Below are 57,671 nucleotides of genomic sequence, written 5' to 3'. Positions count from 1 at the left end.
ATCACCGCAACCGTGACACCGTCGGGTCGGAACAGCAATGCGCTCACCGGAAGTTCGAGCGCGGGGTGCTGCGTGCGCAACGCCAGATGAACCTGCGCATACGCGCCGGGCAAAAACGCGCCGTCGCGATTGTCGACGTCGATCTCCACGCGCAGTGTCCGGCTGACAGAATCGATTGCGTCGGCGCTCCGCGCGACAGTCGCTGCAAAGGAGCGGCCTGGATACTGCTGGGTCGTCAGATAGACCTGTGTGCCCGCGGTGACGCTGCCAGCATCGTCCTGCGGCACGTTCACGTAGACGCGCAGGCGGTCCGTCTGCTCGACGTGGAAAAGCTCTCCCGGCGCACTCGCAAGACCCGGCGATCCTCCTGAGGTCACAAGCGCTCCGACATCGACGTTGCGCACGGTGACGACGCCGTCAAACGGCGCGGTGACTTTCTCGTAAGACACGAGCTCGCTCAACCGCGCGACGTTCGCCTGCGCCGACGCGAGCGCGGCGAGTTTCGCGGCGCTGTCGCTCGTCTTTGAATCGGCGTCCTGCTGCGACACCGATTGCGTTTGCAACATCGTCTGCCAGCGCCGCGCGGTGCTGTTCGCGAACGCGTAGTTGGCCTTTGCGGTGGCGACGTCGGCGCGTGCCTGTTGCAGCTGGGCGTCGAGCTCCGGCGTTTCAATGTCGGCGAGCGTTTGTCCGGCTCGGACTTTCGTGCCGATGTCCGCGTACCAGTGCCGAACGTAGCCGCTCGTGCGCGCATAGATCGACGCGTCGGCATACGGCATCACGGAACCGGGCAACAATAGTTCCTGCGAAGCCGGCGCCGGTTTCGGCCGCACAGCATCGACGATCGTTTCGCGCTGTGCTGCGACCTGTTGCGAGAGTTCGGTGCTCGCATGCAGACGCGGCACGATTCCGATTGCAAGCAAGGCCGCTGCAATCGCCAGCAGGGCGCCGGGCAGCAGAAACGCGCGGCGCTTCGTGGGTTGCACGCCGGTGTCGCTGGGCGCGGGTACGGCAAGCTCCGTCGATGCCGTGCCATCGCGGTCCTGCGGAAGGTTGGACTTGGTCATGGCTTTTCCTTATCGAGCTTGGGTATTCATCGGCACGGCGGCAGCGCGAGCCGCGCGGCGCCGCGCGAGCCACGCATGTACCGTCCCGAACACGACGGGTACGAACATCAGCGTCGAGAGCGTGCCGAATGCGAGGCCACCAATCACCGCGCGGCCGAGCGGTGCGTTCTGTTCGCCGCCGTCGCCGAGGCCGAGGGCCATCGGCAGCATGCCGATCAGCATGGCGAGCGCGGTCATCAGCACGGGCCTGAAGCGGTTGAAGCCCGCATCGAGCGCGGCGGCGAGCGGCTCCATGCCGGCCTGCAACGACTCGCGCGCCGTGTTGATCACGAGAATGCTGTTTGCCGTTGCAATGCCGATGCACAGAATCGTTCCAGTGAGAGCCGGCACGCTCAGCGTGGTATGCGTCGCGAACAGCATCCATGCGATGCCCGCGAGCGATGCCGGCAAGCCGCTGATGATGATCAGCGGGTCCAGCCACGACTGGAAGTTCACGACCATCAGCAGATAGACGAGCGCGATTGCGAACACGAGCCCGGCGCCGAGACCGGCGAACGACTCGTTCATCGACTGCACCTGACCGCGCACCACGATCGACGAACCGGGCGGCAACTGCGCGCGCGCCGCGTCGACGATCCTGGATACGTCTGCAGCGACGCCGCCCAGATCGCGGCCCTGCGTCGCCGCGAATATGTCGAGCACCGGCTGCACGTTGTAGTGCGAGACGACCGCCTGTTGCGAGCTGCGATCCAACGTGCCGAGCGTGCCGAGCTGGTTCTGTGGCGCGACGGTGGCCTGATTCGTGGTCAACGGAATGTTCGAGAGCGTCTGCAGCGAGTCGATGTCGTACTGCGGCACCTCGGCCAGCAGCGGATAGCTGACGCCGTTCTTCGGATCGAGCCAGAAGTTCGGCGTGGTCTGCGAGCTGCCCGAGAGCGCGATCAACATGTTCTGCGCGACGTCACGCTGCGTGAGGCCCGCCTGGATAGCCTTCGTCCGGTCGACGTTCACGTCGATGGTCGGCGCGTCGCCGGGCTGCTGGATGCGTGCGTCGACGAGACCGCGTACACCGCGCAACTGCGCAAGCAGCCGGTCGGCCACCACGCGGTTCTTGTCGAGCTGATTGCCCACGATCTGCACGTCGATAGGCGCGGGCAGGCCGAAGTTCAGGATCTGGCTGACGATGTCGGCGGGCAGGAACGCGAACGTCACACCCGGAAACGACGTGGCGAGCACGTTGCGCAGTTGCGCGACATATTGCGCGGTCGGTTTGTGCTTCGGCTGCAGCGTCACCAGGATATCGGCGTCTTCGGGGCCGACCGGATCGGACGAGTCGTAGGTCAGGTTGATGCCGCTGACCGGCACACCGATGTTATCGAGCACTGCCGCCTGCTCCGACTTCGGGATCACGCTGCGAATCTTCGCTTCGACCTGATCGGTGATGCGCGCTGTTTGCTCGATGCGGGTGCCCGTCGGTGCGCGCAGATGCAGCCGGATCTGCCCCGTGTCGACGGAGGGAAAGAAGTCGCGGCCGGCGAACGGGACGAGGATCAGCGACGCGAGACACAGCGCGACATAGACCGGCACGAAACGGCGGCGTCCCGAGATCGCGCGTCCCAGCATCGCACGATAGCCGCTGCGCAACGCCTCGAAGTGCCGTTCGAACCGCGCCTGGAAACGCGCCACTGCAGCGAAGCGTCCCCGCGCATTGTGGCCTTCTTTGGACGGCGCGCGCATCAGATACATTGCGAGCGTCGGGATCAGCGTGCGCGAGAAAAAGTAAGACGCGCACATGGCGAACACGACCGCTTCCGCAAGCGGAACGAACAGATAACGCGCGACGCCGGACAGCAGGAACATCGGTACGAACACAATGCAGATCGACATCGTCGAGACGAACGTCGGCACTGCGATCTCGCCTGAGCCGTTCAGGATCGCATCATGCAACGGCTCGCCCTTTTCCAGATGGTGCGTGATGTTTTCAATCGCGACCGTCGCGTCGTCGACCAGAATACCGACGGCGAGCGCAAGGCCGCCAAGCGTCATGATGTTGATGGTCTGCCCGAGCGCTGCAAGTGCGATCAGCGACGTCAGCACGGCGAGCGGAATCGTCACCGCAATGATCAGCGTTGCGCGCCAGCTGCCGAGAAACAGCAGGATCATCGCGGCCGTCAGGCATGCGGCGATCAACGCTTCGCGCACCACGCCCGAGATGGCCGACTTCACGAACACGGACTGATCCGATAACGGGGTGATGTGCAGTGCTTTCGGCAAACCGGCCGCGATTTTAGGCAGCATGTCTTTGACCTGCTGGATGATCGTCAGCGTCGACGCGCTGCCGGTCTTTTCGACTTGCAGCAATGCAGCGCGCTTGCCGTCGCTGCGCACGATGTTGGTCTGCGGCGCATATCCGTCGATCACATGCGCGACGTCGCGAACGTACACCACGCCGCCTTGCACTGTCTTGATCGGCAGATCGTTGAGCGCAGCGACGCTCTTCGTGCTGCCGTTCATCTCGACGTTGTATTCACGCGAGCCGATTTTCGCGGTGCCGCCCGGCAGAATCAGGTTTTGCGCATTGACTGCGTTGACGACGTCAATCGGTGCGAGTCCTTTCGCCTGCAGCGCCTTTGGATCGAGCTCGACCATGATCTGGCGGATCTTGCCGCCGAACGGCAGCGGCACCGCCGCGCCCTGCACGGTGGCCAACTGCGTGCGGATAAAACTGTTGCCGAGATCGTAGAGCGTCTGTTCGGGCAACGTGTCGCTCGACAGGCCCAGTTGCAGGACGGGCACCGTCGATGCGTTATACGTAATGATGTTCGGCGGCAAGGTGCCCGGCGGCAGGACTCGCAAGATCGACGCGGAGTTCGATGCGGCTTCGGCGATCGCGCGGTTGATGTCGGCGCCGGGGTGAAAGAAGATTTTCACGACCGAGACGCCGTTTAGCGACTGCGACTCGATGTGCTCGATGTCGTCGACGTCCGTCGTGAGCGCACGCTCGTAATTCGACGTGATACGGTGCGCCATGTCTTCGGCGGAAAAGCCGTTGTACGACCAGACAATGCTGACCACGGGAATGTCGATGTTCGGAAAGATATCGGTCGGTGTGCGCATGATCGCAAGCGGGCCGAGTATGAACAGCAGCACGGCCAGCACGATAAAGGTGTAGGGCCGCCGCAGGGCCAGTCGGACTATCCACATGACATTTCCTTGGACGATGGGCTCGAGAGATGGCCCGTGCCGCGGTGCGTCCAAGCGGTGCAATGCGGCGGGCTGATGACGTCGCAGTGTGCCGATCCGTCACTGACTTGTAAGTGACGGCGTCATTACAAGTCTGTTATCTGCGTGGGGTGCAAAGACGAGCGGGCAAAGGCAGAAAGCAAGGGGCGCTGAGCGCGCTCGAAGATGACAAGCTTGTAATGCGCTGGTCAGCATTGGGTCAGTGCTCATTGCCCACAATCCGCTCAACCCTTCACGAATCGCAACGGAGGGAACCCGGGCCGCGCTCATCGTGAATGTGGCCGCAACTCACAGACAGGTGAATGATCATGAAAGCACTGCTCAACGTTGTTCTCGTTTCCTGCGCACTGGCTGCGCCTGCGCTTTCTTTCGCGCAAACCGCCGATCAGCCGGTGACGCGTGCGGAAGTGCGCGCCGATCTCGTGCAGTTTGAAATGGCCGGATATCGTCCGGTCGCATCGGACGCGCAGTATCCCGCGGACATTCAGACCGCGGAGGCGAAGGTGTCCACCGCACAGACTGCTACGTATAAGACGTCGGTAGGGGGCGTGTCGATGAACGGCTCGTCGCAAGCAGGCGCGCCGGCATCGGTGGACGGTGCCGGGCACATCTACTTCGGACATTGAGCCGCGTTTGCGGTGTCATGTGCAACCGCCGGGCGGGCAATGAATGCGTTTCTCGCGATGCGAGCCGCCCGGGATGTCGCTGGTTGCCGGTGCTTCCGGCCGGTAAACCGAAAGCAATGTTCGACGGCTTCTTAACGAAGCTTTACCACTGCTGATGAACGAACGGCGCGATCTTTTGCAGATATAGCGCGCGAAGGACTTCCATGGCCGAATCTGTCAAGGGCGGCAGTTCGCTCGCCTCAGCGTTTGCTTTGGCTTGCGCGGCGTTCTTCGCTCCTGGAATGACAGTCGTCACTCCATCGTTCATGAGGATCCAGCGAAGCGCAAACTGCGCCATCGTGGCGTTTTGCGGGACGAGTGAGCGGATTTCGTCGACGGCTTCCAGAGCGACGTCATAAGGAACGCCGGCAAATGTTTCGCCTTTGTCGAAGGCCTCGCCGTTACGATTGAAAAAGCGATGGTCATTGGCCGCAAACGTCGTCTCGCGCGTCATTTTTCCGGTGAGCAGGCCCGACGCAAGAGGCACCCGGACAATGACGGCGACTCCTCGGTCACGAGCTTCCTGAATAAAGCGGGCCGGCCTTTGCCTGAAAATGTTGTAGATGATCTGTACCGACTTCACGCCCGGATATTCGATCGCTTTCAGACCTTCTTCGACTTTCTCGACCGACACACCGTAGCTGCTGATCTTTCCCGCTGCGACCATGCGGTCCATCGCATCGAAAACTTCCGGCCGGTAATACACCTCGGTCGGTGGACAATGAAGCTGTACGAGATCTAACCGCTCCATATCCAGGTTCTTCAGGGACCGGTCGACAAAAGCATTCAGATTCGCTGCGGTGTAGCCCTGCGCCACGTGCGGGTCCAGTCGCCGCCCAGCCTTGGTCGCAACGAATGGCCGCGGCCCTGAGCGTTCCTTGAGCACATCCGCGATGATCCGCTCCGAGCGGCCGTCGCCGTAAACGTCGGCGGTGTCAATGAAGGTTGTACCGTTATCGAGCGCTGCATGCAGAGCCGCCTTTGCATCGCTCTCGGCGACGTCGCCCCATGAACCTCCAATGGCCCACGCGCCAAACCCGATTTCAGAGACGCTCTTTTCTGCGTGTCCGAATTTCCGTCGTTTCATCTTGATTCTCCGTTCATGGCATGAGTTGTCCGCCGTTGACCTCGATGATCTGCCCCGTGATGTATCCCGACATGGCGCGAGACGCGAGGAACAGGAACGCGCCGACGCACTCCTCCGGCAGGCCTTCTCTGCCCATCGGCACCGTGGCAGTCTGCGACGCCCAGATTTCTGGCGGCGTGTATTTGTCGTGGAACGGCGTCTGTATGAGTCCGGGTGCTACCGCGTTGACCCGGATTCCGTCCTGTACGAATTCCTTTGCGTGGCCACGGGTCAAACTGCTGACAAAGCTTTTTGACGCCGCGTAAAGCACCGCTCCTGCGCCGCCGCCCGTACGCGCGGCAACCGACGACGTATTGATGACGTACCCACCGGATTCCTTGAGAAACGGATGGGCAGCCGAGGTTGCTTCCCAAACCGATCTTGCGTTCAGATTGACGACGCGTTCGAAGTGGCTGGCCGAGGCGCTTATAGATGCCAACCGTCCCAACATGGCGCCGGCGTTATTGATGAGCCCATCGAGTCCGCCTAGCAGTTGCGCCGCTTCCTTCACGACCCGCGATGCTTCGCCCGGCTCGCTGACGTCGCCCTGGACAAGATGAATGCGCTCCGGCGATTCCGCACGCAGCGCTTGCGCAGCCGCTTCGCTCTCGTTGAAATGCGCGACCACGTGCGCGCCCTGTGCGGCGAATGCGCGAACAACAGCCGCTCCGATTCCAGTCGACCCGCCCGTCACGAGAACTCTCGTATCCTTCAGATCGCCGATCTGTATTTGCTCAAGTCCATGCATGGAATTTCCTCCGAACGGATTAACATGAGCGGGGCGTACGCCGCGGCGCTCCGGGTTCTCGACGAAGAAAATGATTACATACCGTAGAATGAAACGGATTCACTGGAACGATGAACGGCATTCATCATGGCGAAGAACGACCGGATCGATTTTGCGGACTTAAGGCTGTTTCTTGCGATCGTCAGGTGCCGGAGTTTCCGGCTGGCTGCGATTGAACTCGGGCAGACGCCGTCAGCAGTCAGTCACGCGATGCGGCGGCTGGAAGATCGCCTCGGCGCAAAGCTGCTTAACCGAACCAGCAGGGCGGTTTCGCCAACGGAGGCGGGGCTCGATCTCGCTTCGCGGCTGGAAGAGGGCTTCAATCAGATCGGTTCGGCTCTCGAGAGTTTTGAAGCGCCGGGTACCGCGCGACTCGGCTCTTTACGTCTGAATGTTTTCGCAGATGCCGCCCACTTGCTGGTCGCACCGGCATTGCCAGAATTCGCCCGCCTGTGTCCCGATGTGCAGCTTACGGTCGTGGTCGATAACCGGCCGATCGACATCGTTGCAGAAGGATACGATGCTGGCATTCGCTACGGTCATCATGTTCCCGAAGACATGATTGCAGTGCCGCTTACCGGCCCGCAGCGATGGGTGATGGCCGCGTCGCCCGCCTATCTGAAGAAACACGGCACTCCTCGTCACGTCAGCGAACTGGCCGATCACAACTGCCTTCAGCTTTTGCTCGGTGACAATTCGAGCTACCGTTGGGAAGTCAGCGTTGCAGGTAAAACAACCTCGATCCGAGTGCCAGGGTCGATTACGATCAACGATACCGCGACTACGATTAGCGCGTGCAAGGCAGGAATGGGCATAGCGTATCTGCTGGAGGCTCGAATCGCCGATGAGCTGGCGCGGCGTACCCTGAGGGTTGTGCTCGAAGACCATGCGTGCGCTGAGGATCCACTCCACATGTACTACAGTGGTCGTCGATACAACCACCCGGCGTTGCTTAGCTTGATCAATATCATCCGGAAACAGCAGTCACTCGCGAAGATTCTAAGGTCGCGTGAGTGAGCCGCACCGGCGCGGCTGATTGCTGCTGTTGCCTTTGCCACGAGGGTTACTTGACGTGAAATTTCGTCATGCTGCCCGTCGCACGCGTTCGCATGCGACGGACGAGCGCTCCGATGCTGTTAGTGAGCAACCGGCTCGTTGAGATAGACGCCCGAGGACAGCGTGGCTTTCACCTCTCGCGTGAACTCGTCGGTGGATACCTCTTCCGCGCCGGCTTCAATTGCGTCGTATGCCTGACGCACGACGTCGGCCGGCGTTGCCTTCGGCACTTCCAGCCCACGCGTCAGATCCGTATCGATGAAGCCGGCGTGAAGCCCGACAACTTGCGTATGCTGTTCGCGCAACGAATGACGCAGGCCGTTGGTCAGCGCCCACGCGGCCGACTTCGACACGCCGTAACCAGAGAGGATCGGCCGGTTCACCCAGCTCGCGACCGAAAGCACGTTCAGAATCGCGCCGCCGCCGTTGCTGGCGAGGTTGCCCGCGAACGCCCGCGACATCGCCAGCATGCCAAACACGTTGGTTTCAAGGTGATCGCGCAACGCGTCGATCGCGCCGTCGTCCGTCAGGCTGCCAAGCCGTGCGATGCCCGCATTGTTGATCAGCAGCGTGACGTCACCCGCCGCCTCGGCGGCAGCGGCGACAGCAGCTGGATCGGTCACGTCCAGTTTCACCGGCACGACGCCTGGCAGCGTCACACTGGCCGGATCGCGCGCGCCTGCATAGACCTTGCGCGCCCCTCTTTCGAGCGCCTGTTTCGCAAACTCGAGGCCAAGGCCGCGGTTCGCGCCCGTTACGAAAACAACAGAACCGTCGATTTTCATGATGAATCCTTCATAGGGTTGATCGCAGGCGCGCCGGCTCACCGGGCGCATGGGAACTGATTAAAAGACTTCCTCGTGTATTTCTGCATGTGTTGCCTTGTGTACCGTGCCGTCGGCTTGGCGTCCCATCACACCGAAAGTCAGCTACACTTATGTCAATGTCGATCGACATCGTCTTTTGATGCATTGTGTCGATGCAACTCGGGTATGTCAATGGTGATCGACATTGTGTTTGTTAATCGATGCGATTGTCTGGTTAAGGGAGAAAGCGATGGGTGTGTCTCGACAACAGGCCGCCGAAAACCGGAGCGCGATTGTCGCGGCCGCCGAGCGGCTGTTTCGCGTTCACGGCGTCGACGCCGTGGGGCTCGCGGAGTTGATGAAAGAAGCCGGTTTCACGCAGGGTGGCTTTTACAACCACTTCAAGTCGAAGGACGCGCTGGTCGCCGCGGTGATGGAAAAGGCGATGCAAGACTATGGGGATTCGCCGAACGCCGGTAGCCTCGTCAAGCAAACCGCGCGCTATCTGTCGACCCGGCATCGCGACAACATCGAGGCGGGGTGCCCGCTGTCCGGCTTCGTTGGCGACGCTCCCCGGATGACTGCCGCCGCGCGCGTGTCCTACGCGCGCGGCCTGGCGGCGTATCTCGACCGGTTTGCAGCCATGATTTCCAAGGAAGGCGCGGCGCCGGAAGAAACCCGCCAGGATGCCATTGCGGCGTTCAGTCAGATGGTCGGGGCGCTCGTGTTGTCGCGCGCGATTGCAGATGCCGATCCCGCCTTTGCCGACGAAATCCTCGAAGCAGGGCGCCGCACGCTTGCCGATGAGAGGCCACCTACGGCTCCATGAGCGCTACCGTGCGATAGGACGGCGACTGGGATCGGGCAGGGCCGTTTGGCTAATGACTGGTTTAAATCGTCGAACGTCGTTCGCGCTTTCGGCGCTGAAGGGACGCTCAACTTACACCGTACTCACGCAAATGCGCTGCGTTCGCAATGCACTCAGCACGGCGTCCACAACCCGCTCGACGCCCGGCCAGTTTTTTTCGTGTTGGCCTTCGATATAAACATCCGGTGAGACGCTCTTATAGTGTTCCGGGTATCCCCAGATTGCATCGTGAACCGTCGGCCTCGTGATACTGCCGCCGAGCACTGCGACCGTCGACCGGCGGAAGGCGGCAGCCACATGCATCAGCATCGACGAGTTCGTCAGGACGGCATTCGCATCTTCAGCGAGCGCGAAGACCGTTCGCATCGACACCCCGCCCGCGACCGAACGCACCGGGACATGGGGTCCCGCGGCGGCGATAACTTCGTTGGCACGCGCCTTATCGGCTTCGCTTCCAACTATGAGAATCTCGCAGCGGTCGCCGGACTGTTGCAATGCGGACGCAATCTGCGAGAGCGCTGCCCCAAACTGCCTGGGATCCCACGCCTTGGTGGGAACACCCGCTCCGACGCCGACCAGCACTCGCCATATCGTGCCAACTTCCGCGGAGTCATTTGTCCAGATCCTCTTGGCGCTTGCGCGTTCGGCTGCCGTGAGGAAAAGCTGAGGTCGAGCGTCGGGAAGGTCGGTTGCGCCGAGCAACTCAGCTTGTGCGAGCGCGGCGCGACCGGATTGACGGCGCGCGAAGTCAATGTAAGCGTGACATCCGCTGTGGCCGCCGCGATAACCGCGCACGCCGATGCGGTATCGCACACCAAGCCGCATCATCAGGAGCGCCCCCATGTAACTGCCGAGGACGTCGATTCCGACGTCAAACCCGCCTCGCTTGCGCAGCGCGGCGACTTGCGGCGACTTCAGCAGGAAACGCACGACGTCACCGGGCGAGCGGTTCTCGACGATCTTGTTGTTCCATGGTGCGTCGATCTCGACGATCTCATCGATGAACGGATTGTTCTCGAGAATCGGACGCCCCCAGCGACCGATGCCGGCAACGATTCGGGTGGCTGGGAAGCGTTTTTTGAGCGCCTCGAAGATCGGCGTCGCAGTCAGCAATTCACCAAAATCGTTCGGTCGAAGGACAAGAATTTCACGCGGCGTACTGCGACGAGGGTCATGCCGCGACGGGGTCAAGCGGCCAATCACCCAGACCGGGAATTCAGTAAGCAGGCTTTTCCATTCCATTGCATATCCACGAGATAAGGTGAGTGCCGAGCCGCGCGGGGCGACGCACTGAGTGTGCATGGAAGGAGGTGCCCGGTCTGTGGGCCGCCATACGAAACTGCCGCGTCGTGAGCGCTCGCCGCTATGGCGCGTTCGCGAGCTCGCAGCTTTCCGTCGCCGGTGTTGAGCCCGGCGGACTTCAGTTCAACGTTCTTTCGTCCGGACGCAATGTCAAGACGCTTACACCGTTTCGGGTAACGGCGACGGTATGCTCGAATTGTGCGGACAGCTTTCCATCGTTCGTGACGACGGTCCAGCCATCGTCTTCAGTCCGAACGGCATGTCGCCCCTGGTTGATCATCGGCTCAATGGTAAATACCATGCCCTCTTGCAGCACCAGACCGGTTCGCGGTTTTCCCCAATGCAGCACCTGAGGCGGCTCGTGCATTTCGCGTCCGATGCCGTGTCCACAATATTCCCTTACGACCGAATAGCCGTTTCGCCGTGCGTGCCGCTCGATCGCATGCCCGACATCGCCCAGTCGCGCGCCTGGACGAACGGCCCTGATGCCTTTCCACATCGCTTGATACGTGACTTTCACGAGTCGTTTAGCTAACGGCGATACCTCGCCTAGCAGATACATTTTGCTGGAGTCCGCGCTGTATCCCCTTGCCGCCGTGAAAAACAGGCTGACGATGCAGTTGATTCGCCGTGAAGTACAGATATCCGTCGGTGCTGACCGACAGTGTGTCCGGCCACAACACGCGCGGGTCGTGCTCGTGGCTCACGCCGCTTATCTGGCGTACTTCGCCAACAACGACCGGATCGCCGGATCGTTCATGTTTTGTGGCGTAACGGTGACCACGTCGACGAAGAGAGTGTGAGGTGGCGAATGGCCCTGCAGTGCCTCGACCATGGACGCCAAGGCGAGGTAACCCATACGGTAAGGGTCCTGCAATATGGCGGCATGTACGAATCCTTTTTTGAGGCCTTCCAGGAATTCCGGACGCCAGTCGAATAGCACGAGGCGCGGGCGCTGGCCGATTGCCGCGGTCTCGATCACCCGCAGAGCGCCGTAGGCAATTGGTTCAGCCGGCGCGAAAACGGCATCGAGGCGGCCTGGGTAGCTGTTTATCACCTCGGCGATCAGCACTTCGGCATCGCGCGGTTGATACCCTACGTAGGTATCGATCACCACATTCCATCCCTCTTTGCGGGCAACGCTTAAGAATCCGCTTTCTCTCGCGGCAGTCGAACTCACGTTGGGCGCGAGCCGCAGCATTGCCACCTTCGCGCCCTTCTTTAGAACCGGTACCAGGCTGAGCGCCGCCTTCCTGCCTGCGCCGAAATTATCTGTGTAGACGGTCGAGAGTCCGTCGTAATCGGCGCTGTATCGATCCACGAGGATCACAGGGACAGGGATTGAAACCCGCGTGTCGCTGGCCAATGGTTCCGGTGCCAGTAGCACACCCGAGACTCCCTGCGTCACCATGTATTCGATAATGCGCAACTGGATATTCGATGTATTGAGCGACTCGCCATCGGACGGGCTGCGAATCAGCAGACCTACACGATGATCATGGGCCGACTGTTGTATTCCCTTGAGCAATGTCTGATAGAAGACAAGCGATGAGCCCGGCAGGACGACACCGATTGTGATCGCGTGCGTGGTCGGCATCATCGCCACCAGCGACCAGAGCAGCACGAAAAATCTCAGAGGTCCAAGCATGGTGTGTCCACTCGAAGTGGCCTCAACCTGACCGCATAAGCTTGCGGAAAGGCATTTCCCTGTTATGAAGACTCTCGCCGGGCAAGCGGAATTTTTTGCCCCACACACTGGTTTTCAGCGACCTTTCGGAATAATAAGCCGATGATCGGCGGCCTGCCATCGTCACGTAACGGGTTGGGGCAGCGGACGAGTCCGGCCAGTTTCAGCCATTGACATCGTCTGCTGCGCAGACATCTCGATGTCGCCTTCGGTCGGCAAAGAGTCATCCGGTTGGTCTTGGTGTGGTTGCCGTGCTGCGGATGGCGGAAGAGGCAGAGGTGAATGCGTGAGGACTCGAGACGCTCGGAGGCCCAGGAAAGCAACTCGCGCCCTCGCAGCCTGAAACCTGCTGTTCTTATTTCGCGCACGCGCCGCGTCTGTTCTAGCATCCGCTGCATTGCTCGCCGATATGGCGGTCGTCCCTCTGCATGCGACGACTAGTGGTTCTGCTGTAAACCTATAGGGGCAGCTCAAACCTGAACGCAGCACTGTCGGATAAACGCGAGTATCTCTGTGAAATCGTCCGGCAGGATGCCCGTAAGGTGACTATCATTCGTGTGTCGATTGGCGGGAGGATCTATGTCGCCTTCGTCGTCAGAGTGCTGGCCTTGGTGCGGGCGCATCGCGGCGCTTGTCGTTGTCCCGCTTGCCGGGTTGTCGCCGGCGTACGCGGAGCATACCGCGAGCGTGCTGCCGCAAGGCGGGCGCTATGTCGCCGGCGCGGGAAGCATCGCGAATCAGGGCAACGCGCTTGTCGTCTCGCAGCCTGGTTCGACGCGCGGCGTGATCGACTGGAACAGCTTTTCGATCGGTAACGGCAACACGGTCACGATCAACAACGGTTCGGGCGCGACGCTCAACCGCGTGACGGGCGGCTCGCCTTCTTCGATTCTCGGCAGTCTGAATGCGACGGGCAGCATGTATCTGATCAACCCACAAGGCGTGTTGATTGGCCGCAGCGGCGTCATCAGCACCGGTGGGCGCTTCGTCGCTTCGACGCTCGATCTCCCCGATGGCGCGTTCATGAACGGCGGCACGCTCACACTTTCCGGATTTTCGAACGGCAAGGTCATCAATCTTGGCAAGATCAGTTCGAGCGGCGGCGATGTCTTTCTGGTTTCACACGACGTCGTCGTGAATGCCGGCGAGGTCAGCGCGCCGAACGGCACCGCCGAATACGCGGCGGGACAACAGGTCGTGTTGTACGAATCGTCGAACAGCAGGCAGGTGTTCGTGCAGATAGCCAGCCACGGCAATGTGATCGATCGCGGCATCACGCAGGCCGCGCAGATCAATCTTGAAGCCGTCGACGGCAACATTTACGCGCTGGCCGGAAGCGGCTCGCGTATCCGCGCGACGGGCACCGCGACGCGCGACGGCCATATCTGGCTGGTCGCCGATTACGGCAACGTGACGCAGAACGGCACGCTGGCGGCGACGAATGCGAACGGCAGCGGCGGCACCGTCGATACGCTCGCGAACACGCTCATGCTCGGCGACAGCGCGTCGGTCAAGGCTGGACAGTGGAACGTTTCGACGCCGAACCTCGCGGTCGACAGCGCGACCGCGGGCGCCTTCACGCGCAGCCTGAACGCGGGCACATCCGTCGATGCGACCGCGACGGGCACGAACGGCGCAAGCGGCGACACGAACGTCGTGTCGGACGTCGACTGGCAAGGGTCCGCGTCGCTCGCGCTCGTGGCGTTCCGTCACGTCGCCATCGGCCTGCAGACGACGATCCGCAATACGGGCAGCGGCAATCTGAGCCTGCGCGCGGACGCGGCGGGCATCGATAACGCGGGCAGCACGTCGAACAAGGGCACGATTGACTGGTCGCGCAGCACGGGGGCGGTCAGCGCGTACTTCGACATGAACGGCGTCAACAGCCCCGGCGTCGTGATGCAGAACCCGGCATTCGCCCCGTCGGCGTTGGGCGGCCCTGTGAGTCAGTACACGGCCTACGAGCTCGTGAATTCTCTAACCGATCTGAACAGTATCAACGCCGACCTCGCAGGCAACTACGCGCTCGGCAGAAACGTGAACGCCGCGCCGCCGCCAGGATTGTTCAACACGTCGATCGGCGGCATCGCGGCTAACGGATTTTCATTTAGCTACTTCACGGGTCAGTTCGATGGGCTCGGACACACGATATCGGGTCCGTCTTTTTACGCGTCCGACGCCAGTCCGTCGCCACCGGGCGGTCTGTTTTCTGCAATCGGCCCGACGGGTATCGTGCGCAACGTGAACGTGCAGGGGACGATCACCGGCCCGGCGTTGCTTGGCAATTTCGGCATGCTGGCGGGCGTCAACGAGGGTATCGTCGCGTCGGATCACAGCAGCGGCACGATCGACCTTCCAGGAGCGGGACTTGGCGTGCACGCGGGCGGTCTGGTCGGCGATTCCAGCGGCCTGATTTACCGGTCGTCGAGCAGCACCGATGTCAGCACCTTCGACGGCTATACCGGCGGACTCGTCGGCGCGGACGAGGGCGCGATCCGGCAGTCGTTCGCTTCGGGCAACGTCGCGGCGGACGCAGTCGGCGCGGGCGGTCTGGTTGGCCTCGCCAAGGGATTGATCGTCGAATCCTATGCGACGGGCGCCGTCACTTCGCAGCAAGGCTCGGTCGGCGGGCTCGTCAATACAACCCTATTTAGCGATATAGAACAGTCTTTCGCGACCGGTCATCTTCAGGCGCCGTACGGCAGAGGCGGCATCGCGGCGCAGATCCTCGAGCCTGGCGATCTTCAGAGCGACACGGTGTGGGATACTCAAACGACGGGCACCAATATCGCCGTGGTCAGCGGTCCCAATGGCGGGACGGTCGGCACGGCGCAGGGGCTGACGACTGTACAGATGAGCACGCCGTCCACCTTCCCCTCGGCCTACGACTTCGGGCCGAATGGCGTATGGGCGATGCCCGCCGGCGCGACGCATCCTATCCTGCGATGGCAGCTCGCTCCGTAGATCGCGCCGCTAAAACAGGGCGGAGTCGCAACCGGCAAATCAACGAGATGAGGCCTAACACATTGCTGCGGCTTTGAGGTCGTTCGCGATGTGTGGCCCTCCGGCCGCCGCCAGAATTCCGATCGTCCGCCTCCAAAATCCGTTTCTTGGTGCGATCATCTTCACACTCCCCTGTGCCTTGTTGAAACGGCGGTTAGCGTCGTGGCAAGCCGCTTTCTTATGCTCGCAAAGAGCCACACCCTAGGAATCACCTCCGTTAAAAGCGAGCGTCCATTAGCCGCGGTGACCGGCCGCTGTTTGTGAGGTCCGATTCGCGTCGATGAGCGTTGCATCCTCATGCCTTTATCGCCTTCGAGAACGACAACACAATCCCTCGGCGGCATCCCACTTGTCGGCTGAGTCATATCCAGGAGACCACGATTGACGCCCGCGAAAAAGAAGGACTACTTCGAACACTTTCTGAAAATAGGTCTGTGGGGCAGATAGATTTCCGTGCCATCAAAATAGATTGCTACACCGCCATCGACACCGGACTTTACCCATTCGCGTTTGGCGACGGGTGGGAGGTGAAGGCGCGTTATGCGTTCACATTCAAGTGGAACGCGAAGCATTGGCTGTTGTATCGCTTGCCTATCATAGTAGGTCACTATCCTTCAGCGACGGGCCAATTTACGGACGGCGGTAGCGCCGAGCAGCTGAAACAGTCGGCCTGCTAAACACGGTTATCGCTACAAAACGCCGGACAAACGGCGAGGGGTTGGCGCCGGTGTCGCCTCGACGTGACAAGGCACGTGACGCGAACACGGATCCCGTCAGAAAACTCGGACAGTCCCTAGTTCATTGACTGCCGCTCCCCGTGACATAGAACCAAGGTCCAATACCCGCCGGCGTGGGCCAGGCCTATTCTTGACCCGAGGTACTTTTGTTCGGAGATTGCCATGACAACATCAACGGGCCTGTAGAGGTTCAGGTCGTGTACACGGAGGCGGTCGCGATATCCGTCACGCCCGGCATGAGCAAGTAACACATCAATGAACCGACTTCTTTCAGGCGTCGGCAGACGCGGCCGCATGGATCTGTTCCGACTGCCATTGTGACGGGCGTGCCCTGGATTGTTGCCAGCATCCACGAGGTGACCTGCCGGGAGACAAGTTATGCTGCTCGCACCGATTACCCAACGGGTGTTGTCCAGAGAATTGCTCGATGTCCTGATCCGTGCCGGACTCGTTGCTGTTCTGGCTATTTTCTGTTTCCGGATATTCTTCCCGTTCCTCAACCTCATGGTCTGGGCGCTGATCCTGGCGATCACGCTGTATCCGCTTCAGGTCAGACTGCGGCGTACGCTCGCCGGCAAGGATGGTCTGATCGCCACGCTGATCATCCTCGTCGCGTTCGGTGTCATCCTCGTACCGACGTATCTGCTGGGCGTTGCGGTAGCCGAATCGATCGATAATGCGATGGCCATTTTCAAAAGCGGCAGCTTCCGCGTTCCACCGCCTGCCGACTCGGTGGCCAACTGGCCCCTCGTTGGCCAGCGTGTGTACGACTTCTGGCAGCAGGCCTCGACCGACCTCACAGGTCTCGCGCAGAAGTTCGCACCGCAACTCAAGGAAGCCGGTCTCGCTCTGCTCGGAACGGTGACGGGCCTCGGCGCGGGGCTGCTGCTATTCTTCGCCGCCCTGATTGTCGCTGGCATACTGATGGCCCATGGCGAGACAGGCCATAAAAGTGCGGTGGAGATCGCCTCGCGCATCTCCGGCCCTGAAAACGGCCCGCAAATCGCCGAACTTTGCACATCCACTATTCGTGCGGTCGCCCAGGGTGTGGTCGGGATCGCGTTCATTCAGATGCTACTTATTGGTGTCGCGTTCGTCGTCATGGGTATTCCAGGTGCGGGTCTGCTCGCGCTCGCGGTGCTGCTGCTTGGCATCATGCAGTTGCCTGCCACCCTGATCACCATTCCGGTGATTATCTTCGTGATTGCCACGCAAGGCGTGAGCGCAATCACGATCATCTTCTCGGTCTATGTGTTCGTCGCGGGGCTTGCCGATAACGTGCTTAAGCCCTTGCTGCTGGGCCGCGGCGTCGCCGTGCCGATGCCAGTGGTGCTGATCGGTGCGCTCGGAGGCATGGTCACGGGCGGCGTCATTGGCCTGTTCATCGGACCTGTCATGCTCGCGGTCGGGTATCAACTGTTCTGGCGATGGGTACAGGACCAGCCGAAGCCGAAGCAGTTACGAGAAGATCATCACGTCTGATGCTTCCGGTGCCGATCGTGTCCTCTGCGTCACTGCACGCGCGCCGGTACTGGCTGCTGTTCGCCGGCAGTTGCCTGAGCGCGTGCATGCGGGTCGGCCCCGACTTTCACCCGCAGCATGAGAGCTGGACTGAGCACTGGAGCAGCGCGTCAATCGTGCAGGTCACACAGCAGGCAACACAGCCTGACATCCGCCAATGGTGGCAGGCATTCGCGGACCAGAACCTCGAGAGTCTGATCGCACAGGCCGATGCCAGCAACGGCGATGTGAAGATTGCCGGCCTGCGTGTGCTCGAGGCGCGCGCCCAACTGGGTATCGCGATCGCGGGCCGCTATCCGCAGGTGCAGCAGGCCAATGCCGACGTCCTGTACTCGGTGCGCAAACGCTCGGATGGATTCAACCCGCGCTCAGGCGGCTTCTGGCAGTACGGGGCGGGCTTCAGTGTCGGCTGGGAACTGGATTTCTGGGGGCGCTTCAGCCGCGCAATCGAATCTGCCAATGCCGCGTTTTTCGCGGCGCAGGCCAATCGGGATGACGCGTTGGTCCTGCTGCACGCACAGGTCGCCGATACCTATTTCACGCTACGCACGGCGGAGGCGCGCCTGCGCATTGCGCGCGAGAACGCCCAGTTGCAAAAGCGCAGCTACGAGATCGCGCTAAAGCTCTTCAAAAGCGGTGAGACCGATGAACTCGACCTCCAGCAGGCAAAGACGCAGTATCTCGGCACGCTGAGCAGCATTCCCGATTTCGAGAGCCAGATCGTGCTCGCGCATCATGCGTTATCCGTGCTGATCGGACGGCCGCCCGGGCCATTGCCGGAACTGAACGTGCAAGCGGGCAAAGAGGAAGTGGTGCCGCTCGTCGATCGGGCCGTGCTACAGGATGTCCCGGCAGATCTTTTGCTGCGCCGCCCGGATGTACGCGCGGCCGAATTGCAGATGGCCGCGCAGTCCGCGCTCATCGGCGTGGCGGAGGCCGATTTTTACCCGTCCGTGTCGTTGCTGGGCTCCCTTGTGTGGAGCGCCAGCTCGCTCACCGGCGCTCCGAGCACGCTGGCCCTGGTCGGCGGCCCGAGCGTCACATGGAACCTGTTCGATCACGGCAAGATAACCAACAACGTGCGCGTGCAGGACGCCCGGCTGCAGGAGCTGACTGTCGCCTACCAGAACACCGTGCGCGAGGCGGCCCGTGAGGCCGACGACGCCGCCACAACAATCATCGCTGCGTTGCAGCGCGACACGATCCTGAACGACGCGCAAGGAGCCGCGCAGCGCTCGCTCAAGCTCGCCAATACGATCTACCGGGAAGGGTACTCGGACTTCCAGCGGGTCCTCGACGCGCAGCGTGCCCTGTTCGCCCAGCAGGACGCGTACATCGTCAACCGCGGCAACGCGGTGGGCAGTCTGATTGCGCTCTACAAGGCGCTCGGAGGAGGCTGGTACTCGGAGCAGCCGCTCGTCGATCCCGCGACGCGCCAGCAGATGCAGCAGCGCAACGACTGGGGCGACTTGCTGAACGAGTCGAATACTGCGTCCCCCGCCGCCAGCTCGCCAGGAGGTTCGTCCCGATGAGCGACAAGCCCGAGCCCCCGCCCGTGACGCCGCCGAAGCCGCAGGCGCCTGCCGCCGACCCGTCGGGCCAAGCAGTGAAGTGGGTCGTCTGCTTGATCGTCGTCAGCCTGGTCTGGTATCTGTTCGCCGATCGCTTCACCCCTTATACGCAACAGGCACGCGTTCAGGCTTACGTCGTATCCGTCGCCGCCGAAGCATCGGGGCGAGTGATCCGCGTCTTCGTGCATAACAACCAGGAAGTCAAACCGGGCGACGTGCTCTTTGAGGTCGATAGCGGCCCATACCGGATCGCCGTCGACCGCGCGCGGGCCGACCTCGAGTCGACGCGCCGGCAGGTCGGCGCGAGCACGGCCGGGGTCGATTCGGCACTCGCATCGTTGCGCGCGGCCGTCGCGAATGAAGTCAAGGCACGCCAGGACAGCGAGCGCCTCGAAAGGCTGTATCGCGACGATGAGGGCACCGTCTCTCTGCGGCGCCTCGAAGTGGCGCGAGCGACGCACGAGCAGGCCCAGAGCCAGGTTGCCGCTGCACGTGCCGAAGTGGAACGCGCTCGCGAGCAGCAGGGCGGCAAAGGGGAGGAGAACGCGCAGTTGCGCGCCGCAGCCGCAGCGCTGGAAAAGGCGGAACTCGATCTTGCGAATACGCGAATCAAGGCGCGCTCAGGTGGCGTCATCACGGATCTGCGCACGGAGATCGGCCAGTTCGCAGCGGCGGGCAATCCGGTCATGACGCTGATTGCAATCCGCGACGTGTGGGTCAGTGCAGATATGACCGAAAACAATCTCGGGCATCTACGGCCCGGCACGCCCGTGAGGATTGCGCTGGACGCGCTGCCGGGCGAAGTTTTCGAGGGGCGGCTTCGCAGTATCGGCTATGGCGTGAGCGTGGGGCAGAGCGCGCCGCCCGGCGGTCTGCCCACCGTACAGAACAGCCGCGACTGGCTGCGCCCCGCGCAACGCTTTCCGGTCATCGTCGAGTTCGACCCGGATGAGAGGGCGCGCCTTCACAACGTTCGTGTCGGTGGACAGGCAGAGGTGATGGCGTTTCCAGATCCGGGTAATCCGCTCAATCCGCTGGGTCGCCTGTTTCTACGCGTGATGAGTTGGGTCTCATACCTTTACTGAATGGCTAACTACTGCATCTATGGAACACAGGCTTGAGCTTCTCGGTCCACGTACGCTACGCGTTGCCACAGGGACGGCACTTTGCCTGACGATCAGCTTCGCGCTGGACCTGTCGGTCCCCGTCATTGCGCCGGTGTTCGCCGTTTTTCTTCTTGCGACGCAAAACCGCCCACTGTCGTTCAAGGCCGGCGTAGCGTTCGCGCTGATCGTGGCTTTGACCACGGGCAGCGGCTTGCTCCTTGTGCCGTTGCTTCGCCATTACGCGTTCGCTGGCGTGATGCTGGTTGGCCTCATGCTGTTCCTCGCGTTTCGCTATGGTTTGCGCGGCGGGAATAATCTGATCTCAACCTTTCTGGTGGCCGGCCTGACGATGATCTCCGCTGCCGGAACCGCTGACTTCCAGTCGGCCGTGACGGTGGTTGGCGCGCTGGTGAAGGGCCTTGTGCTAGCCGTGCTGGTGGCAGGATTTACTCACATGCTGTTTCCGGAGCCCGTGAGCACGTGGCCACAACCTGCCGCTCAGGCCATGCCCGACGGGCAGGCGGCGCGCATCGCGCTGCGCGCCGCACTCGTGGTCATGCCAGCATATCTGCTCGCCATCACCGATCCAGCGAGCTACATGCCGATCATCATGAAGTCCGTCAGCCTCGGTCGACAAAGCTGCACCACGACGGCCCGTAGCGCAGCGCGGGATCTGATCGGCTCCACGTTGCTAGGTGGCTTGTTGGCGATCGTGTTCTGGCTTGCGCTCAGGCTCTTTGTGGACCTGTGGATGTTCTTCCTTTGGATGCTGCTGTTCGGCCTGTTGGTGGGTCGCAAGCTCTATCGCATCAGCACAACGCGTTACTCATCGAGTTTCTGGCTGAACAGCCTCGTCACCATGATCATTCTGCTGGGCCAATCGGTGCAGGACAGCGCGGCGGGAAAGGACGTCTACACGGCGTTCGCGATCCGTATGGGACTCTTTGTGGCGGTCACGGTCTACGCCAGTCTGATGTTGCTGATTTTCGAGCGAAGCCACCGCGCGCGATGACGCTGCGCTCAGCCGCGCCTCAGCCCAACGCAATCATTGGGTCCCTGCTGATGTAGTCCCGAAAGAGGGTGGGGCTGACGTTCACCACGCGTAACGGGTGAGCACAATGTAGGAGGTACCTGCAATGGGAAATGCGACAAGCGACGCGGTCGTCCGCCTGCGGACACGTGAGATCTTGCGGGAATCCGGCCGGACTCTTTGGTACCTGCGTGCAATCCTGGCTGGCCTTCTGGTGCTGTTTGTTTTGCTAACGGTCGCAATGTATTACATGGGGGACCCTGTGGAGACGGTGAAGCGAACGGCTTCGACGATGGAGGAAACCTTGTACTTCTGCGCGATCACGGCGCTGACCATCGGATACGGCGACGTGGTCCCTACCTCAACGTTTGGCCGGATCGATGCGATATTGCTGGGCCTGATCGGCATGGTGTTCACGGGGCTGGTCGTTGCTGCAGCCGTGCGGGGCGTGCAGGAAGCTGCGCGACGGGCGGCGGGCGTTGTCGCAGATGCCGGCAAGCAATAACCACTGTGCTGTCTGAGCCGCTGGTCGACCTGCCCGATGCATGGGAGGAAATATCTAAGAGCACTGCTAACGTCGCGCGCGTGGCAATATCCGGCGGAAAGCCTTCGCGCCGCGCATGCGGGCCTGAGGCCAATCGCCGATTGCAAATTAAAACCGTCATTGCGCGGAGGTCGTTGCAATACTAACCGAATGACGGCTTTAGCCGATCAGCCAATTTGGTGGACTGAATGGCCGTTTTACCTCTGGAAGCTGCCGGCGGATCTGTGCTGGGCGGGCCCTGTTTCCGGGCTCTTTCATTCCGCAGTTACCCGCAGGACTATTGCTGGCATTTTTGAACGGGCTTGTCGGCGATCATGTGCATGATCGGACATTGTTGTGTGATGATGATACTCGCGAACAACTGCTTCGGCACCGTCGCACGCCACGGGAGATGCCTGGTCACGAGTTCGCCCTCACGTCGTCATCAAACGGTTAGCCATCGACAGAAGCGCCGAGATCATCGCTGCGTTCTTGACTCGTTCGCGCAGCTCGTTGGGACGCGCACGGTCAAAGCGTATTTGGACACAAAATAGACACGCGACCAGCGGCAAACCGATATTGGACCTAGGTCGAATAAACTTTTGTGCTCAAGCCGACCTATCCCGTTTCCTTAGGTCAAAACCCTGAAACCACAAGGGGCCAATCAGCGAATGCGCGATCGCCCCCTTTCAATGCGCCGGGGGGTTTTCCCTTCGTGGCGTGCGATCGCGCAACGAATCATAGATCGGCGGACAGTGCAGAACAGTGGGAACAATCATTGCGGCGAAGCACGCTGTGAGCATTGGCAAGAGCAGGGTGAAACTTCCAGTCATCTCTGTTACGAGGACGATGCCGGTTATTGGTGCGCGCACGATGGCCGTAAACAAAGCAGCCATGGCGACTACCGCGAATGCAATGGGATCGGCGGCTACGCCAGGAAGCCAGTGGACGCAAATCTTGCCGAAAGCGAGACCTGCTTGCGCACCGAGAACGAGCATCGGTGCAAACAGGCCGCCCGGTGCGCCGGTCGAATACGACACAGCGCCAAAGCCAAAACGGACCGCAAAAACGAGCGCAATGGTGCTGAGCGAGCCTGTTCCTTCGAGCGCACGTTGCGTCAGGGCGTCACCGCCGCCCGCCAGATCCGGCGCTGTCCATGCCAGCAAGCCAACCCCGGCACCCACCAGTATCGGCCATGCTTTGACGGCCCCACTCGACAATCGGTCCGAGACGACAATAGCGCTCAGTATTGCCTGGTTGTAGGCGACCCCAAGCAGTCCGACGAGCGCTCCGAGCGTCAGATAGGCGGCCGCCGTTCCGAAGGCCGAAAAAGACTGCGCTTTCACATGGAAGTCGGGCAAATCGCCATGGATGATGCGCGCCACCCCAATCGCTCCCGCGCAAGCGCCGAGCGCTGCGATTGCTGTACGCGTCTCGAACCTTCGGGTCAACTCTTCCAGTACGAATACCGCGCCGGCGATAGGTGCATTGAACGCAGCGGCCAATCCTGCCCCCGCGCCTGCCGCCAATAAGGCCCGGCAATCGTCGGCGTTCCGGCGAAAAAGCGACCCGATAGCATGAGCGACGGAGGCGCTCATTTGAACAGTGGGTCCTTCACGGCCAAGGGCGAGACCACAACCGATCGCCAGCACACCGCCGACAAACTTCACCGGAATGAGGATTAACGATGCGGGTGGTTGCTCTGCGCGCAGGACGGCTTCAACGTGCGGAATCCCGCTGCCGCTTGCGTGCGGTGCGAACCGACGGGCGAGCCAAACCGCGAGGGCGGTCGAAGCCGCAGTGGCTACGACCACAATGCAAAAGCCAGTAAAGCTCTGCGCGTGTGCCCACGCAAGGAACAAGGTGCGGAATCTGTCTGCCTGTTCCAGCGAGCGACGAAACATCACCCCAATCAAGCCTGATACCGCTCCCACAACGAGTGACAGAAGGCCTAATTCGACTAGCCCTTTGTGGTTCTCTTCGACAGCGGCGGTCTTCAAGATAGGCACGTGTCGAGCTACGACGGCGTGCAGGCACCGAAGAGTACGAACACGTCCTCGCGATTAACGAGCGTTGTGGACATTGCGCCCGTTTTTGTATCGAGCGCAACGCTCCAGGCGTACCCCAATTCCGTCCCTTGAAGCAGTAATTGCCCATCGCTCGGTTCAATATGCTGGATCTCCGTGGAATGTTGGGGCCCGACAATCGCCTTCTTCGCGAAATTGATGCGGATGAACTGCGGTGCGCCGAGAATCACCGGTAGCGTCCGATAGCAAACGTCGCCCACATCACAAAAGTGCGCATCGATGGTCGCGCACAACAACGGCTTGCTGCCGTCGAAGTCGGCGCTGAGCACACTGGAAGACGTGGCGCAAAGAAAGATCGCCAGGGTGGTTGCCGACACGATCTTCAACATGATTGCTCCTTCAGTCTGGCGTGAACCAGGGAGCGAAAGCGCGGACCCCGGATTGGGTGAGTGACGGCGGTGCGGCTACTCGACCGTGTAGCCACGTCCGGTCATGCATGCCGCTACTGCGCGGTTGTATATAGCAAGCTGACCTGATGCCTGCTGTTTCATACCTTGCTGTTGCGAGGCCGCTTGTTGCTGTTCGCGCCGCATTCGCATGCCGCTCCCCATCGTGCCCACGAGCGCGCCGATTCCTGCGCCCTCTCCCCAATGGCCGCCGGCCGCTCCGCCAATCAGTGTGCCGAACAGCGCGCCGCCTCCGGCACCGCGCATCATTCGGCCTTGCTGTTGCGGTGGGGGCGGACTGTTCGCCATCTGCTCAGCGAGCGCGACAGGATTGACCCCGGTGGTCTGTTGCGCCCACGAGTGGCATTCCGCCGTATCGGTTTGCTGCTGGCCCCAGCTCTGGCCGCGAGCGGGATAGATGATGGGCTGTTGCGCCTGTACTGCAAAGGCGAGCGAGAGCATCGCCAGGCTGACCCAGGATCGAACGATTCGTTGCATGGCTCAAAGTCCCATAAGTCTTTAGCGACCGGATGCCCGCCTGAATGACCGGTGCTCATGCCTCGCGCGTCGGCGCGCGGCCCCGAATGCCACCCTCCTCGGTACCCGATGGCGCGGTTCGACCCGATCAACCCATGTCTCCATGCAGCGGCCAGTGACCGCTCTCAATGATGGTCGAAGAGGGCGATCTGGCCGCCCTTATAGAGCTCCCGGACCTTGGCCTTGAATGAGGTCTTCGGTGTCTTCTTGCACTCGCTGACGACGAGGGCGACAGGCGTTGCGGTGTCGACCACCATCGTGTCGGTTTCGCTTATTCCGAGATGGTCGACACCCGCCACCCAGTAGACGAGGGCCGGCTGGTATACCGCGTCCACAGCGACAAAGTTCTCGCATGTCATCTTCGAGGGACTCATTTTCGTGCCCGTTTGCGCGAGAGCGGGTAGCGTAAAGCCGATTCCCAAGACAAGCGCAGCGACAGCGGTGTGCTTCATGATGCTCTCCTATGGAACGTGGTTCGACAGGTTTGCCGACTGAGGTGAATTGGCCTGCGTATGACCGCCCGGCCTCATCGCGTCACTCGCCGGACTGCAGGACTACGCGGGTCGGCGATCGGCCTGAAAAGTTCACGCAGGCGAGTAAGTGGCCGGTTCGCGCGGGAGGGAGAGCGTCGAGATGGCCGCGAGAATCGTCGCTTTTCGCGGCGGCGAGCGAATCGCCCTGTGGCCCCTTGGCGCGCGACTGCTAGCTCCCGAGCCGTGTGATCTTCTGGCCTTGGAGCCCGAGCCCGGCCATCAATCCCTCCTGTCCGAAAAGGAACGCATAAACGTCGGACTGGAGTGTGGTTGTCGTCAACGACCTCGCGGCGCCGGCATCCACTAGGACGACGGTTGGACCCACGCCGAGAGACCACCCGTCGCTGCTGCGAAGGTAATTCACAGCAGCATCGTTCGTCAGAAACATGGCTTGTGCAAACTTCTCGACACCGGCTTGCATGCCATACGACACGGCCGTGATGTTATAAACACCGGTGACTCTCCCGTTCTCGATCAGCACGCCGTCCCCCCCTTCCACGCCGGCAAGAAAGCCGGCCTTGACCAGGTTCGGAAAGATGAGTATCGCCTTGGATTTATCGCCAATCTCTTTTGACTTGGGTTCCTTCGCGTACAAAGCTTGCAGCGCCGCGAAACTGTCCCGCTTGAGAACAGCGTCATCCGCTACCGGTGAGGCCATCGTCGGCGGGGGGGCGGACATGGAATTCCCACCAGTCGAACAGGCCGCGGCGACGCTTAGGAGTGGAACAACTACGGTATAGCGAACCCACTTGAGCATGATGCGAACTCCCTTTGCCGACTGAAACGGGCGAGCGAGTCGCAATCTGGCCTGCGACCCGAACAGGTGCAAGTCACTATATAGTCGGGCCAATGAAGGGCAATCAGCCTTTGGTCCTATACGTGGCCGATGCACGGTCGCTCTCCAGTATGGATTCCAGCGAAATTGTGGGCGGTGCGTAACGTCTTTCGAGGCAGTACGTTGACTGAGTCGGCCACTGTCTCGCAGGTGCGGCGCCCCGGCGTTATGCGGTGTTGGCGCTGACGGCCTAGTCAGCGAGACGCGCTTGCGCGCTTAGTGTGCTTGCTCACAGCGAAGGATCGGGTGTGTCGCGCCGGCAGGCATGACCCATACTTCGTTTGGTGCGAAGTCACAGCCTGCGAAACTGGCCGGCGTTGCCATCTGCTCGGTTGTGAAGCCTCGTGCGTAGCCGACCGTGCCGCCGGTGACAACACTTACAACCGGGATCGTGCGATTCCTCTGGCGAACCACCAGCGCGCGGACCGGCGATGTATCGGATTGCGTACCGATGAGCGTCCCCTATGTCCTCCGTCCGGAACTCGCGCGTATTCGCAAGCAGGGATACGCGTTGGATGCGGAAGAACTGATCGCCGGTTTGACTTGCGTCGCGGTGCCGGTGATGAGTGGAGGGCAGGTTCGCGGCGCGTTATCCGTTGCTGGCCCAGCGGCTCGCATTGGCAATCCGGTCGCCTTGGCGAAGATCCTGAAAGCGGCGGTTAAGGCATTGCCGGCGTCGTTGTGAAGCGGCCGGAAGTTTCATCGCCGGAGCCTGCGCGTGATGCTCGTATGGTTTCTTTTGTTTAGCCGCGTTCTTTATGCCTTCTCTACGCGCGCGGTAAATGTCTTTCCAAATTGTTGACGGCATAGTGTGTGACACGCTCGCTCGCGCTTGAGACGAAGCGCGTGGCAGACGGTTGTTACCTTGCCGCTAGGTGCGCGCCGTTTTCCGACAAGGTGCTCAAGAGCGGCGACGGAAAACAGTAACAACGGATGCACCGGTACACCGCGAACGACAACGTGACATTCGTTGATCGGGCGCAAACCGGTGCGACAGGGGACCGCAGGGAAACGACCGGACGGAGCGTTAGCATCAATACGTCGTTGAACACAACATCTGCTGATCGCGTCGTGCACGCAAGAACGAAGCAGTGGTGTTGTAAACGTAATCGCGCCAACCGGGAGTATCAAATGTCTGCCACCTCTGTTCTCATCAGCATGATCCCCATGTGGGGAATCCTTCTTGTCGCATCCGGCACGGCCGCGTACCTGGTGTTCTGGCGCAAGGTCATCAAATAAGCGTGCCGTGTTGTCGATCGACGCACGATTGCAGCGAGCCCCCGCGCGACAGAGCGCAATCTGCTAACTTTTGACGGACTACTGCTGTTCCCCCTGCTAACCTTCAGATCAATGAACGTGCGCCGCTGGCCTGAAGTCAAGCGCACTCGCTCAGGTTGACGAAGTCTTGACGCCGGAAAAAAGGGGGTTCTATGACCGTCGCAGCGCTAGCGCGTGGCACACGCGCACTCCATGACCGCCGGCGGACGTTAGCCAACCGGTGGGCCGGGCTAGGGCTTGCCGCTGCGGCGCTTCTCTCCGGTCACGCGAGTGTCGCGGCAGGACCTCTACCGCAGGGCGGCAGTTTCGTCGGCAGCACGGGCAGCATCGCGCAGAACGGCCGGAACCTGAACATCACGCAAGCAGGCGGGCGCGGCATCATCAATTGGGACAGCTTTTCGATCGGTGTGGGGAACACCGTATCCATCAACAACGGCACGGGCGCGACGCTCAACCGCGTGACCGGCGGCGATGTCTCCGCGATTTACGGCGCGCTTAACGCGACGGGCAGTGTGTATCTCATCAACCCAAATGGCGTGCTGATCGGTCGATCCGGCGTGATTTCGACGGGTGGCCGCTTCCTTGCATCGACGCTCGACGTTTCCGACGACAGCTTCCTCAATCCGCGCCCAATCGGCGGAACGGCCTACACCGGGAATTCCACGGCGAATGTCGTCAACCTCGGCAGGATCTCGTCGTCCGGCGGCGACGTCCTGCTTATATCGGCGAGCAAGGTCGTCAATGCAGGAAAGATAGATGCGCCCAACGGCAACGCGGAATCTGCCGTGGGGCGTCAGGTGCGCTTGTTCGACAGTGCGTATCAGCAGCTTTCCGTCGATGTGGGAAGTGGCGGCACGATCAGAAACACGGGCAGCGTTGAAGCGGCGACCATCAACCTCCAGGCGGCGGACGGCAACATTTTCGCGCTTGCCGGTCACTCGGGCGCGCTGCGCGCGACCGGCACGGCCACGCGCGACGGACACGTGTGGCTCGTCGCGGACACCACGACAAACTACCGCGTCAATACCGGCAACATCGATGCCCGCGGCGCTCAGATCAGCGCTCGCAACGCGGACGGCAGCCGCGGCGTAGTCGAAATGTCCGGAGGCAGCGTCAAGGTGGGCGGCGCAGACGTCCAGGCCAGGCAGTGGAACATCACGACCGGAGATTTCACCGTCGATGCGCGCACCGCCGACACGCTCGGCGCCAGCCTGAGCCGCGGCGCGTCGGTCAACGTGCTGGCGAACGGCGCCGACGGCAAGCTGGGCGCGAACGGCAAAGGCAACATCGACGTGGAAGCGAGTCTGCGCTGGCGCGGTGACGCGTCGCTTAATCTCAATGCCGCGCACTCTCTGACCATCGCGCCGCGCGTGACCATCGCGAACATCGGCGCGGGCCCGCTGACGCTTTCTGCCGACAGCTATGGATTCGACAACGGCGGGAGCGTGACCAATCACGGGACGCTCGACTGGTCGCGAAGCACCGGCATCATCACGGCGCTCTACGACATCAACGGCACTTTCACACGCGGCACGGTCGTGACGAATCCGTCATGGCGGGCCGCGCCGTTCAGTGGGCTGCTCACGCAATTCACGGCTTATCAGCTGATCGCGTCGCTGGACGACCTGCGCGCGGTGAACAACAATCTCGCGGGCAACTATGCGCTGGCTCCGCGCGGAATTGAATTCGTCGATGCGGGCGAGTTCGGGGGCATCGGCTCCGCAGACCATCCGTTCACCGGCCAGTTCGACGGCATGGGCCATCTGCCGGCAGATCTTCATCTCGCCGCTAATGCCGGAATGTTCAACGTGATCGGCAAAGATGGGGTGGTGCGCAATTTCACGCTGGCAGACGGCACGGGGACGTCTTCGTCGGGCCCTGTAGGTTTGCTCGCTGCAGTCAATTACGGGACGCTGATCAATGTCGGCGCGACAGGGATCATCACGTCCACGGGCAACGCAAACTCGGTGATCGGCGGGCTGGTCGGCGAGAATTTCGGCAACATCGAGCGGTCGTGGGCGGGTGTGAACATCACCGGCACGGGTGAACTGGGCGGGCTGGTCGGGCGCAACGACGGGCACATCGATCGTTCGTATTCGCTCAACTCGATGACAGCCGGCGCGCCAAGCACTTTTGGCGGCCTGGTCGGCACGAACAATGGCGACATCGTGCGTTCTTACGCCTTCGCGTTCCAGATGAGCGGCGGCACGACGGTCGGCGGACTGGTTGGCAACAATACTGGCCGCATTGAGCAGTCGTACGCGTATGCGAAGCTCACGCCGGACGGCAACGCGACGGCGGGCGGCATCGCAGGCAACAATAGCGGCAGCATCGCCAACGACGTCTTCTGGAACAGTGAGTCGTCGGGCGCGCAAGCCGGCGTCGGTTCGGGCACGGCCGTGGCCAGTTCGAGCGGCCTCACCGATCTTGAATTGCGCGATCCTGCGAGCTTCGGGCCAACATGGGACTTCGGTGCGAACGGCACTTGGGTGTCAGGCTATTTCGGGCCGTCGCTGAACCGGCTCGCGCAACCATGATGAGCTTCGGCCTCTCAACGCGAGCGAGGCCTAGGTGACTTGCTGACGGACGGAGTTGTCCGGTCATTCACACGATGTGGTGTGAAGCGAAAAGCCGCTTACACCAGTAGAGTGACGCCTGCCCAGACAATCAGCACGACGCCCAGCACGCGGCCGACCCGCTCTCCGCCGGGCAGGATTTTCTCCACGAAAACGATTAGCGCCAGCGCGGCGATCCAGATGAGATTCATGATGCCGCCGACGAACAGCAATGCCATTAGCAGCCAACAGCAGCCCACGCAGTAAATGCCATGACGCATCCCGAGCAGGAAGCTGCCTGCGACGCCAGGGCGCCAGTATGCAGTGAGGAAATTGACTGGCGAACGGCACTGCGCGAGGCAGGCGCGCTTAAGCGGCGAGAACTGGTAGAGGCCCGCCGATGCCAGAACAATCGCGGAAAGCGGAGCGCTCCTCGACGACAGCATCATTTCCGAAATGAGGCCGGTCGGTTGCAACAGCTTCTGGAGCGATGCCGCGCAGATTGAGAATGCCAGCCATGCGGTCAGGTAACCAGCCAGCAGAAACATCGACGGGACGGCCGACCTGGCCTCGGTGGACGCGTGGTGCCGCAATACGCGTCGATATAACAGGATCAGCGGCGCCGCGCCGGGCGTCATCATTGCGATCATCATCACCCACCACATCAGGACCACGGTCGGCAGCGATGGGTCCATTCCGCCGCCGTCGTCTGCCAGTCGATGAGGGAACAGCGCGACGGCTGTCATCTCGAGCGCGGACATGCCGATTCCCGCGCCTGTCCACACGTAGGCCCACGAAAACGCGACGACGGCGATGATGCCGAGCGCGGTGATCACGCGCTCGCGCCCCACGGCAATTTCGAAGCTGCTCATGCCGCAGCGCGATGCCGGATCGGTCCTTTGTTATTCAGGTGCAGTTGCGCGAACTGCGCATAAGTCCCCTTCAGATCCAGTGCGATGTTTCCCTGCGAGCGGCTTGTGCCGGAGCCAATCTCGGCAAGTTCGTATTCGAACCCGTGAGGCAGGTCGATCCGGACGCGGTGCTCGTCGCCCGTTACTGGATTGCGAATCGGTTCGCCGACGACGTCGAATACGCCCTCAACATGAATCCGGCCATGCCTGGCGTCGACATCGACATCGAAGTCGATTTTCGTAAAGATCGGGTCGAATGCGTGCTCGAGCGTCGATGCGAAAACGGAGAACATTGTCGCGAACGGCTCGGTGTCCTGCCCAGTCATTATTTTCAGAATGGCTTCTCGTTGCGCGGGGCTAGCTCGTTCGTCGACGATCGGCTGGCACTTGCCCTTACCTTCGTGGATCGGCCCGGGCCACTGAAACACGACCGCAAGCTTGACGCCGTCTAGCCGCACGTCGCCGTAATAACCGTTGCTGATCGAAATGGCGCCCATTGCTTCGCAGAAGCCGTTGTTCGGCAGGGCGTTGAATTGGCAGGGGCAGCCGTATGAGCAATTGCAATTGACGAGTTCGGTGCCTTGAATTTCCCAGGGAGTCATGGTTGTCCTCCTCGCGCCCCGCGACGAGCCACGTGGCTCGAATCTAGTGTATGCAGGGGAAAAGGAAAGTTAAAGCCCAGTCGAGCGGATCAAGGAGCTCACCCATGGCTTGGGTGCCGATGTCGGCTGCGAGTGCGTCGGCTATCAATGCCATGATCCCGCCGGAAAGGAGGTTCCGAATCCGACCATGAACAATTTCGTCCAATCGGTGAAGTTCACCGGCGGCATCGGTGTGGTCGGGGTATTCACGCCACAGGATTCCGGCGCATCCGATGACCTGGCCAAGAAGGGGCAAATTGCATTCGACTGGGACGACATCGTGCAGTCGGTGCATCAGGTAAAGAGAACGCTGCACTGGTCGAACAGGCGTCGGCGGCGCAGGCAACGTCGGAGCAGGCGCGGTCTCTGCGCGACGCCGTTGCGGTGTTCCGCACGAACCACGCACCGCAGTTCGCCGCGCTCGTCTAATGCGTAAGACGAAGGCCCGCGGCGCGGCGCGTTGCGCTGGGAGCGCGATGAAGTATGGCCGCTCGTTGGCTATGCTCACGCGAAGCCTCTGGCGGACGACGACCGGCCTGCGCCATGGCGCGAAGTCCGAGCGGTTCCACAAGACGACGGATGGGTGAGTAACGAAATGCGGTCAAGTACGAAGTGAGCGTGTCAGCGCTCGCGGGGACCAACGCTTTCATGACGCGGATGCTGTTTCGAGAATTTCCGAATGGCGAACGCTACTGTGAGGGGTGCCGTGCCCACTTCGTGTACACCATGCACGCGCGGACATGGCGGAAGGCAGTCGATTCTGCGATGATTGCTTTCCGTCCTCGTGGCTCGTAGCCGCGCTTGCCGATTGCTGTGCAAAGCCGGCACAGGCGCCGGCAGGCGGGTCCAGCATGCGAAGAGAGCTCGAATATGGCCAGACTTCGAAATCTTGCCGCAGCCGTTCTGATTGTCATTCTGGCCGCGTGCGCCAGCCTGCCCCCACAGAACGGACGCACGCCGACCTATGCCGCGCAAGATACAGAAGCGACGCCGCTTGCCGAGCACTTCGCGGCCGCCGAGCACGGTCATCCTGGCGAGAGCGCGTTCCACCTGCTGCCCGATTCCGTCGACGCGCTCCTCGCGCGGGTGATCCTTACCGAAAAGGCTCAGAAAACACTCGACCTCGAGTACTACATCTGGCACAGCGACCTCACGGGGCGCGCTCTTGCGTCGGCCGTGCTCAAGGCGGCGGACCGCGGCGTCAGGGTGCGGGTATTGCTCGACGATCTGGGCACGAACGCCGACGACAAGGCGTTGCTCGCATTGAGCGCCCATCCCAGCATTTCTATTCGGCTCTTCAATCCGGTGGCGAGCCGTCGGTTCAAGACGATCTCGGCTGCACTCGACTTCTCGCGCGTGAATCGCCGCATGCACAACAAGGCACTGATAGCCGATAACCGGGCCACGATTCTGGGCGGGCGAAATGTCGGCGACGAATATTTCGGTGCGTCGAGTGTCGTGTCATTCGGGGATCTCGACGTATTGATGCACGGGCCGATCGTCCAGGACGTCTCGAACTCCTTCGACACGTTCTGGAATTCCGATGCGGCCTATCCGATCGACCGGCTGATGGGCATCCCCGCAGACCCAGAAAAACTCGCGGCGTATCGCGACGAGCTGGACCGCTACGTCGCTTCGGAACAGGCCTCGCCCTATGTCATGCACGCGAGACAGCGGCTGGCTCAAGTGATCGAAACGGGCGCCGCCGAATATAGCTGGGGCAAAGCCACGCTGCTCTACGATGACCCGTCCAAGGTCACGCGCGCCCCTGAAGAGTCGCAAGGCCGCTTGCTGACCGCTCTCAGGGCGCAGGACCTTCATCCGAGTCGCGAACTGCTAATCATCTCCCCTTACTTCGTACCTGGAAAAAATGGCGTGGCCTGGCTGCGCGGCTTGACTGAAAATGGCGTGCGCGTGACGGTGCTGACCAACTCGCTGGCGGCGACCGACGTCGCCGCCGTTCATGCGGGATATCGGCGCTACCGCGAAGACCTGCTCGCCGAGGGCGTGCAGCTCTATGAATTCAAGCCCATTGCAGCAGGCGCAGACGCGGCGAACAAGAAGCAGTTCTTCGGTTCGTCGAAAGCATCGCTGCATGCGAAGACGTTCGTGTTCGACCGTGAACGAGTGTTTGTCGGCTCGATGAATCTCGACCCGCGCTCGGTCAATCTCAACACTGAAATAGGCGTGCTGTGCGACAGCGCAGCGATCGCAAACCAGGTGATCGGCTACGTCGAACCGCGGCTGAATCAGATCGCGTGGCAGCTCGGACTGCGCACCGACGCAAACGGCAGTCGCAAAATCGTCTGGATCGATACCGCGGCGGACGGGACAGTGCGGGAACTGGACACAGAGCCGGAGACCACCGTCCTGCGCCGCACCGGTGTCTGGTTCATGGGTCTGCTGCCCATTGAATCGCAGCTTTGAGCTGATGGAGGCACGCTCATCGACACGAGCGGCGGACGGTTGCTCGACACAGCGGTTGTTATCGACGTGTTGAAGACCGGGCAGCATTAGCGATGATGTCTTTCACCGCCTCGTGTCGTTCCCCAACGCGATGGCGGCTTCCGCGATCCAGCCGCCGTTGCCTGCACCGGAGCCCCGAAAGGCATCCATGCTGGAATGGCGATGCGTCAATTACCGTGCATGTACATCAATTGACCAAAGCGCCACAGTCACGCGCTGACATCAGCGATCACGTCACCGCTGCTCCACAGCCGCGTCCCGCTGGCGTCGGGTTTTCGCGCCACTTTAGCCATCCCCGGCCCGTCGAAATAAGTTCCGAATTGCCGTCCCTTTCATATACTGCTCATACCAGCACCCCATGCTGGCATCTAGCGAAACGTCTCGTTGACTATCTCCAGTCGAGGCCATATGAGCACTATCGTGCCGGCCGGACATGCCGAACCCGAACGGCGTGAACCGATTCTTAATACCGTTGATCGTGTCTGCGAAATATGTTTTGGCCTGTTCATGGCCCTGACGTTCGTCGGCGCCGTCAAGGCAGTGACTGCACGCGAAGATGAGGGGTACAGGATGTTCTTTGCCGCGCTCGGATGCAATCTCGCGTGGGGCCTCGCCGACGCCGTGATGTATCTCGTACGCACGCTCGCCGACCGAGGGCAGCGCCTGAAACTTGCGCAGACCCTACAGCGGGAGCAGGACCCGGCGGTAGCCGTGCGGTTGCTGCGGGATGCATTGCCCGAGAAGTTGGGGCGGCTCGTCGAAGATGCCGACCTCGAGCCGATCCGCGCGCGCCTCGCGACCGCATCGACGCTGCCACCCAGGGCAAATTTTGTGAGTGGTGACTTCGTCGGCGCGTTAGGCATCTTTCTGCTTGTGGTCCTGGGGACGTTTCCGGTCGCGGTGCCGTTTCTCGTCGTGCGGGACGTCACAACGGCACTCATCGCCTCGCGCGTGCTCACTCTGGGGATGCTTTTCATCGCCGGCTTTGCGCTGGGGCGCTATACCGGTGCAGGGCCAATGAAGGCAGGTATTGCAATGATCGCCGTTGGTATTGTGCTGACGATAGCAATCATCAAGCTCGGCGGCTAAACGACCCCGAGCCGTTCTGAGGCCGGCTGGCTCGCATTCCGTATCTGCGCGGGAGCCGGCACTCGTGCTGGGCGACTCCACATGGTTGTGAGAGGTCAGCGCCATATAGCTATCGCGCCTTGTACTGCCCACGATCCGCATGGTGCCTCGCCGACGATCACACTGGCTGGCGTAGTGCATGCCCAAAGCACTGTTACGCTTTACGGCTTGATCGACACCGCTCTGACCGACACGAACAACCAGGTCACCGCCGAACGGGTGGTCGATATAGTTAGTCATGCAAATCTCGTGCAGTCGCTGGCAAGCGTGCCAGATGAACCGGCGTCGGACGCTACGGTCTGGGACGCCGAAACCGGCGCCAACGTGATGGGCGAACTGGCGGGGCGCAAGTGGGGCTTTGCTGGCCGCAATTGCGGTTGCGCACGGCGTCGTGCATCTATGGGGCGTCTTCCAGTCGGCGCTGCCATACGCTGTCTGAGATCGCCAGCCGGCCCTGTGCTGGCACTCGCGCAACCCTCTCGCCGATTGCACGCTGATTGCCAATAATCGGCCAGCACGGCCGTTCGACACGACGGCCAATCCGGACTAGCCCGGACCACACCGGACCGACAACGCTCTCCCGTCTTTCCTCGGAAGAAAGGCGATTCTTCGTGTCTCGCCTCCATTACCGCAAAATTCATACTATTCGCCGCAAACGCAGCAGTTCTCGCGCCTCAGGCCGATATAGCAAGTAGGAATTGCGGCCCGAAACGCAGCGACCGGAAATAATTGCTGATTTTCCCCAAGTGAGGTCTGCGCCGACTGCGTAGCGCAACGGGGGCCGATGTCAGCATCGCCAGGTCGTGTGCATTGAATGAAGCAGGCCAAATCCGCAGTGGGGTTTGGGAAACGATGTTCTTGATCGTTAGCAACCCGAACGAAATTAAAAAAGCTATTTATCGATTGAGAAAGTCACCATGGTTAAGCGGCGTCAATTCATTGGAGGGCTCGTTGCCCTCGGCGGAAGTTGTGTTCTTAGCGCCTGCGGCGGAGGCGGAGGTGAGGACAGCGAGGTGGCCGCGAGCGCTGCGAGCGGCAATTCCGCCGCGCGCGCCACGGCGAGGACCACCGCCTCGCCTTCGGCAAACGGCACGGCCATGCCGCCCGCCAGCTCCATCATCGACGGCGCGGGCGCGGCCTGGACCATTACAGGCGGCGTGCTTTATAAGAACGGTGTCGTAGCGGGAAACAACTACAACGTTGCGCTTGCCATGTACTACACCGGAGCCGTCTACGCCGAAAATACATCCGGCGAGTTTTATCAATGGAACGGTACGGGCTGGATCAGGTGCGCCGATCCTCGGCTGACCGGCGGCACTTCGGCAGACGGCACCACGATGCCGTCTGCGCCTTACATCATCGACAGTACGGGCGCAAAGTGGACGCTAGTGAATGGCGTCGCGTATAAGAACGGCGTGGTGGCGGGCACGAACTACAACGTATCCCTCGTGCTGTGGTATGGCGGCAAAATCTATCTGCGCAATACCAGCGGTCAGTTCTATGTCAACGCCGAGGTCAAGGCTCAATGGCTGGCTTGCTCGGACCCACGCATTACTACCGCACCGGCCGCGGGTTCGTTCTACGGCATGAACGGTCACCACGACTACCTGTACACGCCCGCGCAACTCGTCACTATTCTGAAGACGATGGGCTGCACAATCTATCGTGTCGGCTGCACGGCGGACTCATCGCAACTCGGCCCAGTGACCGACATCGCGCGGACATTACAGACGGCGGGGCTCCAGGTGTTCGCTTTGATCCAGCAGGGCATCTATTACAACGACGGCACTCTCTTCGCGAGCGAGTCGGCGGCTTACAACGCGGGCTTCAGTTCCGGCTCGACGGTCGCTCGCGCGCTGATGCCATACGGCGTGACGATGTACGAATGCGGCAACGAACTGACCCGTGACAGAGCGATCATTCTCGACGACACCAACGCCGGTACTAAGGCTGCCGACTTCAACAACGCCAACTGGCCGCTTCTGCGCGGCGTCTTGCGCGGCATGATAGACGGCGTGAAGTCAGTACAGCCCTCGGCGAAATGCGGCGTCAATTTTTGCGTGAACGATATCGGCGCATCCGATGCATTGTGGGAAGGCAATCAGCCAGACAGCAGCAGTGGTCACCCCAAGGTTCGTTGGGACATCACCACCTGGCATAACTACGAAGTTTACGGCGACATCTTCGCCATTCCCGCCGACGGCCAGAGTCCGGGGTTCGATCTGCCGACGTACTGCAAGGCGCGCTATGGCGTGCCGTTCATCATCAGCGAGTGGAACACGGGTCCGGAGCGGACGCAGGCCTATCGGGCAAATTACATCACGAGCCAGTTGAGCGAGTTCTATTCCGCGAGAAAGACTCACAGCATCCAGTCGGTCATGTTGTACGTGCTCGATAGCGGGAACGATACGTACGGCATCATGCTCGACGGGACGCCCATCAATCCGTCGTATAGCGCGTTCACCGGCTTTATAAAAGGCAATCCGGACGTGTGAGCGGGAGCGACATTTGCGGATCAGCGCTGCTCGTTATCCCGCAATGCGCTTGAAACTGGCGTAGTAATCGTCGGTGTAATAGCAGTCGCTGGTCTGCTTGCGCGGTCCACCACATACGATCCGGCGCTGCCCGCGATCCGTCGAGCCCGGGGTGCGGACCGTGTATGTGTGGTAGTAACCGCGCGGATGCTTGGGCAGCAAAAGCGCGCTGTTACGAAACAACACGCCGTCGTCCGCAAAGGGGAAGGGGCCGCCCGCTGTGATCAGCCGCAGTGTTTCGGCTGCTTCCCCCGGCAACTGTGCCTTGGTGACGGTACCGAGTGCGCCCGTCACTTGCGCGCCTGATGCGGTGGGTGTACCGCTTGCGCCTTGCGCTGGCTGAACGGGCGACTGGCTCGCGGATGCGCCCGATGCCTCAGTGACGTTTTGCGAACCCCCCTTGCCGCATCCGCCGAGGATCGCGCTCATGGCTACGATGCATGAAAAAGCCCACGCGCTTTTCACGAAACGATCCTCCCTCGTTGACCAGCACTCGACGACCAGGATAGATGTAAAGGTATCGCTAATGGCGGAGCGAATCAACGTTCGGCCGGAAGTCGGCATTCGGCACGCGACAACCATGCCCCCTTCATAAAGCGCCTTCAATTGTCAGTGACCGGTTCGCGCCGGGCGCTCCTACGCAGGATATCGGCAGGTACACCATACGTCCGGACGAACGCTCGGCGCATACGTTCGCGGTCCGCGAACCCCGTTTCCTGCGCCACCACGTTAATCGTGTGGCGGCCTTGCTCGATCATGAATCTGGCCGCTTCGAGGCGCAGTTGTTCGACAGCTTTGGCGGGCGACTGACCGGTCTCGGTGACGAAGGCGCGACTGAACTGGCGCGGGCTGAGGTTTGCGACATTCGCAAGTTCCTCGATTGTGAGTGGATTGCGCAGGTTGCGGCGAATATGCGCGAGGACCAGTTCGATCCGATCGGATTTCGGCGTCATGTCCAGCAGTGCTGAATGCTGCATCTGGCCACCCAATCGCCGCTGATTCATGACAAGAAGTCTGGCAACCATTTTTGCGGCATCCGGGCCGAGGTCGTTGTCGAGCAAAGCCAGGGCGAGGTCGATCCCCGCCGTCATTCCCGCCGAAGTCCAGAGTGGACCGTCGTTGACAAATATCCGGTCTTCTTCCGTGCGGACATTCGGGAAGCGCGCCCTGAATTCGGACGCGTGTGCCCAATGCATGGTTGCGCGTCTGCCATCCAGAAGTCCTGCCTCGCCGAGGACAAATGCGCCACTGCAGATCGAGGCAATCCGTCTGGATGCCCTCGCTGCCTCTTTCACGAACGCAACCACGGGAGCATCGGCAGCGGGCATTTTCATTTCAGTGATAGAGCCCACGATGACCGTGTCGAATGCCGGATCGCCAAACGCTTCGGTTTCCAATGTCATACCACCCGAAGATACAACCGGACCGCCGTGTTCGGACAGCAAATGGACCTCGTAGCACGGGCCTCTCGGCGGCAAATTCGCGATCTCGAATACCGTTAGAGCCGCAAGGCTCATCATCTGAAATCTTCTCGGCACTATGAAGCCAATCCGATGCATATCCGATCCCGCCGTACGCAGTATGAACGTGGTGTGAAAGAGCGCCGTCTGGGTCGAATTCCCGATAGCGGACTTGTGAATTCAGGTAGTCAGCTTACTGCGCTCGGGCTACGAATGTCATGAATGGTGGCAACAACGACATGGATCGTAATGGCTTGCGACGTTAAGGTTCAAGCACTTCTCTTATCCGCATCGCAGCTAGCCAAAGGAACATCATCATGTCGAAAGTCATCCGCGCGGCAGCGGTCCAGATCGCGCCCGTCCTCTATAGCCGGGAAGGCACTGTCGACAAAGTCGTCAGAAAAATTCTCGAACTCGGCAAGCAGGGCGTCCAGTTCGCAACGTTTCCCGAAACCGTCGTTCCCTATTATCCGTACTTCTCGTTCATCGAATCGCCTTTTGCAATGGGCGCTGAGCATTACAAGCTGCTCGAGCAGGCGGTGACCGTTCCGTCGGATACGACTCGCGCAATTGGCGAAGCGGCACGCCAGGCCGGAATGGTCGTATCGATTGGGGTCAACGAACGCGACCGCGGCACGATCTACAACACGCAACTATTGTTCGACGCCGACGGCACGCTCGTGCAGCGGCGTCGCAAGCTCTCGCCGACCTATCACGAGCGAATGGTATGGGGAATGGGTGACGGCTCAGGCCTGCGTGCAGTCGATACTGCTGTGGGCCGGGTGGGTCAGCTGGCGTGCTGGGAGCACTACAACCCGCTTGCGCGTTACGCGTTGATGGCCGACGGCGAGGAAATCCATTCGGCCATGTATCCGGGTTCGTTCGCCGGCGATCTTTTCTCGGAGCAGATCTCCGTGAACATCCGCCAGCACGCGCTGGAGGCGGGAGCCTTTGTGGTCAACGCGACTGCCTGGCTGACGCCCGAACAGCAACAGCAGATTCTGCACGATACCAATACAACCCAGATCGGCCCGATCTCCAGCGGCTGTTTCACCGCCATCGTTTCACCGGAGGGCGAGTACATGGGTGGCGCGCCGCTGCGTGAAGGAGAGGGCGAGATCATCGCCGATCTGGATTTCTGGCAGATCGATAAGCGCAAACGGATGATGGACTCGCGCGGTCATTACAGCCGCCCCGACGTGCTTGGGCTCGTGATCGATCGCACACCGAAGCTGCATGTCATCGAGCGATCGGTGCGTGCAGCGGGAGAAGAGCCAGCCAGCGACCTGGAAGAGATCGCGTGAACCGCATGTGCAATTGCGCACTACCGTCGTCGAATGCGCATCGCGCGAGTGCGATGCGCGAGACGCTTGAGAGTCGACCTGGCCACTTCGAGCCATCAACGCAGGAGTAAGCAAAAATGGACTTCAACGATGTCATGCTGGAGCGCAACGCCGACTTCGCAAACACCATGTTTGCGCCCGAACTGAAGATGATGCCGTCGACGGGAACGGTGGTGGTCGGCTGTGTCGATCCTCGCGTCGATCCCGCCAATGTGCTGGGTTTGAAGCAGGGTGAGGCGGCCGTCATTCGCAATGTCGGTGGCCGGGTGAACAAATCGTTGCTCGAAACGCTTGCAGTACTGAGTGTCGTCGCGAAAGCTGCAGGACGCCCGGATGGTGCGCGCAATCTCGTCCTGCTGCAACACACCGATTGCGGAATTATCGGCTGCTACAAGCACGCGCCCGCCTTGCTCGCGAAGCATCTCGATGTCGAGACGGACGCACTCGATAAGCTCGCTGTCACGGAGCCATACGAGGCGGTGTCGCTCGATGTCGCCGCACTGCGCACGAACAGCAACCTTCCCGATAACCTGATCGTGTCGGGACTGGTTTACGACGTCAAGACAGGCCTCGTCAAGGTCGTGGTTCCGCCTGCACCTCTGCGTGAGACGGTGGGCTGAGAGCCGCCTCGACGAAAGAGCCGGCACTCTAACCGTCAGGCTTTCCAGCCGGGAACGCAACACTAAAGCGCCGCCTATACATTCGCTCGACGGTCGCCGCGGTTAAGGCGCCCGTGTGCGCCAGACTCGCGGACGAGTCTGGCGCAACGAAACCAAACCGCCAACCGCATCAGATCTTCGGATGCTGATCGCGCACGGGGCTCACGGATTCGAGCAATGACGCGACATGGAGAATGGTTGGCTCCGCCTGCCAGCTGCCGACGATCTGCACGTTAATAGGCAACGCGTCCTTGCTCGTGCCGAATCGCATTGAAATGCCGGGCAAACCGGTCACGTTGAGCGGTACCGTTGCGCCCTGCAGATACCTGGCGTCGACGGTCTCACCGTTGATCGTGAATGTGTCAACGCCATGTTTGTGTGCAGGGATCGGTAGGACGTGGGTAATCAACGCGTCGTATCTCGTGAAGTATTCGGCGTAGCCGTCCCGCAGACGCTCGGCGGCCTGTTCGGCGTCGAGATAGTCCTTCATGGAAGGGTCAGGCAGCGCGAGCATTGTTCTCGCCATCTTGTACAGTTCGTCCTGACCATGCCCCGCCGTGGCTTCCGCGAACGCGGGCTTCATCTCCATAACGTGCAGACGGTTGAACACATCAAGAGCGAAGTCACGTTCCAGCGCGGGAATACTGACGGGCTCGACGAGGCAGCCTACGGTCCTGAGCGCTTCCGCCGCCGACTGCACAGTCGCGGCGACTTCGGGATCGACCGGTCCGAACCCCGGCCCAACCATCCAGCCCACCCTCAACGGTCGATCATGCGAACGCACGACGCCCGCATCGAATTGCACGGTGCTGCTCGCAAAAGCGTCCTGCCCGTCCGGGCCCGCCAACTGCGAGAAGGCAAGTTCAAGGTCGCGGATGCTTCGCGCCATGGGACCTACATGCCAGAAGCGGCGCGGTGCCCGCGGCCAGATGCCGGTCATTGGTACTCGCCCGTGGGTGGCCTTAAGCGAGACGATGCCGGTCTGCGCGGCCGGGCCACGCACCGAGATGGCGAGATCAGTGCCGAGTCCCAGCGGCGACATACCTGCTGCAATGGCCGCCGATTCGCCGCCGCTTGACCCACCGGGTGTCCGGTCAAGGTCCCACGGATTGTTCGACCGACCGCTAAGCAGGTTGTCGCTCTCGATCCAATAAGAGAATTCGGGCAGATTGGTTTTTGCGAGGAGAATGCCGCCTGCCTTTTTCAGCCGCGCAACGCTAACTGCGTCGGCGTCAGGCACGCGTCCTTTGAAAATGGGCGAACCACGCTGCGTCGGCACACCTGCTGTGTCGATCGAGTCTTTCGCAGTGAAGGGCACACCGTGAAGCGGCCCGAGCGTCTGTCCGGCGAGCACAGCCGCTTCGGCGGCTTTCGCGGCCTTCATCGCGTCGTCCGCGACCGTAACAACTGCGTTGACCTTGGGATCGATCGCTTCAATCCGGTCAAGGTGCGCCTGCATGACTTCAACCGGCGAGATTTCGCGCTTGCGGATCAGTTCTGCCAGTCGCGTTGCATCCTGAAAAAAGATTTCCGAGCTCATAACTTCCTCTATCCGTGGTCGATTCGATGATGTAGACGACATCCTACCTAACGTTAGATAGGATAACTCTGCGTTAAAAAAGCCGACGGCTAGTCGGCCCCGATTCGTTATACCTAACGTTTGTTAGGTTGGACTTTAGGCGCTACAATCCGCGCAGTCAACAGTTTTTTTGCGGAGACTTGCCATGAAAAATCAGGCCGCTGGAAGTTCGAGCGACAGAATTGTCGTCGCGGCTACAAGAATGGCGCAGGCACACGGGTACGGCGGACTGAACATTCGCGACCTTGCGCAGGACGTGGGTATCAAGGCTGCAAGCATCTATCATCACTTCGCAAGCAAGGCCGACCTCGCTGCGGCCGTTGCCAGGCGTTACTGGGAAGATTCCGCGGCAGTCCTGGAAGCGCTTGCGACCGAGTCGGCGGATCCGCTTGCTAGCCTGCGTCGATATCCGGAGACGTTTCGCAAGTCGCTCGAGAGCGACAACCGCATGTGCCTGAGCAGCTTCATGGCCGCAGAGTATGACGATCTCCCCGAAGGAGTGAAAAAAGAGGTTCAGGTCTTCGCGGACGTGAATGTCGCATGGCTGGAAAAAAATCTTCGAGAAGCCAAGATCGTCGACGCAAAGCGGGCTCGCCAACGTGCCTGCGCCATCTATGCGGCCGTCGCCGGTGCGCAGCTCATGGCGCGTGGTCGCGCGGACATCGCGCTGTTTGACGCGCTCATGGATAGTTATAGGCAGGCCGGGTTGTTGCCCGGCTGACGCTTTCCTCGACCCATATCGACCCGAATTGCGGAATGCTGGCTGCCGGAGCGTTCGACGTCTACATTTCCGTCCCGTAACGTCGCCCGAGGACCCGCACCATTATTGCCATACGCAATGCGGCTATTAAAGCCATTGCATTGCCAGCATGTGCGCGGAGCCGTATCTTCGTTTGCGTTCAAGGAGACGCATATGAAGATCGCATTTCTAGGGGCTGGAGCGCTGGGTTGCGCAATCGGCTCCGCGCTGACCGAAGGCGGCCATGAGACGTGGCTCGTCGACCGGTCTGCCGCGCACGTCGAAGCCATGTCCCGCGACGGTCTGCAAGTCGACGACGAGCGCGGCACGCGCCGGGTCAAGGTCCGCGCGACGATGAATCCGGCAGAAGTTGGCCCCGTCGACCTCGTTATCGTGCTGGTCAAGTCCTTTCACACCGATCAGGCGATGCGCGGCGCGCTCGATCTCGTCGGTCCGGAAACGGTCGTGCTGTCGTTGCAGAACGGCCTCGGCCACGAAGACGTACTGAGCGAGATCGTCGGACGCGAGCGCGTGCTTGCCGGCAAGACGTATGTCGGCGGAGTCCTGCGTGGGCCCGGCCATATCCGGGCCGGCGTGACGGGCAAGCTCACGATCATCGGCGAACTCGACGGCCGCGTCACGGGCCGTGCGCAAGCGATCGCGGATGCGTTCAACGGCGCCGGTCTGAAGACCACGGTCAGCGACAACATTCTCGGCACGATGTGGGACAAGCTGCTCATCAACGTCGCGACGGGCGCGATCACGGGCATCACGCAGCTCACCTATGGCCAGCTCTACGATGAGCCTGTTCTGAAAGCGACGTCGCTCGCGGCCGTTGAAGAAGCAATGGCTGCGGCCCAGGCCGCCGGCATCACGCTTTCCATCACGAATGCCGAAGACGCCTGGAACATGGCCGCCGAAGGTCTTCCGCCCGCATTCAAGACATCGATGCTGCAAAGCCTTGAAAAGTCTTCCATCACCGAAATCGACTTTATCAACGGCGCAGTCGTGCGCTGGGGCGAGCGCCTCAACGTGCCGACTCCGGTGAACTCGACGCTCGTCGCCTGCATCAAGGGCATCGAACGAGCGATGACGGACCGCCGGAAACAAGAGGCCGCAGCATGAGCGCGACGAGAGCCTATCTGGAACACGTCGCGATCTGGGTGAAGGACATTCACTGGCATATCGGCTTCTTCGAAAATGTGCTCGGTATGACGATGCGAGAAGTCGACGGCACTCGCGACGAGCCTCGTCAGTACTGGACGCTGGGCGGCCTGCAGTTCATCAGCGCGCCTCAGCATGAGGACCCCGAGGGACGGCTCGCGCATCTCGGCGTCATGTGCGAAGACCTCGAAGCCGCGCTCGCCGCCGCGCACGCGTTCGGCGTCACAGAAATGCCGCAGGGCCGCAACTGGCTGCGTCTGCCCGACGGCCTCGCCGTCGAACTCATTCAGGCTAAACCTGCTACGTGCGTGGCGCAGGCGCTGGCGATCAACCCACGCGCGGAGGCGTGAGCATGAGCACCACCACCATCACCGAAAAATACTGGGACGATGCGCGGGAAGGCGACGAGTGCGTAAGCCCCAGCTATACCGTCACGAAAGAACGCATCCTCGCTTACGCCGATCTCACAGGCGATCACACGCCGGTGCATGTCGACGAGGAATACGCCAATGCGAGCCATTTCGGTTCGATCGTCGCGCATGGTCTCTTCGGATTGTCGATTGCCGATGGCCTGAAGACGCAAAGTGACTATCGCTTTCTGCCTGGCATGTCGCTCGGCTGGACGTGGGACTTTCTGCTGCCGATCAAGGCTAACGACGTACTGCATGTGAAGTTTCGCGTCGGCTCGATGCGCGCGAGCAAGAGCCGTCCGGACTGGGGCATCGTCGTGCTGCCGTCGGAACTGATCAACCAGAACGGCGAAATCGTTCAACGCGGCGAGCATCGTCTGATGATCCCGCGCCGTCCGGGAGCGAAATGATGCAGGCGCGTCCCCTCGAAGGTATCCGCGTCGTCGACTACAGCCACTTTCTCGCCGGTCCCTATGTCGGCCGATGCCTTGCGGCGCTCGGGGCGGAAGTCATCAAGGTCGAGCGTCCCGGCAGCGGCGACGCAGGCCGTCAGCACGCCACCGTCCTCGACGACCAGCAAAGTGCCTACTTCCTGCAGCTCAACATGGGCAAGCGCGGCGTGAGCGTCAATATGAAAGATCCGCGGGGCAAGGCGTTCATGCAGCGTCTGTGCGATTCCGCCGACGTGTTTATCGAGAACTACCGGCCGGGCGCGCTGGACAAGCTCGGGCTCGGGTACGCCGCGTTGTCCGAACGCAATCCGGGTCTCGTCTACTGCTCGATTTCCGCGTATGGACATACCGGACCGGATGCGCATCGCGCGGGCTTCGGCCTCATTGCGGAAGCGAAGAGCGGCATCATGCAGATGATCGGCAACCCCGGTGAGCCGCCGCCACTCATGCGCATTTCGCTCGGCGACATGTACACCGGCATTCATGCGGTCGCGGCCATCAACGCCGCGCTGCTCGGCCGGGCGAAGAGCGGACGCGGTCAGCACATCGACATGGCGCTGTATGACGCGCTCTTTTCGATGCATGAATATGCGGTGCAGTGCTACACGATGCAAGGCGTGGTGCCGGAGCAAACGGGTCACGACATGCCGACATCGACGTTGTACGGCGTGTTTCGCGCGGCCGACGGCGATCTCGTCATCGCGGCGCAAGTCGATGATTCGTGGAAGCGCTTCGCCACGCTCGTCGAGCAACACGGCGGTCCGGCTGGCTTCGGCAACGACGAGCGCTTCCATAGTCTGAACGGACGGAATGCGAATCGCGAGGCCATTCTCGCGGTCGTTCAACCGTGGGTAGCCGCGCGGCCTGTCGCGGAAGTGCTGGCCTTGCTCGACAGCGTCGATGTGCCGAGCGCGAAGGTTCAGCGCATAGATGAAGTTGTCGCCGATCCGCAGATCGTCGCGCGCGGCATGGTGATCGAGCAGGAGCATCCGCGCTTCGGAAAACTGCGTCTGCCGAACCTGCCATTCCGCTTCTCCGACTGCGATACGTCGATACGCGAAGTCGGCCCCGATCTCGGGCAGCACAACGAGGAAGTGGCTCAATCGCTGGGCTTCAGCGCGGCAGAGATCGACGCGATGCAAACCGATGGCGTGCTCTTCTCGAAGCCGGGTGCGCAATGAGCGATCGATATGCGGTAATCGGCAATCCGATCGGACATACGAAATCGCCGCTGATCCACGGTCTTTTCGCAGAGGAGACCGGACAGGACATGACGTATGACGCCATCGAAGGGCCGCTGGAACCGGCCAATGCCTTCGACGATACGGTGAGAACTTTCATTGCTGCGGGCGGCAAGGGCATGAACGTCACTGCGCCGTTCAAGCTACAGGCATTCGCCATGGCCGACGAGCGCAGCGAAAGGGCTGCACTCGCCGGGGCTGTCAACGCGATGAAGTTCGAGAACGGGCGCATCGTGGCGGAGAACTTCGACGGCGTCGGACTCGTGCGTGACATTGAAATCAACCTGCATCAGCCGATGGCGGGCAAGCGCGTGCTGGTCCTGGGCGCGGGCGGAGCGGTGCGCGGCGCGTTGCTGCCGTTCATTGCGGCGCGGCCTGCACGACTCGTCATCGCAAACCGGCACGTGGACAAGGCGAAGGCGCTCGCCGAACAGGTTGCGGCTGACGCAGCACTCATCGCGTGCGGCTATGCGGAGCTTGAATCGATGGGACAGTTCGACCTCGTCGTCAACGCGACGTCCGCGAGCCTGACCGGGCAGCGGCCGCCTGTTCCGCCGAGCGTCTTCAGCGCAAGCGGCACAGCGTATGAACTCGCGTACGGAAAGGGTCTCACGCCGTTCCTGCGGCTAGCGCGTCACGCGGGCGTGCAAGGTGTCGCGGATGGCGTCGGCATGCTGGTCGAACAGGCCGCCGAAGCGTTCGCATGGTGGCGAGGCGTGCGTCCGCGCACGCACGCGATCATCGACCAGCTCACGGTTCCGCTGGATTGACGCGACCAAGAAACACCGCGTGCAAAGGGAGACTGATGACGGACTTTCGTTATCGCGGGTAGGCTGTGGCTCTAACCGATCGTCGCGTTCGCTATCGTGTTCAATCTGATCTCGATGTGGGCGATTCACGCCGGCTCGGAAGACACGGAGAGTGATATGAAGAAAACGCGTATCGCCGTAGCGGGTGCCGGCTATATCGGTCTCGAGCATATTCGTGTCGTCTGGGAAAGCGCGACTTGCGTCCTGTCGGCGGTGGTCGGTCCGTCGGTCGCGGCGGCCGACATTGCCGCGAAAGCACATGTGCCGCATTACCGCTCGCTCGATGAACTCTTCAGGAAAGACCGTCCCGACGGGGTGGTTCTTGCAACGCCGAACACCCTTCACCTGGAACACGCGCGCTTGAGCATGCAGGCAGGTGTGCCGATGCTGCTGGAGAAGCCTATAGCGGCCACGGTGGAGGAGGCAGAAGCGCTCGTCGCCGATGCCGACCGCTACGGCGCGAGCGTGCTGATCGGTCATCACCGCGCGCACAGTCCGATCATGGCTCGCGCAAGGGCGATCATCGACGAAGGCAGGCTCGGCTCGATAGTCGCGGTGATGGGCAGCGCAATGTTCTTCAAACCCGATCAGTATTTCGAGGACGCGCCGTGGCGCAAGGAACCGGGCGCAGGCCCGATTCTGCTCAACATGATTCACGACATCCATAACCTGCGGATGCTATGCGGTGACATCGTGGCGGTGCAGGCGTTTTCGTCAAACGCGACGCGCGGCTTTGCAGTCGAAGATACCGTCGCCGTCAATCTGCGTTTCGCGAGCGGCGCACTCGGCACATTCCTGTTGTCGGATACGGCCGCCAGTGCACGCAGTTGGGAACAGACCTCGCAAGAAAACAAGGCATACACGTCCTACTCTGACGAAGACTGTTATGTGATCGCCGGCACCTTCGGATCATTGGCGATTCCGACCATGCGCCTCAAGACCTACGGGAAAGCTGAGGATCGATCCTGGTGGAAGCCGTTCGATGTCAGCGTGGAGGACGTGATGCGCGACGATCCTCTCAAGTATCAGATGGAACACTTCGGACAAGTCGTGCGAGGCGAGGCGAAACCGATCGTCACCGCGCGCGACGGCCTGCAAAATCTGCGCATTACCGAAGCGATCGTGATGGCGGCAAAAACGGGCGCCGTTGTCGAAACGACGCCAGTCTAAACATCGTATGGATAACTCATGAAAACTTTCCTCATGCTGCACGGCATCAACCACAACATGTTCGGCAAGCGCGATCCGGTTCAATATGGAACTGCCACGCTTGCCGATATCGATGCTCAACTTCAGGCGCTGGCCACGGAGCTTGGCGTGATGGTGGAGAGCTACCAGACAAACAGCGAAGGAGACATGTGTGCGCGGATCCATCAGGCTTTCGTCGATGAAGTCGATGGCGTGCTGATCAATGCGGGCGCATGGACGCACTATAGCTATGGCATTCGGGACGCGCTCGCCATCCTGACCGTACCCATCGTGGAGATTCATATGTCCAACCTTCACGCGCGCGAAGCCTTTCGCCATCATTCGGTGTTCGCCGAAATCGTGAAGGGACAGATTTGCGGCTTTGGTATCGATAGCTACTCGCTCGGACTGCGGGCGGCAGTGTCGGCTGCTGCCTGATATCTGATGCGTCGGGCGAGGCGCGGGGTGCAAACGCCGCGCGCAAGACACGGGGATGCGCCCCTGCGCAACGCAATGAATACAATGGCGACATTGCCTTCGACAATATCGTCATGAATACTTCCGAGCTACCTGACCTCAAGCTGCTGCAGCTCTTCGACCTGCTGTACGACGTGCGTAGCGTCACGCGCGCTGCCGAGCAACTTGGGCAGAGTCAGCCCACGGTCAGCATCTGGCTGGGGCGTCTACGGGAACACCTGCAGGACCCGCTGTTCGTCCGTACACCAGGCGGGATGACGCCGACGCCGCAGGCGGATGCGCTGATCGGACCGTGCAGGCAGATCCTAGAGTCGCTTCGCCGGTTTTCGGCGTGGGAGATATCGTTTGATCCGAACACGGCAAAGCGCCGATTCCGCATCTGCATGACCGATGCAAGTCACATCACGCTGCTTCCCAGGATGCTGGCACACGTGCGCGCCCACGCGCCGGGCATTCGGCTGGAAGCCGCGAGAATCGATGGAAACACGGAGCGCGCGCTCGAATCCGGCGAGGCCGATCTGGCGATCGGGCATATACCGTGGCTCGGCAGCGGCATGTATCAGCAACAGCTCTATATGCAGGATTGGGTCTGTCTTGCCAATCCTGACCATCCGCGTGTGCGCACCAGGCTCAGCATGAAGCAGTACTGTCGCGAGGGGCACGTGATCATTGCCGCTGGGACGGGCGCACAATTGCTGGAGCAGGCGCTGTTGCGCGAGAACATAGAGCGCGATGTTGTACTCGAGCTTCCGGGCATGCTCGGGCTGGGCTCAATCATCAAGTCGACCGATTTAATCGCCACGTTGCCGCGAAACATCGGGGAGACATTGGCGAGGGTGAACGACATTGCGGTCCATTCCTGTCCGTTCCAGGTCGATAAATTTGCGGTGCGGCAGCATTGGCATGCGAAGTACCATCACGAGGCGGGCAATCGCTGGTTGCGCTCCGTTGTGGCCAACCTGTTTTCGAGTAGAAGTTAGTGTCGTGTGAGTCGGCCGATACGAAATGACCTGAGCGACGTGCGAGCCGACACACATTGCGCGCTCTCAGGTCGCACCGTATCAGCAGGAGAAACGCTGCAACGATGGCGATTCCAAGCACTTGCGCAGCCATACTCATTTTCGGTCCCCGTTGAGGTTCGCAACTTGGTGCGCGGCGCTTTCGCACATGCAACAGCCAACGGAGTGGGGCTTCTCTCGCCCTTTGCACAGCCTCGGCTACCACCGGGCGTCGCCAATGATGCGAACGTACTGGCGATAGAGCTCGTTCTTGAGAGCGATGAACCGGGCCGCTGCCGGTCAACTTTGAAGCGGTTGTTTCGCCGCGGCAAGGGCCAGTCACCGTCCATATCCATTTCGGCCTCGAGTTGGATAAAGTACTTTGCCCGGACCTTACCATACTCATCTGCTAGCGCCGGTGATCTTCGTGACCTCTTGATGACATCCCTTTAAGGTGTGGCGCATACGCCGCCCGCAGCTCGCGACGTCGTCGTGCTTCCGCTATTTGGATTAGCATGCCGGGCTAGGTCATATGCTCGCGCATCGAGCGCGCCTCCAAAATTGCCAGGACATACGTGGGAGTTTGTTTTGAAGAAACGCGCTACCGTGGTCTGCCGCAGAGGCAAGCGAATCCTCCTGGTCGCACGCAGTGAATCAAGGTGGGCATTGCCGGGCGGAATCCTCAAGCGTGGAGAACATCGTTCGGACGCCGCGCTCCGAGAACTCAAGGACGAAACGCGGCTTACAGGCAAGTCAGCCAAACATCTTTTCGACTTCCGTGGCAAGCAGAAGCACCATCACGTGTTCTCCTGCGAAATCTCGAATCGCGCCAAGGCTCGCCCCAGTAACGAAATATCCCGTTGTCGCTGGGTGCACCTGGATGACATCCCTCGCCTCATAACGAGCGGGCCGACAACCGACATCGTGAAACTTATGAGCCAACAGCGCAGGAAGTAGCGCGGTTTTCAAGGTGGATAGCACGCAACCAACGTCGTCTGGAAGCCTCGTCCAAGGATCGTTCTCCCATTGCAGCCAGGCCGCGCATCCGGCGCTGTCCAAGCTGACCGGAACATCCGCGCGAGTCTGTTTCTGAATTCGATTCGCCGCACCAACCATTTGGCCATCAGTCCCGGGCTCTTAACTTCAGATTCCGCAACGCTGAAGTCCAGTAGGACACTTGAACGACATAGCCGCAAAACGGGTTGCCCACGGCGATGTTTATGCTCCTCCTTCCGCCAGTGCATGAAGACTCGATCGTTTTTCGTTTTTGCTCGATGCGATGAAGTCAGTTGACTGGAGTGCAACCGTGTCTGAACCGGCAACCGGCCGCTTGCTTTTGGCCCGACCCAGGATACGCTTCAAAGACGTGTAGAAGAGTTCAAGCTGTCTTGCGTCAGACGCGCCTGGTTCGAGGTCGAATACATTCTCGAGCACGCGGCGCGACACATAGAAACGCTGAAGTCCCCGGACCACACGGACCTGAAATACGATGCCATCGCTGTTATGCGGCACCCCCGCCCAAACGAGCGCATGGCTGCTCATGGAGCCCCCGGTTCATCATTCTGTGTTCAAAAACAGCTGGTCATTTGATGGTCGCACACTGAGCGGTGGCCGGATATCTTTCAAAACTGTGCCAGGCAAAGATTTGATATTTTTACAACGGCCAATATTGCGACGCATCCAAGTACAGTTAGACTGGAAAACTAACGTCGCCGCGCTTGCGCTCGCTCAGAAGGAAGAATGCGCCATGGCTACAGTCCTGGACTCAGGTCACACTGCCGTTCCCGGATTGCATGTTTTCGAGCAAGCGGGAAACTGGCATTGAGGTGTCACCGTTCCGCGCGTCGGGGGATGCGGTTTCGAACTGATCGCCTTCAGCGATAGAACCTTCCCGGTCGATGACGCTGGTCTGCTTCCTGGGGTAGAGGTTTAAACGCGCGGTCCGTGATGGACACGACAGCCGTGTCACAACGACGGAGTGGATATGACAGGACATGCTTGGGATCGGGTGCCGATTGACGCTCAAAGTATCGAGGCGCCGCTTTCACAGGCCGCGATCTTTCTTGTGGTCGGCGTGAACGAGGGGGGCGACGCCCTCGCCAAGGTTCGCGATCTGCTCGGTGGGATTGACGACCTCGTGAAATCCGTAGGATTTCGCGACCTCTCCGCCCGGCTGTCCTGCATCGCCGGGATCGGTAGCCAACTGTGGGATCGCATGGGTGCGCCCAACAAGCCTCGCGAACTGAAGCCGTTCGCCGAGATTGAAGGGGTGCGGCACAAGGCGCCGGCTACGCCAGGCGATCTCCTCTTTCACATTCGTGCCGAACGGCCAGATTTCTGCTTTGAGTTCGAGCGAATCCTGCTGCGGACCCTCGGGTCGGCGGTGACGATGATCGACGAGGTTTCGGGTTTCAGATATTTCGATGCTCGTGACCTGCTTGGCTTCGTTGACGGCACTGCCAACCCGGTCGGACACGAGATCGGTCAGTCCGCGCTCGTCGGCGACGAGGATTCCGACTTTATTGGCGGTAGCTACGTCGTGGTGCAGAAATATCTGCACGATCTTGCGGCTTGGGGCGAAACCTCGACCGCCGTGCAGGAGAAAATTGTCGGCCGAACCAAGATCGACAATATCGAACTCGATGACGACGATGCCCCACGCAAGTCGCACAAGACGCTGGCTACCATCGTCGATGAGGATGGCAACGAGCACGATATCTTGCGCGACAACATGCCTTTCGGTCGCGCCGGCCACGGCGAGTTCGGTACCTACTTTATCGGATACACCCGGCATTTGTGGGTGATCGAGAAGATGCTGGAGCGGATGTTCGTTGGCGAACCGGCGGGCGCTTATGACAGGCTTCTGGACTTCTCCACGGCACATACCGGTACGACCTTCTTTGCTCCCTCCCGATCGATGTTGGCCAAGCTGGCGGGCGGCTAGTTCATCTTAGCCTCCTGCCGAGCACCGAGCAGATACCCAGTTCAGATTTAGCTTTATAAGAGGATTCGCGCCAAGCGGTGACCGAACCAGCTTGGCACCGCGAACCATTGAAGCAATAGTTGGCCATTCATTTCGTTCAAGCAAAAACTATCGTGTTCAGTCATTTATTGCTCAACTCGTCGCTCACCTGTCGATTAAAGCAAAAGCCGGGAATACTTAAAGGAATAACTGAACGGTAACTTAGGGGCGATGTTGAGCGTTTGCGCGGATCGTTAAACTAGAAAGTGAGCGTCATTTGCAGAAATCAATGAGAAAGTGAATTCATTTTCGATGGCTGGCTAAGTACTTGAATTTTCGTGAGCCAGTCTGCGAGGAATTAAAGGGTTAAAGCAAAACCTGAGCGTTCGGTCGCGTCTAGGCGTCTCGAAAGGTTGCATGACGGGTAGTTAGCCAGAATTTGAAACGTGAGGTCAGCAGTCAAGCAAAAGGTCCATTAACTGTGGCGTCCGATAATCGGCCGAAAGCGGCCAGAGTCGACTGTCGTTGTTAGTTCTATACAGATACAATGACCGAATCCAGTTTGTCGCTACCTTGAAATGGATGAGCTGATTGTTGGACTCAATGCGTGGATTATTCAGGATGGGAACTATGACGAATTCAGATGCGGTGAGCCGTACAAACTTGCGCTTGAGTTCAATGGTTCGACATTGACTCCTTCTGACAAGCGTGCGATGCGGTGCCAGAACAAGGGCACTTCCCTGTACGACGTTGTGGCGAAAATAATATTCTCGACTCCTGAAGTCTGGGTGATTGACTTCGGGGTCAAGGTCTTTTGCGAATCTAGACCACCGAGGTTTGCAAAGGTTGGACAGTGGGTACAGGGGGAAATATGGCTCGGTATTGACCCATTCTTTTACAAAGAGCGTCTGCATCGGATACAAGGAATGCCGGACCTTTTCGTAGACTGGAGTGTCACTCGAATTCAGTTGGAAACCACGCCTTGGATCGAAGACATGTCAGGAGTCAGGACGTTAATGAAGCGGAACAGTCAGCGCGAAGAGTGGACCGACAAGGCAGTGACAGACGCGTGGACAGATGACGCAGGGCGAGCCGAGTATCTTCTGTCACTGTCGAGGTAGATGCCTGGTTAAGACGGCGGCGGTGCACTCGAAAGCGGCCGTTCAACCGCCAACTCGCAATGTCGGGAACGGGTCGATTTAGCGCGCTCGCCGAGGGCCCGGCTCGACCGACCATCAAGAGACATTCAATCATCTGATTTTAGCCACGTTCGTCCGACCGCTGTGCCTTTTAGGACGGACATTCAACGCGCGGTTGTCACGGCATTCGAGGGGATACACCGCCGGATAGCGATTCGGCGGCACTGCATAGTAGATTTCCTGTGAATCGCACTTCGCCCGAGCTGCGATCTTGGCCTGCGTCTTTCGGTCGCGGTCACGTCGCAAGACTGCTGACAAACTGTTTGATGCTGGCCAAGACGGATTGTTGATCGCCCGCGAAGACCCAGTGATCGGCACCGTCGAGCTCGACGAATCGCGCCTGCGCGATGTGGCTGGCGAGATGCCCGCCGGCGCCGATGCGAACGGCGCGGTCGCCGTGACGGTGGAGCACTAGGGTGGGTGCGGAAATTCGACCCAAAAGGTCCCGCACATCCATATCGCGCAACGCCTCGAGCACGCCCTTGATGGCTCCCGGGCTCGACGCGGCCCGCAGCAAGCCTGCCCACCAGGCTCTCGCCTGCGGATCGCAGGCGAGGCTCGGCGCGAATGTTTCGATACCGGCAGGGCCGCCCCAAGCGGAGACGAGCTGCCGCAGCCACGTGTCGTACTGGCTTGCCTGCAGCGCGTGCGGATAGTCGGGTGCCGCGCTCCCCTTCGCCAACGAGCCGAAGAGAATGAGGCCGGCGACACGGTCGGGCTGATCAGCGGCAAATTTGATGCATGCCGGTCCGCCCTCGGACGCGCCGAACAGCACGATCCGGCGGCTGCCAGCGGCGTCAAGCACTGTGCCGATGTCCTGCGCGGTCGCGTCGACGCTGGGATTGAACCCCACCCGGTCGGAAAGCCCGATGCCGCGACGATCGAGCAGGACAAGACGGCCCATCTCATTGAGCGCGGACAGGAACGCCCGGCACCGGGGCTCCTCCCAGACCCGTTCGACGTGGGACACGAAACCGGGCAGCACCAGAACATCAATGCGGCCGGCACCATAGGTCTGGAACGCGAGATGGACGTCGCCACCACTAACGTAGCGCGTCGGCGATGTGTCCTCGATCAGCAACGTTGCGCCGGCGTTCAGCAGCGCCCGCGTCTCGGTTTCGGGCGCCACATCGAGCTCGTCGCGCAGGCGCTGCATCAGGGCCTCGAAGTGGCGCTCGGCCGTGGCCCGATCTCCAGCGAGCTGGAGATTGCGGATGAGGTGCCGGCCGTACACTTCGCTGAGCGGATCGAGCTCAACGAGACGGCCGGCGTGCGCGGCTGCGGCCACGTAGTCGCCGGCCGCATGCTTGTCGTGCACCACCCGCTCGAGCGCCTGGATCGCCCGGCCTCGCAAGGCCTCACGGCGAAAGAAAGCCCACTCGTCGAACTGCGGGCAGTCGCCAAGCGAAAAACCTTCGAGAAAGTCGCCGGGATAATGACGGCAGGCCCGCTCGAACTCGCCGCGGTCGCAGGCTTGCTCGAACAGCTGGGAATCCAACTGCAGGTCGATCGCTGATGACCATCGAACCGTCGACCGGTCGGTTGTGAGAACGTTGTCGCCAAGCGTGAGATGGAGGCGATGCAACAGGCGCCGCAGCCGCGCCCGCACGACGTCTTCGCAGCTTTCCGGCCACAACATGGTGGCGACGGCATCGCGCCCGACTGGGCCCTTCGCTTCGGCCAGGTAGATCAGCAGGGCCAGGCCTTTGCGCAAGGCCAGCTGACACAGCCGGCCGTCCCGACGGATCTCCGGAAATCCAAGCGTCCGCACGCTGAACAGAGCCATCGTGATGCAACCCTCAATGACGGCGTCCAGGGGACGCTCAGGGGACGAGGCGATCCTACCATGCACTACAGACGATGGTCGCTGGACTCATCGCGACGGATTGAACTGGAGGATTGCCATGAAGAACCTGGGCGAGCATGCGATCGTGATAGGCGCCAGCATGGGTGGGCTGCTGGCCGCACGCGCACTATCGGATTTCTATACCACCGTCACTGTGCTCGAACGCGATGCGTTTCCGGCAGCAGACACTCCGCGCAAGGGCGTCCCGCAGGGTCGCCACACCCATGGGCTTCTTGCGCGCGGCAGCGCCGTACTCGAGGAATTCTTCCCAGGATATAACAACGAGGTTGTTGCGCAAAGCGGCGGATTGCTCGGCGATGTTGCCAACGATGTGACCTGGATAGGTCGCAACGTTACGCTTGCTAATGGCAAGAGCGACCTGATCGGCCTGCTTGCGAGCCGTCCCGTGCTCGAAGGCCATCTGCGCCGACGGCTCCTAGGGTTGCCGAACGTGCGCGCCATAGAGAACTGCGTTGTGCGGGGTCTTGTCACCGATCGCGCTCGCAAGAGCGTAACGGGTGTGCGCATACGTGTTGAGGGCAGGCTGGAAGAGACCGTCAACGCGGACCTTGTCGTCGATGCGAGCGGCCGCGGCTCAAACAGTGCGGCATGGCTTGAAGCGCTCGGCTACCAGGCTCCCATTAACGAGAAAGTCGAGGTCGGCATTGGCTACATGACCCGTACCTATCGACGTCGGCCGACCGACCTTGACGGCAAGCTCGGCATGGTTGTCGCCGGTAATGCGCCGAACTGGCGCAACGGCGTCATGCTCGCGCAAGAGAACGACAGCTGGATCGTCAGTGCCGGCGGCTTTCTGGGTGACGACGCACCCGACAACGATCAAGGTTTTCTCGCATATCTGGCGACGCTGCCGACCATGGAGATTCACGACGTAGTAGCAAGCGCGGAGCCGCTATCCGATTTCAGACGCTACCGCTACGACTCCAGTCTGCGCCGACGGTACGAGAAGCTCACATGCTTCCCTGGGAACTACCTGGTTTTCGGTGATGCCATTTGCTCCTTCAATCCGGTATACGGGCAGGGCATGACGGTCGCGGCGCAGGAGGCTCTGACGCTGCAACAGTGCCTGCGCGCGAGCCCGAACGACCTCGCGCGGCGATTCTTCAAGGCGGCCGCGAAGGTCGTTGACACTCCG

General features: G+C 60.9%; 49 protein-coding genes and 1 pseudogene (1 of these 50 running past the window's edge). 30 read left to right on the top strand and 20 right to left on the bottom strand.

All coding sequences use genetic code 11. The annotated features are described in order from the left end of the window. Together BCA01S_RS21485 and BCA01S_RS21480 are read right to left on the bottom strand one after the other, a co-directional pair. Positions 1-1,067, bottom strand: the 5' portion of a protein-coding gene (locus tag BCA01S_RS21485) for an efflux RND transporter periplasmic adaptor subunit (RefSeq protein WP_027778688.1). Its footprint begins 175 nt before the window's first position; the window shows 1,067 of its 1,242 coding nt (coding positions 1-1,067); the start codon lies at positions 1,065-1,067; the stop codon falls past the left edge of the window. Positions 1,068-1,076: 9 nt separating this feature from the next. Then, complete coding sequence (locus BCA01S_RS21480; RefSeq protein ID WP_027778687.1) at positions 1,077-4,271, bottom strand: efflux RND transporter permease subunit; 3,195 nt, start codon at positions 4,269-4,271, stop codon at positions 1,077-1,079. A 347-nt stretch (positions 4,272-4,618) separates the two neighbouring features. Between BCA01S_RS21480 and BCA01S_RS21475 the strand changes: the two genes are divergently transcribed. Next, positions 4,619-4,936, top strand: coding sequence for a DUF4148 domain-containing protein (locus tag BCA01S_RS21475; RefSeq protein WP_027778686.1), 318 nt, complete (start codon positions 4,619-4,621; stop codon positions 4,934-4,936). 142 nt (positions 4,937-5,078) lie between these two features. On the opposite strand, the gene BCA01S_RS21470 is transcribed toward BCA01S_RS21475, so the two are convergent. After that, entirely contained in the window at positions 5,079-6,062 is a 984-nt protein-coding gene (locus BCA01S_RS21470; protein ID WP_027778685.1) for an aldo/keto reductase, read from the bottom strand. A gap of 13 nt (positions 6,063-6,075) precedes the next feature. Further along, a complete protein-coding gene (locus BCA01S_RS21465; protein ID WP_027778684.1) occupies positions 6,076-6,849 on the bottom strand; it encodes an SDR family NAD(P)-dependent oxidoreductase in 774 nt (257 codons plus the stop codon). A 126-nt stretch (positions 6,850-6,975) separates the two neighbouring features. Between BCA01S_RS21465 and BCA01S_RS21460 the strand changes: the two genes are divergently transcribed. Next, the gene (locus tag BCA01S_RS21460; RefSeq protein WP_027778683.1) at positions 6,976-7,905 is read left to right on the top strand and encodes a LysR family transcriptional regulator; all 930 of its coding nucleotides are present in this window, start codon (positions 6,976-6,978) and stop codon (positions 7,903-7,905) included. 119 nt (positions 7,906-8,024) lie between these two features. On the opposite strand, the gene BCA01S_RS21455 is transcribed toward BCA01S_RS21460, so the two are convergent. Continuing rightward, the gene (locus tag BCA01S_RS21455) at positions 8,025-8,729 is read right to left on the bottom strand and encodes an SDR family oxidoreductase (RefSeq protein WP_027778682.1); all 705 of its coding nucleotides are present in this window, start codon (positions 8,727-8,729) and stop codon (positions 8,025-8,027) included. 271 nt (positions 8,730-9,000) lie between these two features. Here BCA01S_RS21455 and BCA01S_RS21450 point away from each other — a divergent pair, with 271 nt between their 5' ends. Next, complete coding sequence (locus BCA01S_RS21450) at positions 9,001-9,579, top strand: TetR/AcrR family transcriptional regulator (protein ID WP_027778681.1); 579 nt, start codon at positions 9,001-9,003, stop codon at positions 9,577-9,579. 111 nt (positions 9,580-9,690) lie between these two features. Here the strand turns inward: BCA01S_RS21450 and BCA01S_RS21445 are convergent, their stop codons facing one another. From BCA01S_RS21445 to BCA01S_RS21435, 3 genes and pseudogenes are all read right to left on the bottom strand, one after another. Further along, positions 9,691-10,860, bottom strand: a complete 1,170-nt coding sequence (locus BCA01S_RS21445) for a glycosyltransferase family 9 protein (RefSeq protein WP_027778680.1) — start codon at positions 10,858-10,860, stop codon at positions 9,691-9,693. A 178-nt stretch (positions 10,861-11,038) separates the two neighbouring features. Beyond that, a pseudogene (gene map, locus BCA01S_RS35075) lies at positions 11,039-11,506 on the bottom strand (type I methionyl aminopeptidase); the annotation flags it as partial. Between the two features lie 126 nt (positions 11,507-11,632). Next, positions 11,633-12,568 (bottom strand): substrate-binding domain-containing protein, encoded by a 936-nt coding sequence (locus tag BCA01S_RS21435; protein WP_042319082.1) that lies wholly within the window; start codon positions 12,566-12,568, stop codon positions 11,633-11,635. A 618-nt stretch (positions 12,569-13,186) separates the two neighbouring features. Between BCA01S_RS21435 and BCA01S_RS21430 the strand changes: the two genes are divergently transcribed. From BCA01S_RS21430 to BCA01S_RS21400, 6 genes are all read left to right on the top strand, one after another. Further along, a complete protein-coding gene (locus BCA01S_RS21430; RefSeq protein ID WP_042319080.1) occupies positions 13,187-15,571 on the top strand; it encodes a two-partner secretion domain-containing protein in 2,385 nt (794 codons plus the stop codon). 1,154 nt (positions 15,572-16,725) lie between these two features. Then, positions 16,726-17,829 carry an AI-2E family transporter gene (locus tag BCA01S_RS21420; protein WP_027778676.1) on the top strand — a complete coding sequence of 368 codons (1,104 nt, stop codon included), beginning with the start codon at positions 16,726-16,728 and terminating at the stop codon, positions 17,827-17,829. After that, complete coding sequence (locus BCA01S_RS21415; protein ID WP_255218477.1) at positions 17,829-19,400, top strand: TolC family protein; 1,572 nt, start codon at positions 17,829-17,831, stop codon at positions 19,398-19,400. Before BCA01S_RS21420 ends, BCA01S_RS21415 begins: the two co-directional genes overlap by 1 nt. Next, on the top strand, positions 19,397-20,524 hold the full coding sequence (locus BCA01S_RS21410) for an HlyD family secretion protein (protein ID WP_027778674.1): 1,128 nt from the start codon (positions 19,397-19,399) through the stop codon (positions 20,522-20,524). The genes BCA01S_RS21415 and BCA01S_RS21410 overlap by 4 nt, the downstream gene beginning before the upstream one ends. A 19-nt stretch (positions 20,525-20,543) precedes the next feature. Next, positions 20,544-21,557, top strand: a complete 1,014-nt coding sequence (locus BCA01S_RS21405) for a DUF2955 domain-containing protein (protein ID WP_027778673.1) — start codon at positions 20,544-20,546, stop codon at positions 21,555-21,557. 124 nt (positions 21,558-21,681) lie between these two features. After that, positions 21,682-22,080, top strand: a complete 399-nt coding sequence (locus BCA01S_RS21400; protein WP_027778672.1) for a potassium channel family protein — start codon at positions 21,682-21,684, stop codon at positions 22,078-22,080. A gap of 707 nt (positions 22,081-22,787) precedes the next feature. Here the strand turns inward: BCA01S_RS21400 and clcA are convergent. From clcA to BCA01S_RS21370, 5 genes are all read right to left on the bottom strand, one after another. Continuing rightward, positions 22,788-24,098 (bottom strand): H(+)/Cl(-) exchange transporter ClcA, encoded by a 1,311-nt coding sequence (gene clcA / locus BCA01S_RS21390; RefSeq protein WP_027778671.1) that lies wholly within the window; start codon positions 24,096-24,098, stop codon positions 22,788-22,790. 17 nt (positions 24,099-24,115) lie between these two features. Further along, a complete protein-coding gene (locus tag BCA01S_RS21385; protein ID WP_027778670.1) occupies positions 24,116-24,514 on the bottom strand; it encodes a hypothetical protein in 399 nt (132 codons plus the stop codon). Positions 24,515-24,589: 75 nt separating this feature from the next. Further along, the gene (locus BCA01S_RS21380) at positions 24,590-25,069 is read right to left on the bottom strand and encodes a glycine zipper family protein (protein ID WP_027778669.1); all 480 of its coding nucleotides are present in this window, start codon (positions 25,067-25,069) and stop codon (positions 24,590-24,592) included. Between the two features lie 164 nt (positions 25,070-25,233). After that, complete coding sequence (locus BCA01S_RS21375) at positions 25,234-25,560, bottom strand: HdeA/HdeB family chaperone (protein WP_027778668.1); 327 nt, start codon at positions 25,558-25,560, stop codon at positions 25,234-25,236. A 250-nt stretch (positions 25,561-25,810) separates the two neighbouring features. Next, positions 25,811-26,398 carry a lipid-binding SYLF domain-containing protein gene (locus BCA01S_RS21370; RefSeq protein WP_027778667.1) on the bottom strand — a complete coding sequence of 196 codons (588 nt, stop codon included), beginning with the start codon at positions 26,396-26,398 and terminating at the stop codon, positions 25,811-25,813. Between the two features lie 529 nt (positions 26,399-26,927). Here BCA01S_RS21370 and BCA01S_RS35065 point away from each other — a divergent pair. Together BCA01S_RS35065 and BCA01S_RS21355 are read left to right on the top strand one after the other, a co-directional pair. Continuing rightward, the gene (locus BCA01S_RS35065; RefSeq protein ID WP_027778666.1) at positions 26,928-27,161 is read left to right on the top strand and encodes an IclR family transcriptional regulator domain-containing protein; all 234 of its coding nucleotides are present in this window, start codon (positions 26,928-26,930) and stop codon (positions 27,159-27,161) included. A 745-nt stretch (positions 27,162-27,906) separates the two neighbouring features. Beyond that, positions 27,907-30,291 carry a two-partner secretion domain-containing protein gene (locus BCA01S_RS21355; protein WP_027778665.1) on the top strand — a complete coding sequence of 795 codons (2,385 nt, stop codon included), beginning with the start codon at positions 27,907-27,909 and terminating at the stop codon, positions 30,289-30,291. Positions 30,292-30,389: 98 nt separating this feature from the next. Here the strand turns inward: BCA01S_RS21355 and BCA01S_RS21350 are convergent, their stop codons facing one another. Continuing rightward, entirely contained in the window at positions 30,390-31,181 is a 792-nt protein-coding gene (locus BCA01S_RS21350) for a DUF2182 domain-containing protein (RefSeq protein ID WP_027778664.1), read from the bottom strand. Then, a complete protein-coding gene (locus tag BCA01S_RS21345) occupies positions 31,178-31,822 on the bottom strand; it encodes a DUF1326 domain-containing protein (RefSeq protein WP_027778663.1) in 645 nt (214 codons plus the stop codon). Before BCA01S_RS21345 ends, BCA01S_RS21350 begins: the two co-directional genes overlap by 4 nt. Positions 31,823-31,931: 109 nt before the next feature. Here BCA01S_RS21345 and BCA01S_RS39545 point away from each other — a divergent pair, with 109 nt between their 5' ends. From BCA01S_RS39545 to BCA01S_RS21320, 4 genes are all read left to right on the top strand, one after another. Beyond that, positions 31,932-32,297: a hypothetical protein gene (locus tag BCA01S_RS39545; RefSeq protein WP_027778662.1), complete on the top strand. Its 366-nt coding sequence runs from the start codon at positions 31,932-31,934 to the stop codon at positions 32,295-32,297. Between the two features lie 434 nt (positions 32,298-32,731). Further along, positions 32,732-34,288, top strand: coding sequence for a phospholipase D family protein (locus BCA01S_RS21330; RefSeq protein ID WP_027778661.1), 1,557 nt, complete (start codon positions 32,732-32,734; stop codon positions 34,286-34,288). A gap of 447 nt (positions 34,289-34,735) precedes the next feature. After that, positions 34,736-35,416, top strand: coding sequence for a VIT1/CCC1 transporter family protein (locus BCA01S_RS21325; protein WP_027778660.1), 681 nt, complete (start codon positions 34,736-34,738; stop codon positions 35,414-35,416). Between the two features lie 956 nt (positions 35,417-36,372). Continuing rightward, the gene (locus BCA01S_RS21320) at positions 36,373-37,950 is read left to right on the top strand and encodes a hypothetical protein (protein ID WP_027778659.1); all 1,578 of its coding nucleotides are present in this window, start codon (positions 36,373-36,375) and stop codon (positions 37,948-37,950) included. Between the two features lie 33 nt (positions 37,951-37,983). On the opposite strand, the gene BCA01S_RS21315 is transcribed toward BCA01S_RS21320, so the two are convergent. After that, positions 37,984-38,454, bottom strand: a complete 471-nt coding sequence (locus tag BCA01S_RS21315; RefSeq protein ID WP_027778658.1) for a ribonuclease — start codon at positions 38,452-38,454, stop codon at positions 37,984-37,986. A gap of 137 nt (positions 38,455-38,591) precedes the next feature. Further along, positions 38,592-39,548, bottom strand: a complete 957-nt coding sequence (locus BCA01S_RS21310) for a GlxA family transcriptional regulator (protein ID WP_027778657.1) — start codon at positions 39,546-39,548, stop codon at positions 38,592-38,594. A 218-nt stretch (positions 39,549-39,766) separates the two neighbouring features. Here BCA01S_RS21310 and BCA01S_RS21305 point away from each other — a divergent pair, with 218 nt between their 5' ends. Both BCA01S_RS21305 and BCA01S_RS21300 read left to right on the top strand, forming a co-directional pair. Continuing rightward, positions 39,767-40,753, top strand: coding sequence for a nitrilase-related carbon-nitrogen hydrolase (locus tag BCA01S_RS21305; protein ID WP_027778656.1), 987 nt, complete (start codon positions 39,767-39,769; stop codon positions 40,751-40,753). Positions 40,754-40,869: 116 nt separating this feature from the next. Next, on the top strand, positions 40,870-41,412 hold the full coding sequence (locus BCA01S_RS21300; RefSeq protein ID WP_027778655.1) for a carbonic anhydrase: 543 nt from the start codon (positions 40,870-40,872) through the stop codon (positions 41,410-41,412). A gap of 169 nt (positions 41,413-41,581) precedes the next feature. Here BCA01S_RS21300 and BCA01S_RS21295 read toward each other — a convergent pair whose 3' ends face one another. Continuing rightward, positions 41,582-42,991 carry an amidase gene (locus tag BCA01S_RS21295; protein ID WP_027778654.1) on the bottom strand — a complete coding sequence of 470 codons (1,410 nt, stop codon included), beginning with the start codon at positions 42,989-42,991 and terminating at the stop codon, positions 41,582-41,584. Between the two features lie 184 nt (positions 42,992-43,175). On the opposite strand from BCA01S_RS21295, the gene BCA01S_RS21290 reads away from it, so the two are divergent. The 10 genes from BCA01S_RS21290 (at position 43,176) to BCA01S_RS37235 (ending at position 51,465) form a co-directional block, all read left to right on the top strand. Beyond that, positions 43,176-43,751 (top strand): TetR/AcrR family transcriptional regulator, encoded by a 576-nt coding sequence (locus tag BCA01S_RS21290; RefSeq protein WP_027778653.1) that lies wholly within the window; start codon positions 43,176-43,178, stop codon positions 43,749-43,751. Positions 43,752-43,943: 192 nt separating this feature from the next. After that, complete coding sequence (locus tag BCA01S_RS21285; protein WP_027778652.1) at positions 43,944-44,894, top strand: ketopantoate reductase family protein; 951 nt, start codon at positions 43,944-43,946, stop codon at positions 44,892-44,894. Beyond that, positions 44,891-45,283, top strand: a complete 393-nt coding sequence (locus tag BCA01S_RS21280; protein ID WP_027778651.1) for a VOC family protein — start codon at positions 44,891-44,893, stop codon at positions 45,281-45,283. The genes BCA01S_RS21285 and BCA01S_RS21280 overlap by 4 nt, the downstream gene beginning before the upstream one ends. A gap of 2 nt (positions 45,284-45,285) precedes the next feature. Next, positions 45,286-45,753 carry a MaoC family dehydratase gene (locus tag BCA01S_RS21275; RefSeq protein ID WP_027778650.1) on the top strand — a complete coding sequence of 156 codons (468 nt, stop codon included), beginning with the start codon at positions 45,286-45,288 and terminating at the stop codon, positions 45,751-45,753. Continuing rightward, positions 45,753-46,976: a CaiB/BaiF CoA transferase family protein gene (locus BCA01S_RS21270; protein ID WP_027778649.1), complete on the top strand. Its 1,224-nt coding sequence runs from the start codon at positions 45,753-45,755 to the stop codon at positions 46,974-46,976. The genes BCA01S_RS21275 and BCA01S_RS21270 overlap by 1 nt, the downstream gene beginning before the upstream one ends. Next, positions 46,973-47,806: a shikimate dehydrogenase gene (gene aroE, locus BCA01S_RS21265; protein WP_027778648.1), complete on the top strand. Its 834-nt coding sequence runs from the start codon at positions 46,973-46,975 to the stop codon at positions 47,804-47,806. Before BCA01S_RS21270 ends, aroE begins: the two co-directional genes overlap by 4 nt. Before the next feature lie 156 nt (positions 47,807-47,962). Then, a complete protein-coding gene (locus BCA01S_RS21260; protein ID WP_027778647.1) occupies positions 47,963-49,015 on the top strand; it encodes a Gfo/Idh/MocA family protein in 1,053 nt (350 codons plus the stop codon). 18 nt (positions 49,016-49,033) lie between these two features. After that, entirely contained in the window at positions 49,034-49,471 is a 438-nt protein-coding gene (gene aroQ / locus BCA01S_RS21255) for a type II 3-dehydroquinate dehydratase (RefSeq protein WP_027778646.1), read from the top strand. Positions 49,472-49,584: 113 nt separating this feature from the next. Further along, positions 49,585-50,490: a LysR family transcriptional regulator gene (locus BCA01S_RS21250; RefSeq protein ID WP_027778645.1), complete on the top strand. Its 906-nt coding sequence runs from the start codon at positions 49,585-49,587 to the stop codon at positions 50,488-50,490. Positions 50,491-51,096: 606 nt separating this feature from the next. Further along, on the top strand, positions 51,097-51,465 hold the full coding sequence (locus BCA01S_RS37235; protein WP_084166898.1) for an NUDIX hydrolase: 369 nt from the start codon (positions 51,097-51,099) through the stop codon (positions 51,463-51,465). A 261-nt stretch (positions 51,466-51,726) separates the two neighbouring features. Here BCA01S_RS37235 and BCA01S_RS35055 read toward each other — a convergent pair whose 3' ends face one another. Then, a complete protein-coding gene (locus BCA01S_RS35055) occupies positions 51,727-52,050 on the bottom strand; it encodes a hypothetical protein (protein WP_042319073.1) in 324 nt (107 codons plus the stop codon). A 442-nt stretch (positions 52,051-52,492) separates the two neighbouring features. Between BCA01S_RS35055 and BCA01S_RS21235 the strand changes: the two genes are divergently transcribed. Together BCA01S_RS21235 and BCA01S_RS21230 are read left to right on the top strand one after the other, a co-directional pair. After that, positions 52,493-53,452: a Dyp-type peroxidase gene (locus BCA01S_RS21235; RefSeq protein ID WP_027778643.1), complete on the top strand. Its 960-nt coding sequence runs from the start codon at positions 52,493-52,495 to the stop codon at positions 53,450-53,452. 596 nt (positions 53,453-54,048) lie between these two features. Then, complete coding sequence (locus BCA01S_RS21230) at positions 54,049-54,591, top strand: hypothetical protein (protein ID WP_027778642.1); 543 nt, start codon at positions 54,049-54,051, stop codon at positions 54,589-54,591. A 313-nt stretch (positions 54,592-54,904) separates the two neighbouring features. Here the strand turns inward: BCA01S_RS21230 and BCA01S_RS21225 are convergent, their stop codons facing one another. Beyond that, on the bottom strand, positions 54,905-56,455 hold the full coding sequence (locus BCA01S_RS21225; protein WP_027778641.1) for a bifunctional AfsR/SARP family transcriptional regulator/alpha/beta hydrolase: 1,551 nt from the start codon (positions 56,453-56,455) through the stop codon (positions 54,905-54,907). Positions 56,456-56,573: 118 nt separating this feature from the next. Here BCA01S_RS21225 and BCA01S_RS21220 point away from each other — a divergent pair. After that, positions 56,574-57,671: FAD-dependent oxidoreductase (locus BCA01S_RS21220; protein ID WP_027778640.1), on the top strand; the 1,098-nt coding region annotated here is incomplete at its 3' end.

This window comes from Paraburkholderia caledonica NBRC 102488 (assembly GCF_000685095.1).
GTDB classification, from domain to species: Bacteria; Pseudomonadota; Gammaproteobacteria; order Burkholderiales; family Burkholderiaceae; genus Paraburkholderia; species Paraburkholderia caledonica.
Note: the sequence above shows the minus strand (reverse complement) of the source record. Positions and strands in the feature narration are given on the sequence as shown.

Bases quoted from the DNA above. Each gene is read 5' to 3' on its own strand.
- BCA01S_RS21480 (WP_027778687.1), bottom strand. From the start codon at position 4,271: ATGTGGATAGTCCGACTGGCCCTGCGGCGGCCCTACACCTTTATCGTG.
- aroE (WP_027778648.1), top strand. From the start codon at position 46,973: ATGAGCGATCGATATGCGGTAATCGGCAATCCGATCGGACATACGAAA.
- BCA01S_RS21370 (WP_027778667.1), bottom strand. From the start codon at position 26,398: ATGCTCAAGTGGGTTCGCTATACCGTAGTTGTTCCACTCCTAAGCGTC.
- BCA01S_RS21345 (WP_027778663.1), bottom strand. From the start codon at position 31,822: ATGACTCCCTGGGAAATTCAAGGCACCGAACTCGTCAATTGCAATTGC.
- BCA01S_RS21330 (WP_027778661.1), top strand. From the start codon at position 32,732: ATGGCCAGACTTCGAAATCTTGCCGCAGCCGTTCTGATTGTCATTCTG.
- BCA01S_RS21280 (WP_027778651.1), top strand. From the start codon at position 44,891: ATGAGCGCGACGAGAGCCTATCTGGAACACGTCGCGATCTGGGTGAAG.
- BCA01S_RS21400 (WP_027778672.1), top strand. From the start codon at position 21,682: ATGGGAAATGCGACAAGCGACGCGGTCGTCCGCCTGCGGACACGTGAG.
- BCA01S_RS35055 (WP_042319073.1), bottom strand. From the start codon at position 52,050: ATGAGCAGCCATGCGCTCGTTTGGGCGGGGGTGCCGCATAACAGCGAT.
- BCA01S_RS21435 (WP_042319082.1), bottom strand. From the start codon at position 12,568: ATGCTTGGACCTCTGAGATTTTTCGTGCTGCTCTGGTCGCTGGTGGCG.
- BCA01S_RS21385 (WP_027778670.1), bottom strand. From the start codon at position 24,514: ATGTTGAAGATCGTGTCGGCAACCACCCTGGCGATCTTTCTTTGCGCC.
- aroQ (WP_027778646.1), top strand. From the start codon at position 49,034: ATGAAAACTTTCCTCATGCTGCACGGCATCAACCACAACATGTTCGGC.
- BCA01S_RS21285 (WP_027778652.1), top strand. From the start codon at position 43,944: ATGAAGATCGCATTTCTAGGGGCTGGAGCGCTGGGTTGCGCAATCGGC.
- BCA01S_RS21290 (WP_027778653.1), top strand. From the start codon at position 43,176: ATGAAAAATCAGGCCGCTGGAAGTTCGAGCGACAGAATTGTCGTCGCG.
- BCA01S_RS21295 (WP_027778654.1), bottom strand. From the start codon at position 42,991: ATGAGCTCGGAAATCTTTTTTCAGGATGCAACGCGACTGGCAGAACTG.
- BCA01S_RS21275 (WP_027778650.1), top strand. From the start codon at position 45,286: ATGAGCACCACCACCATCACCGAAAAATACTGGGACGATGCGCGGGAA.
- BCA01S_RS21460 (WP_027778683.1), top strand. From the start codon at position 6,976: ATGGCGAAGAACGACCGGATCGATTTTGCGGACTTAAGGCTGTTTCTT.
- BCA01S_RS35065 (WP_027778666.1), top strand. From the start codon at position 26,928: ATGAGCGTCCCCTATGTCCTCCGTCCGGAACTCGCGCGTATTCGCAAG.
- BCA01S_RS21225 (WP_027778641.1), bottom strand. From the start codon at position 56,455: ATGGCTCTGTTCAGCGTGCGGACGCTTGGATTTCCGGAGATCCGTCGG.
- BCA01S_RS21420 (WP_027778676.1), top strand. From the start codon at position 16,726: ATGCTGCTCGCACCGATTACCCAACGGGTGTTGTCCAGAGAATTGCTC.
- BCA01S_RS21320 (WP_027778659.1), top strand. From the start codon at position 36,373: ATGGTTAAGCGGCGTCAATTCATTGGAGGGCTCGTTGCCCTCGGCGGA.
- BCA01S_RS21475 (WP_027778686.1), top strand. From the start codon at position 4,619: ATGAAAGCACTGCTCAACGTTGTTCTCGTTTCCTGCGCACTGGCTGCG.
- BCA01S_RS21310 (WP_027778657.1), bottom strand. From the start codon at position 39,548: ATGCATCGGATTGGCTTCATAGTGCCGAGAAGATTTCAGATGATGAGC.
- BCA01S_RS21410 (WP_027778674.1), top strand. From the start codon at position 19,397: ATGAGCGACAAGCCCGAGCCCCCGCCCGTGACGCCGCCGAAGCCGCAG.
- BCA01S_RS21415 (WP_255218477.1), top strand. From the start codon at position 17,829: ATGCTTCCGGTGCCGATCGTGTCCTCTGCGTCACTGCACGCGCGCCGG.
- BCA01S_RS21445 (WP_027778680.1), bottom strand. From the start codon at position 10,860: ATGGAATGGAAAAGCCTGCTTACTGAATTCCCGGTCTGGGTGATTGGC.
- BCA01S_RS21470 (WP_027778685.1), bottom strand. From the start codon at position 6,062: ATGAAACGACGGAAATTCGGACACGCAGAAAAGAGCGTCTCTGAAATC.
- BCA01S_RS21430 (WP_042319080.1), top strand. From the start codon at position 13,187: ATGTCGCCTTCGTCGTCAGAGTGCTGGCCTTGGTGCGGGCGCATCGCG.
- BCA01S_RS21250 (WP_027778645.1), top strand. From the start codon at position 49,585: ATGAATACTTCCGAGCTACCTGACCTCAAGCTGCTGCAGCTCTTCGAC.
- BCA01S_RS21350 (WP_027778664.1), bottom strand. From the start codon at position 31,181: ATGAGCAGCTTCGAAATTGCCGTGGGGCGCGAGCGCGTGATCACCGCG.
- BCA01S_RS21455 (WP_027778682.1), bottom strand. From the start codon at position 8,729: ATGAAAATCGACGGTTCTGTTGTTTTCGTAACGGGCGCGAACCGCGGC.
- BCA01S_RS21325 (WP_027778660.1), top strand. From the start codon at position 34,736: ATGAGCACTATCGTGCCGGCCGGACATGCCGAACCCGAACGGCGTGAA.
- BCA01S_RS21270 (WP_027778649.1), top strand. From the start codon at position 45,753: ATGCAGGCGCGTCCCCTCGAAGGTATCCGCGTCGTCGACTACAGCCAC.
- BCA01S_RS21355 (WP_027778665.1), top strand. From the start codon at position 27,907: ATGACCGTCGCAGCGCTAGCGCGTGGCACACGCGCACTCCATGACCGC.
- BCA01S_RS21450 (WP_027778681.1), top strand. From the start codon at position 9,001: ATGGGTGTGTCTCGACAACAGGCCGCCGAAAACCGGAGCGCGATTGTC.
- BCA01S_RS21465 (WP_027778684.1), bottom strand. From the start codon at position 6,849: ATGCATGGACTTGAGCAAATACAGATCGGCGATCTGAAGGATACGAGA.
- BCA01S_RS21300 (WP_027778655.1), top strand. From the start codon at position 40,870: ATGGACTTCAACGATGTCATGCTGGAGCGCAACGCCGACTTCGCAAAC.
- BCA01S_RS21260 (WP_027778647.1), top strand. From the start codon at position 47,963: ATGAAGAAAACGCGTATCGCCGTAGCGGGTGCCGGCTATATCGGTCTC.
- BCA01S_RS21405 (WP_027778673.1), top strand. From the start codon at position 20,544: ATGGAACACAGGCTTGAGCTTCTCGGTCCACGTACGCTACGCGTTGCC.
- BCA01S_RS21230 (WP_027778642.1), top strand. From the start codon at position 54,049: ATGGATGAGCTGATTGTTGGACTCAATGCGTGGATTATTCAGGATGGG.
- BCA01S_RS21305 (WP_027778656.1), top strand. From the start codon at position 39,767: ATGTCGAAAGTCATCCGCGCGGCAGCGGTCCAGATCGCGCCCGTCCTC.
- BCA01S_RS21375 (WP_027778668.1), bottom strand. From the start codon at position 25,560: ATGAAGCACACCGCTGTCGCTGCGCTTGTCTTGGGAATCGGCTTTACG.
- BCA01S_RS21235 (WP_027778643.1), top strand. From the start codon at position 52,493: ATGACAGGACATGCTTGGGATCGGGTGCCGATTGACGCTCAAAGTATC.
- BCA01S_RS21380 (WP_027778669.1), bottom strand. From the start codon at position 25,069: ATGCAACGAATCGTTCGATCCTGGGTCAGCCTGGCGATGCTCTCGCTC.